Below are 56373 nucleotides of genomic sequence, written 5' to 3'. Positions count from 1 at the left end.
GGGTGTCCTCGTACGGTCCCGGGGCCCGGCCGCCCTGGACGGGCCGGCGCTCCACGTGGGCGAGGCGGGGCGTGCGACGGTGGTGGGGCTGGGTACGGACGCGCTGCCCTGGCTCTGGCGCCCGTAGGCCGTATCGCCGGTCAGCCGGCCGTTCCGCCCATGGGGCCGTGGGCCGGTCAGCCGGCCGTTCCTCCCGCCCGCTCCGCCTTCCTGCCGGTCAGGCCACCGCGGATCTCCTTGGCCGCACCCGCCAGGACGCAGACGGCGAGGACCGCCTCGGCCACACCCCACAGCCGGGGCCATCCGGATTCCTGGCCCCTGTCGATCCCTGCTCCGGCCGTTCGTGGTGGCGGGTACAGCACCACGGCCTGGCCGGATGGCATGTACCCGCCACCAGCGCTCTCCGAGCGCCGGGTCCGAGCGGTGGGGCCAGCTGCCGGTCCCGCTGTCCGAAGGTCGCCGACGTGACGGTGAGCGGCGGATGCACCGACGCGTACGGGGCCCGGCGATATGCGCCCGCCGCGGCGGCGGCATCACCGCCGGCGGCGATTCAGGCGGCCCGATGACGGCGGGCGGCGTCCAGGCCGGGGTCGCCTCGACCAGCGACCGGCAGACCACGACCGCGTACACGAACGTCACGGCGTACCGCTCCTGGATCCGGTCGGCCGCGGGCGTCCGAGCCCGGCGGCCCAGCGACCCCGCGGCCCGGCCCCGCACACACCGAAGGGCCCCGTACCTCTCTCGCGAGAGGTACGGGGCCCTTCTTGGTGCTCTGTGTGGAGCTACCAGGTCAGACGATCAAGAGAAACTACTTGATGATCTTGGTGACCTGGCCGGCGCCCACGGTCCGGCCACCCTCACGGATGGCGAACTTCAGGCCCTCTTCCATGGCGACCGGCTGGATCAGCGCGACGTCCATGAGGGTGTTGTCACCCGGCATGACCATCTCGGTGCCCTCGGGGAGGGTCACAACGCCCGTCACGTCCGTGGTACGGAAGTAGAACTGCGGGCGGTAGTTGTTGAAGAAGGGGGTGTGACGGCCACCCTCGTCCTTCGACAGGATGTAGGCCTGGGCCTGGAAGTCGGTGTGCGGCGTGACCGAACCCGGCTTGATGATGACCTGGCCGCGCTCGACGTCCTCGCGCTTGATGCCACGAAGAAGCAGACCGACGTTCTCACCGGCCTGGCCCTCGTCGAGCAGCTTGCGGAACATCTCGATACCGGTGACCGTGGTGGTGGTCTTCTCGGTCTTGATACCGACGATGTCGACGGTCTCGTTGACCTTCAGGACACCACGCTCGATGCGGCCGGTGACGACCGTACCGCGACCGGTGATCGTGAAGACGTCCTCGATGGGCATGAGGAACGGCTTCTCGACGTCACGCTCGGGCTGCGGGATGGACTCGTCGACGGCCTTCATCAGGTCGAGAACGGTCTGGCCCCACTCGGCGTCGCCCTCGAGGGCCTTGAGCGCCGACACCTTGACGACCGGAAGGTCGTCGCCCGGGAACTCGTACTCGGAGAGGAGCTCACGAACCTCGAGCTCGACGAGCTCCAGGATCTCCTCGTCGTCCACCATGTCGGCCTTGTTCAGGGCGACGACGATGTACGGAACGCCGACCTGGCGGGCCAGGAGCACGTGCTCCTTGGTCTGCGGCATCGGGCCGTCGGTGGCGGCGACCACGAGGATGGCGCCGTCCATCTGCGCCGCACCCGTGATCATGTTCTTGATGTAGTCGGCGTGACCCGGGCAGTCGACGTGCGCGTAGTGACGCGACTCCGTCTGGTACTCGACGTGCGCGATCGAGATCGTGATACCGCGCTGGCGCTCTTCGGGAGCCTTGTCGATCTGGTCGAAGGCCGAGGCCTCGTTCAGGTCCGGGAACGCGTCGTGCAGCACCTTGGTAATGGCGGCCGTGAGGGTCGTCTTACCGTGGTCGATGTGACCGATGGTGCCGATGTTGACGTGCGGCTTAGTCCGCTCGAACTTTGCCTTCGCCACTGGGGTCCTCCTGAGTGGTTCTGTACGCCTTGCTTCATCGGCGCCAGGTGATCTTTGCTGGAATGCCGGTGCCGGGGGCATTCGCCGCGTTGCTTGCGCGCTGCGACGAATGCCCGGCCAGGCTCCGGTGACAAGCCTAAAGCGTGAACTCGGAAGAGTTACTCGCCCTTGGCCTTCGCGATGATCTCCTCGGCGACGTTCCGCGGAACCTCGGCGTAGGAGTCGAACTGCATCGAGTAGCTTGCGCGACCCGAGGTCTTGCTGCGGAGGTCTCCGACGTAGCCGAACATCTCCGAGAGGGGCACGAGGCCCTTCACGACGCGAGCGCCGCTGCGCTCCTCCATGGCCTGGATCTGGCCACGGCGGGAGTTGAGGTCGCCGATGACATCGCCCATGTAGTCCTCGGGCGTGGTGACCTCGACGGCCATCATCGGCTCCAGGAGCACGGGGGACGCCTTGCGGGCACCCTCCTTGAACGCCTGCGAACCGGCGATCTTGAAGGCGAGCTCCGAGGAGTCGACCTCGTGGTAACCACCGTCGAGAAGGGTGACGCGGACGCCGACCATCTCGTAACCGGCCAGGATGCCGAACTGCATGGCTTCCTGGGCACCCGCGTCCACCGAGGGAATGTACTCACGGGGGATGCGGCCACCGGTGACCTTGTTGACGAACTCGTAGGAGGCGTCGCCACCCTCGATGGGCTCGAGGGCGATCTGCACCTTCGCGAACTGGCCGGTACCACCAGTCTGCTTCTTGTGCGTGTAGTCGATGCGCTCGACGGTCTTGCGGATCGTCTCGCGGTACGCGACCTGGGGCTTGCCGACGTTCGCCTCGACGCGGAACTCGCGCTTCATGCGGTCGACGAGCACCTCGAGGTGAAGCTCGCCCATACCACCGATGATGGTCTGGCCGGTCTCCTCGTCCGAGTGAACCTGGAAGGAGGGGTCCTCCTCCGAGAGGCGCTGGATGGCTACACCCAGCTTCTCCTGGTCACCCTTGGACTTGGGCTCGATGGCGACCTGGATGACCGGCGCCGGGAAGTCCATGGACTCCAGGATGACCGGCTGCTTGTCGTCACACAGCGTCTCACCGGTGGTGGTCTGCTTCAGGCCCATGACGGCGACGATGTCACCGGCGCCCACCGAGGGGATCTCCTCACGCTTGTTCGCGTGCATGCGGTAGATCTTCCCGATGCGCTCCTTCTTGCCCTTGACCGAGTTCAGCACCGCGGTGCCGGCCTCGAGGCGACCGGAGTAGATCCGGACGAAGGTGAGCTTGCCGAGGTGCGGGTCGCTCGCGATCTTGAACGCCAGGCCGGAGAACGGCTCGTCGTCCGAGGGCTTCCGCTGGATGACCTTCTCCGGGTCCTTGACGTCGTGGCCTTCGATGGCCTCGACGTCCAGGGGGGAAGGCAGGTAGCGGACGACCGCGTCGAGCAGGGGCTGGACGCCCTTGTTCTTGAACGCGGTGCCACAGAACACCGGGGTGACGGTGACGGAGTCGGCACTGCCCTTCGACGCGAGGGTGATCCGACGGATCGCCTCGTGCAGCTGCTCCTGGGTGGGCTCCTCGCCCTCCAGGTACAGCTCCATCATGGCGTCGTCGTTCTCCGAGACGGCCTCAAGGAGCTTGCCGCGCCATTCCTCGGCGGCCTCCTTCAGGTTGTCCGGGATCTCGATGACGTTGTACATCTCGCCCTTGACGGCCTCTTCGGGGTACACGAAGGCCTTCATCGTCACGAGGTCGACGACACCCGTGAAGTCGGCCTCGGCGCCGATGGGGAGCTGCATGACGATCGGGACCGCGCCGAGGCGCTGGACGATCATGTCGACGCAACGGAGGAAGTCGGCGCCGGTGCGGTCGAGCTTGTTGACGAAGCAGATACGCGGCACGCCGTAGCGGTCCGCCTGACGCCAGACAGTCTCGGACTGGGGCTCGACACCCGCCACACCGTCGAACACGGTGACGGCACCGTCGAGGACGCGGAGCGAACGCTCCACCTCGACCGTGAAGTCGACGTGACCCGGGGTGTCGATGATGTTGATGGTGTGGTCAACATCATTGAGCGGCCAGTGACAGGTCGTCGCGGCGGACGTGATCGTGATGCCGCGCTCCTGCTCCTGCTCCATCCAGTCCATCGTGGCTGCGCCGTCGTGGACTTCACCGATCTTGTACGAAACGCCGGTGTAGAAGAGGATCCGCTCGGTGGTGGTCGTCTTGCCCGCGTCGATGTGGGCCATGATCCCAATGTTGCGGACCTTGGCCAGGTCAAGCGAAGTGGTGGCCATAAGGCTCAATCTTCTCTCGGTCTCGATGGGGTAAGCGACTACCAGCGGTAGTGCGCGAAGGCCTTGTTGGACTCGGCCATCTTGTGGGTGTCCTCGCGCTTCTTGACAGCTGCGCCAAGACCGTTGGAGGCGTCGAGCAGCTCGTTCATGAGGCGCTCGGTCATGGTCTTCTCGCGACGGGCGCGGGAGTAACCGACGACCCAGCGGAGAGCGAGGGTGGCGGCGCGACCGGGCTTGACCTCGATCGGCACCTGGTAGGTGGCGCCACCGACACGGCGGGACTTGACCTCGAGCGAGGGCTTGACGTTCTCAAGCGCGCGCTTCAGCGTGATGACCGGGTCAGCGCCGGTCTTCTCGCGGAGGCCTTCCATGGCGCCGTACACGATCCGCTCGGCGGTGGAACGCTTGCCGTCGAGGAGGATCTTGTTGATCAGCGAGGTGACAAGAGGAGAGCTGTAGACCGGGTCGATGATGACCGGGCGCTTCGGGGCGGGGCCCTTACGAGGCATTCTTACTTCTCCTTCTTGGCGCCGTAGCGGCTGCGGGCCTGCTTGCGGTTCTTGACACCCTGGGTGTCGAGCGAACCGCGGATGATCTTGTAACGAACACCCGGCAGGTCCTTCACACGGCCACCACGCACGAGCACGATGGAGTGCTCCTGCAGGTTGTGCCCCTCACCCGGGATGTAGGCCGTGACCTCGATACCGGAGGTCAGACGCACACGCGCGACCTTACGGAGCGCCGAGTTCGGCTTCTTCGGGGTAGTCGTGAACACACGCGTGCAGACGCCACGACGCTGGGGCGAACCCTCGAGCGCGGGCGTCTTGTTCTTCTCGACCTTGTCCTGCCGGCCCTTCCGGACCAGCTGCTGGATCGTAGGCACTACTTCTCCGGTTTCTGTGTGCCGTTCGTGAAACTAACCTGGAACACTCACCGACCCACGCGGTCGGGTGTGTCGAACACTGCAAGCTCCTGCCCTGAGGCAGAAGGAGCGCAGATTGCGGTGGCCACTTACGGACTCGCCATGCGGTTGAGGACACGCACCCGAGCCCAGGCACACCCCAGGCACAAGGCTTGAGCGTACCTACCTCACGGAGCTGGGTCAAAACAAATGCCCGGGAGCGCGGCCCGCACGGGCCCGGAGGGCGCCGTGGCGAGATACAACGGGCCAAATCCGGCTTTCTCCCTGCGGGCGACGCTCACTGCCAGTAGTTTGACCTGCCCGCTGCGTCGGCGGGCGGGCCACCGGAGCGGCCACCGCGGCAGCGGGACGGGTCGGGCCTAAAACGGGGCGTCCGCGCCGGGGCGGGACGGTCAGCGCGTGATGCGCAGGGGGGCACGATGACCATGCTCGAACCGCCGGGGGGCCGCGGACTGGACGACCGCGTCCCTTTCCTCGCCAGGCTGGAGCGGGCGGACCGCGCCGCGCTGCTCGCCCTCGGCGGCACGCTCCGCTTCGGAACGAGGTCGCCGCTCATCCACCAGCAGGAACCGTCCTCCCACGTCCTGCTGATCACCGAGGGCTGGACCAAGGTCACCGCCTCCGCGGCGAACGGCTACGAGGCGCTGCTGGCCCTGCGCGGCCCCGGCGACATCGTCGGGGAGTCATCGGCACTGACCGGCCGCGCGAGATCGGCCACCGTCACGGCGCTGGAGCCGGTGGAGGCCGTGGCCGTTGAGCACGACCGCTTCAGGGAGTACCTGTCCCGGTCCCCTGCCGCGGCCTTCACCCTCCTCGGGCTCACTTCCGACCGCACCAGGGCGGCCGACCGCCGCAGGCTGGAATTCGCCTCGCTGACCGTGCGGGAACGGTTCGCCGTACTGCTGCTCGATCTGGCCCGCACCCATGGCGTCCGCACCCAGGAGGGCATCGAGCTCACCGTGCCCCTGAGCAAGCAGGAGCTGGCCGGTTCCGTCGGGGCGTCCCGGGAGATGGTGCAGCGGCTGCTCAGGGATCTGCGGGCCCGGCAGGTGGTGTCGACCGGCCGGCGGACCCTGCTGATCCTGCGGCCCGACGTACTGCGCCGGATTGCCCGGGCGCAGGATCCCGCGGACTGACCCGGGGCCCTGCGCCCGGCCCGCTCCTGACCGTATGTACACACGGTCACACTTCCAGTGGGTCATCTGCCCTCACCGGTCCGGGCCCGGCGGGCCCAGGCTGCTGCCACCGCAGATCACCGAAAGGCAGCCATGACCGATCCCGTGAGCCGCACCATCCTGCTGTTCGACATCGAGCGCTTCAGCGACCGCGACGACATCGAGCAGAACTACCTGCGGCGCATGCTCTACGACATCGCCGACCGCACACTCACGGCGGCCGGGATCGAGGAGAGCCGGCGGGTCCGCGCCGACCGGGGCGACGCGGTCATGGAGCTGATCGACGCGAACGCCTCGGTGGCCGCGCTGCTGCGGGCACTGCTGACCGAGACCCCCGTGCAGCTGCACGGGGTCAACCGGATGGCGTCGAGCAGCGCCCAGATCCGGCTGCGGGCCGTACTCGCCACGGGATACGTCGCCATCGACGAGCGGGACGGCTGGGTGGGCTCCGACCTGAACCACGCCTGCCGGCTGCTGGACGGCGACGTGCTGCGGGCCGCGCTGCGGGAGCGCACGGGCGATCTGGCGCTGTGCGTGTCCGAGGACGTGCACCGCGGGATCGTGCGGCACGGCCATCCCGGCATCGTGCCGGAGGAGTTCCGCCCCGTCACCGTGGCCGGCAAGAACGGCCCGATGAAGGCCTGGCTGCACGGCACGGTGCCAGGGGCGGGAACGGCCGCGTCGGCGTACGGGGACGCCGCGGCCGGAAGGGCGGAGGCGGCGCACGGGGGCGTCACCTCCGCCGCGGGGGGAGCGGCGCGCGGGGGCGCCGACGGCGGGTCGCCGGAGGGGACGGACGGGGGCCCCTCCGGCGATCCGGCGTCCGGGACGGCGGGCGGCGCCGTGTTCCACTTCCACGGCGGCGCGCCCTCCTTCGGCGGCGGCCTGGCCGGGCGTGACCTGCACGGGGTGAGCGGCGGACACGTCTCAGGGGATGTCGTGCTCGGCGGAACCGGCGACGGCCGCCCGGCGGACCTCCGCAGCCCCCGCCCCGTCGACACGGACGACCCCGCGGACGGCGGTGCCCTCCGATGAGCCAGGATCCGCCCGGGCCGTCCGGCCAGGGCCCCGACGGCGCCGCCGGCACCCTCGGGGCGGCGTCAGGCGGCGCTCCCGACGCGTCCGAGGCACCGAAGGCCGGGGACGGCGCGCCCTCCCCCGCGCCCGACGCCCCGGAGGAGGAGGCGGAACAGCCGCAGGACGCCTGGAGCGCGCGCCGTGACCTCTACGCGCACAGCCCCGGCATCATGGTCGGCGCCTCGGCACGCTTCGAGGGCGGGCTGAGCGGCCGCGACCAGCACGGCGTCAGCGGAGGGCACGTCGTCGGCGACGTGATCATGGGCAGCAAGACCGAGATCTACCAGCTCGGGGTGTCCAGCGACGCCCACACCTCCGGCCTGGTCCCGCAGGACAGCCTGGACCGGACGGCGGCCCTCTTCGTACCCGGCGGGGACGGGTCGGTGTTCACCGGGCTCGTGGAGCGGCTGCGGACGGAACGTGTCCTGGTGCTTTCCGGGCAGCACTTCACCGGCCGTCGCACCGCCGCCCTGATGCTCCTGAACCGGCTGGGCGCCACCCCCGTACGCTCTCTCGACCGCGACACCACCCCCGCGGCACTGGCCGGTCTGCTCGACGGCGCCCGCGGCCATGTGCTCTGCGACCTCGCGCTCCGGCGTGACCTGCCCCTGCGCGACACGCACCTGCTGGCCCTGCGGGAGAGGCTCGTCGAGCAGGACGCCTATCTGGTGATCACCGTCGACCCGGCCGCGGCGCTGGAGGACGTGTCCGTCGCGCACTGGCAGCCGCCGCAGTCGCGTGCCGTCCTGGAGGCCCATCTGGCGGCCCGGCCCGGCGGTCCCCCCGGTCTCGGAGCGGAGGCCGGGGCACTGCTGGAGCACCGTGCCGTCAAGGAGTTCCTGGACCGCGGCCACCAGTTGCGCGAGGTGGCCGCCTTCGCACGGCTGCTGGCCCGCGTCGCGACCGGCCGGGCCGCGGGGCACGAGCTGGAGCACTTCTCGCTCGCGGCTCTGGAGAGCCAGGTCGAGGAGTGGTTCGGCGATCCGTCGGCCTCGCTCTCCGACAAGGCGTTCCTCGTCTCGCTCGCCGCGTTCAACGAGGCGCCGTACGCCCTGACCGCCGAGCTGAGCGATGTGCTGTACGCGCTGCTCCAGAAGACCGAGGACCCCTCGAAGCCTCCCCTCGTACCTGTCTTCGGCAACGCGGCGGGCGGGCGGCTGAACCGGGCGCGCGCCGAGCGGTACGAGGAGAACGAGGTGACCGAGTGGGGTCCGGTCGCCCAGCGCAAGGCCCGGTACCGCGACGACCGCGCCGCACTCGTCCTGCTGCGTGAGGTGTGGACCGGCCACCCGTCCGCCCGCCCGGCCCTGGTGGCCTGGCTGGACCGGCTCGCCGACGACGGGCGCCCTCTCGTACGGACCCGTGCCGCCTCGACCGCGGCCGTGCTCGCGGCGGCGGACCTGCCGTCGGCAATGGCCCTCGTCATCACCCGCTGGGCCACGTCCCGCCGTTACCGTCAGCGACTCGTCGCGGTCAACGCGCTCACCCTGGCCCACTTCCTCGGCGCGCCCAACATCCTGCGGATCCTGGACAGTTGGTGCACCGGCGGTGATCGCAGGGAGCGCTGGACAGCGATCCGCACCTACGCCCTGATCGGCCCCGCCCATCCGGCGGAGGCCCTGCTCGCCCTGCGCTCCGCGGCCCGTACGCACTTCGCGGCGGGCGACGGACGCGGCGGCGACACCGACAGGCTCGCCGAGGAGGTCGACGAACTCTCCTCGTCCGTGGCCCTGTTGCTGCTGTCCCCGGCCGGCGGACAGGTGCTGGCCGAGATGGAGAGCTGGCTGGGCGACGAACCCGCCCTGCGCGATCTCGCCCTGCGTGCCTTCCTGTACGCCTGCGCGCATCCCCAGGACGACGATCCGGCGGAGTCCCCCGCCCCACTGCTCGAGTGGTACGCCCAGGCGGCCGCCGCGCGCGCCCCGCAGGCCCGGGACCTCACGGACCTGTGGACGGCCGCACTCCGCGACCGCCACCACACGGACGACGCCCTCGCGGTCCTGCGCGCGTGGACATGGTCCGCGGACCACGCCCCTCGCGCCGAGGCGGCCCTGGCCGCCCTGCTGACCGACCTCGTCGAGACCGACACCGACCGCAGGCGGCTCGCCCATCTGCTGCGCACGATGCCCGCCGAGGACGGCGGTACGACACCGCCGCCGGTCGCGGGCCGGCTGCTTGCCGTCGTCGATCCCGGCTGAACCAGCCGTACCCGTCAAGGAGAAGAGTTCAGATGGCCGACTTCCGCCGTCCGCCCGAATGGCAGCAGAATGCCGACCGCCACACGCAGCTGACCGATCCGGTGCTGACCGTGCGGCAGCTGACGCGCTTCGAGTACGTGACCCGCAAGCCGGTCACGCAGGTCGATCACGCGCTGGTGTTCGTCACGTCCAGGGGTGAGTACGACACCTTCCTGCCGCCCCACCGCCCCCTCCGCGCCGACATGGCGACCCGGCGCTACACCGCCGTCTACGAGGTGGACATGGGGATCCATCCGGTGCGCACGGAGCTGGCCCTGCCCAGTGACAACGACGCGTTCGAGTTCGGCGTGGCGGTCGACCTGTCCTGGCAGGTGCTGAAGCCGGACGTCTTCGTCAGGAGCGGCCACCGCCACGTCCCCGAACTCCTGCTGGGCGAACTGCAGCAGGCCGCACGGCCGGTCACCCGGGCGTTCCCCGTCCATCGCAGCGCCGAGGCCGAACAGGCGGTACTGCGGGCGGTGGAGGCGCGCGGGCAGCTGGGGGCGACGGCCGGGCTCCTGGTCACCTGGACCGTGCGGTTGCGCAGGGACGACGACAACATCGCCCACGAGAAGCGCAAGCAGGCCATCGAGCACCAGAGTGCGGAGCAGGTCCTCATCGCCCGGCGCGGCATGGACATCGATCTGGAGGCCGACCGCCGCTCCCGGCAACAGGACCAGCTCCTGACCGGAAGGGCCCTCGAACACCAGCGGCAGCAGCACGAACTGGCCATGCAGCAGCAGGCGCTCCAGCACCAGCACGCGCTGCTCGCGGGCCGTCAGGACCTGGAGCTCCAGGTCCTGACGGCAGAGAAGATCAATTTCTACGCCTACCACCTCCAGCACGGCGGTGTGCACGCCTGGGCGCTCCACCTCTCCGAACACCCGGAGGACTCCCGGCTGGTGATGCAGTCCATGCGCGACGACCAGCTGCGGCTGATCCAGCAGCAGAAGGAGCTGGTCTCGGAGCTGCTCGGGGGCAAGCACGCGGAGGCGTTCGAGCTCGACGGGCCGAAGGAGCTCGCGCTCAGGACGGTCACCGAGATCCTCGCGCAGCGGCTGCCGGGAGTGGCCGACACCGTACCGAGCCCGGTACCGCCGGCCTCGCTCCCACCGGCGGACGCCGTACCTGCGGAGCCCGTTCCCTCCGCGCCGCAGTCACTGGGCGGGATCGTTCCCGGGCAGCCCGTCACCGCGCCACCGGTGGCCGGATCCCAGCCCCCGGCCGACGGTGCGCAGGTCCACGCGGCAGCACCGTTCGACGGGTACGTGCCGCCCCCGGCCTACGCACCGGCTCCGGGCCGGCAGCCGTCCTACGGCCCCGCGGTCACGGCCTCGCCGGGGCCTGCCGTGCCACCGCCGTACGGCTTCCCGCCCCCGCAGCCTCCCGTCGCGCCGACCGTTCCGGCCGCCGGACCGCCCCCGATGCCCGCCATGCCCTTCGCCGCCCCGGCGCACGCCGCCGGACCGCAGCAGGGCCCCGACCCTTGGCAGGACGCGGCACCGACGCAGGGCGCGGCACCGTCGCAGGGCGCGGCACCGTCGCAAGGCGCGGCACCGTCGCAGGGCCCCGACCCTTGGCAGGGCGAAGCACCGTCGCAGGGCGCAGCACCGTCGCAGGGCGCAGCACCGTCGCAGGGCGCAGCACCGTCGCAGGGCGCAGCACCGTCGCAGGGCACGGCTGCCGAGCCACAGGGCGAGCCTTCCGCCAAGGGCCTGGAAGGCGGGCCGTCGTGACCGCCGACCCGGCCCCGGTGCCCTCGGAAGCGGCCTCCCTGGAGGCTGCCGGGCGGCTGCTCACCGACGCCCGCAGCGAGATCGCGCGCGCCGACAGCAAGGCCGCGGTGCTCGCCGGGGCCCTCGGGGTGACGGTGGGCGTCCTCAGCGGGTTCCTGTCGGCCAGGCGCCGGCACCCGTGGGACCTGAGCGGACTCAGCGGCGTGCTGTGGTGGGCCGGGGCCTGCTGCGTGGCACTGGCCCTGCTGTCCCTCCTCATGGCGATCCTGCCGCGGTACCGGCCGAGTACCTGGGCACCTGGACAGCCGCTCACCTACTTCGCCGACACCCGGCGGGCCCATTCGCGGGGACTGCTCGCACAGGCACTGGCCGACACGGCCCGCTCCCCGGCCGACGCCCTGCTCGTCTCGCTGGCGGAGACCAGCCGCATCGTCGCGGACAAGCACCGCTGGATACGGATCGGTCTGGCCGCCTTCTTCCTCAGCACCTTCTTCTTCCCGGTCGCGGGGCTCCTGGGCTGAGCCGCCCCGTCCACAGGAACCGCGCCCGCGCCGCACACCCCGAGGAGCCAGCCCGATGACCCACCCGCCCGGCCATGACGCCCCACCGCCGGAGTACCCCGGCCCCCCGCCCACGTACCCCGGCACGACCGCGGACACCGCACCCGCATATCCCGGCACACCCACCGACACCGCACCCGCATACCCCGGCACACCCACCGACACCGCACCCCCGTACCCCCACGTCCCGCCTCCTCCGCCGCCCCCGGCGTACCCCGAGGCGCTCGGCCCCGCGCCTGCCCCGGTTCCGGTGCGGCCCGGACGCCACCCCCACGAGATGGACTTCGAGCAGCGCCGTGTCCATCTCACCGCCCGCCAGCGGGGTGCCGACGCCACCGCCCTGAGCCGGCTCCTCGTCCAGGTGCCCGCGTTCCTCTGCAGCCTCGCCGTCGTGACCGGCTTCGCGTCGGCGTTCTTCGGATCGGCCGCCTGGCTTCCCGTCACCCTCTGGGTGCTCAGCGGCGCCCTGGTCTTCCACCGGCCCACCGAGGGCTTCCTCGCCCGCAGGCTGCTGCGGCTGCGCGTTCCGACCGCCGCCGAACGGGCCCGGCTGGAACCGGTGTGGCGGGAGGTCACGGCACGGGCGGGCGTCGACCACCAGGGGTACGAGCTGTGGATCGAGGAGAGCGACGGCATCAACGCGTACGCCGCGGCCGGCCACATCGTCGGCGTCACCACCTTCTCCCTGAACCACCTGCCCAACGGCCAGCTGGCCGCCACGCTCGCGCACGAACTCGGCCACCACACGGGCGGCCACGCCTGGGCCTCTCTGCTGGGCCACTGGTACGCACAACCGGCCGAGCTGACCTGGCGGGCGATACGCGCGACGTCGCGGTTCGCGCTGCGCGTGGCACGCGTCATCTCGCTGCCGGCGACAGGAGTCCTGGTCCTGCTGTTCGGCTGCGGGCTGCTGGCCTTCGTCGCCGCGGCCTGGATGGTCATCCTGCCGATGGCGGTCGCTCCGTACCTGCTGGCCCTGGTCAACAGGAGGTCCGAGCTCCGGGCCGACGCACACGCGGCAGGCCTGGGCTTCGCCCACCCCCTCGCCGGGGTCCTGCACACCATGCGGGCGCACGAGGAGGCCTCGCTCGCGGCTGCGGGCCCCCTGGCCCCCCGTACCGGCGGCCTCGCCAAGCTGCTGTCCTCGCACCCCGACTACGCGGACCGTCTGCAGCACCTCCAGCCGTACCTGGACGACCGACCGTCCCGGTGACACAACACCGGGCACGCCGAAGGGCGGCCACCCCGTACGCAACGGGGTGACCGCCCTTCGGTCGTGTCAAGCGACTCGCTTACTGGTTGTACGGACCGTAGTCGTAGTCCTCCAGCGGAACGGCCTGGCCGGAGCCCGTGCCGAACGGCGAGTAGTCGATGTCGTCGTAGCCGACGGCCGAGTACATCGCGGCCTTGGCTTCCTCGGTCGGCTCGACCCGGATGTTGCGGTAGCGGGACAGACCCGTACCGGCCGGGATGAGCTTACCGATGATGACGTTCTCCTTGAGGCCGATCAGGGAGTCCGACTTGGCGTTGATCGCCGCGTCGGTCAGGACCCTGGTCGTCTCCTGGAAGGACGCCGCCGACAGCCACGACTCGGTGGCGAGCGAGGCCTTGGTGATACCCATCAGCTGCGGACGGCCGGAGGCGGGGTGACCGCCCTCGGTGACCACACGACGGTTCTCGACCTCGAACTTCGACCGCTCGACGAGCTCGCCCGGCAGCAGTTCCGCGTCGCCGGACTCGATGATCGTCACCCGGCGCAGCATCTGCCGGATGATGATCTCGATGTGCTTGTCGTGGATCGACACGCCCTGCGAGTTGTAGACCTTCTGGACTTCGCCGACCAGGTGGACCTGGACCGCGCGCTGACCGAGGATCCGCAGCACGTCGTGCGGGTTCGTGGCACCGACGGTGAGCTTCTGGCCCACCTCGACCGCATCGCCCTCGCCGACCAGCAGACGGGCACGCTTGGAGATCGGGAACGGCGTCTCCTCGCTGCCGTCGTCCGGAGTGACGACGAGCTTCTTGGTCTTCTCGGTCTCCTCGATCCGGACCCGGCCCTTGGCCTCCGAGATCGGGGCGACACCCTTGGGCGTACGCGCCTCGAAGAGCTCGACGACACGCGGCAGACCCTGCGTGATGTCGTCACCGGCCACACCACCGGTGTGGAAGGTACGCATCGTCAGCTGGGTACCGGGCTCACCGATGGACTGGGCGGCGATGATGCCGACCGCCTCACCGATGTCGACCAGCTTGCCGGTGGCGAGCGAGCGTCCGTAGCAGAAGGCACAGGTGCCGACCGCGGACTCACAGGTCAGGACCGAGCGGGTCTTGACCTCCTCGACGCCGGCGCCCACCAGGGCGTCGATCAGGACGTCACCGAGGTCGACGTTGGCAGGCGCGATGACCTTGCCGTCGACGACGACGTCCTCGGCCAGCATGCGGGCGTACACCGAGGTCTCGACGTCGTCCGTCTTGCGAAGGACACCGTCGGCACCCTTGACCGCGATCTTCAGCTTGAGGCCACGGTCGGTGCCGCAGTCCTCCTCGCGGATGATGACGTCCTGCGAGACGTCCACCAGACGACGGGTCAGGTAACCCGAGTCGGCGGTACGCAGGGCGGTGTCCGCCAGACCCTTACGGGCACCGTGCGTGGAGATGAAGTACTCCAGAACGGTGAGGCCCTCACGGAAGGACGCCTTGATGGGACGGGGAATCGTCTCGTTCTTGGCGTTCGACACCAGACCACGCATACCCGCGATCTGACGCATCTGCATCATGTTTCCTCGGGCACCCGAGTCGACCATCATGAAGATGGGGTTCGTCTTCGGGAAGTTCGCGTTCATCGCCTCGGCAACCTCGTTGGTCGCCTTGGTCCAGATCGCGATGAGCTCCTGCGTGCGCTCGTCCTTGGTGATCAGACCACGCTCGTACTGCTTCTGGACCTTCTCGTCCTGCTCCTCGTAGCCCTTGACGATGGCCTTCTTGGCCTCGGGGACGACGATGTCGGCGACAGAGACGGTGACCCCGGAACGGGTCGCCCAGTGGAAGCCCGCGGCCTTCAGGTTGTCGAGCGTCGCCGCCACGATGACCTTGGGGTAACGCTCGGCCAGGTCGTTGACGATCTCGGAGAGCTGCTTCTTGCCCACCGAGTAGTCGACGAACGGGTAGTCCTCGGGCAGCAGCTCGTTGAAGAGCGCGCGGCCCAGGCTCGTACGCAGCCGGAAGGTGTCACCCGGCTGGTACTCGGGCTCGCCCTCCTCGGCGACCGGCGGCACCCAGCCACGCGGGGGCATGGTGCCCACCGGGAAGCGGATGTCCACCTGTGCCTGGAGCGAGAGCTCGCGGGCGTCGAAGGCCATGGTCGCCTCGGCCGTGGAACCGAACGCCCGGCCCTGACCGATGACCTTGCGCTCCTCCTCGTCCGTGGTGAGGAAGAACAGGCCCAGCACCATGTCCTGGGTCGGCATGGTGACGGGACGACCGTCGGCCGGCTTCAGGATGTTGTTCGAGGACAGCATCAGGATGCGGGCCTCGGCCTGCGCCTCCGCGGAGAGCGGAAGGTGCACGGCCATCTGGTCACCGTCGAAGTCCGCGTTGAACGCGGTGCAGACGAGCGGGTGGATCTGGATGGCCTTGCCCTCGACCAGCTGGGGCTCGAAGGCCTGGATACCGAGGCGGTGCAGGGTGGGCGCGCGGTTCAGCAGCACCGGGTGCTCGGCGATGACCTCTTCGAGGACGTCGTACACGACGGTGCGGCCACGCTCGACCATGCGCTTGGCCGACTTGATGTTCTGCGCGTGGTTCAGGTCCACCAGGCGCTTCATCACGAACGGCTTGAAGAGCTCCAGCGCCATCGCCTTCGGCAGACCGCACTGGTGCAGCTTGAGCTGCGGACCGACGACGATCACGGAACGCGCGGAGTAGTCCACGCGCTTGCCGAGGAGGTTCTGACGGAAACGGCCCTGCTTGCCCTTCAGCATGTCGCTGAGGGACTTCAGGGGACGGTTACCGGGACCGGTGACCGGGCGACCGCGGCGGCCGTTGTCGAACAGCGCGTCGACGGCCTCCTGCAGCATCCGCTTCTCGTTGTTCACGATGATCTCGGGGGCACCGAGGTCAAGGAGACGCTTGAGGCGGTTGTTGCGGTTGATCACACGGCGGTACAGGTCGTTCAGGTCGGAGGTCGCGAAGCGGCCACCGTCCAGCTGCACCATCGGACGCAGGTCCGGCGGAATGACCGGCACGCAGTCGAGCACCATGCCCTTGGGCTTGTTGCTGGTCTGCAGGAACGCCGAGACGACCTTGAGGCGCTTGAGCGCACGGGTCTTCTTCTGGCCCTTGCCGGTACGGATGATCTCGCGGAGGCGCTCGGCCTCCTCGTCGAGGTCGAAGGACTCCAGGCGCTTCTGCAGGGCAGCGGCACCCATGCAGCCGTCGAAGTACGTGCCGAAGCGGTCACGCAGCTCGCGGTAGAGCAGCTCGTCGCCCTCGAGGTCCTGGACCTTGAGGTTCTTGAAGCGGCTCCACACCTCGTCGAGACGGTCGATCTCGCGCTGCGCACGGTCGCGCAGCTGCTTCATCTCACGCTCGGCACCTTCACGCACCTTGCGGCGCACGTCGGCCTTGGCACCCTCGGCCTCAAGCTCGGCCAGGTCGGTCTCGAGCTTCTTGGCGCGGTTCTCGAGGTCCGAGTCGCGACGGTTCTCGACCTGCTGGCGCTCGACGGAGACGTGAGCCTCCAGCGACGGGAGGTCGCGCGTGCGGCGCTCCTCGTCGACGAACGTGATCATGTACGCGGCGAAGTAGATGACCTTCTCGAGGTCCTTCGGCGCGAGGTCCAGCAGGTAGCCCAGGCGCGACGGGACACCCTTGAAGTACCAGATGTGGGTGACGGGAGCGGCAAGCTCGATGTGGCCCATGCGCTCACGGCGCACCTTGGCGCGCGTGACCTCCACGCCACAGCGCTCACAGATGATGCCCTTGAAGCGGACACGCTTGTACTTGCCGCAGTAGCACTCCCAGTCCCGGGTCGGACCGAAGATCTTCTCGCAGAAGAGTCCGTCCTTCTCGGGCTTGAGCGTGCGGTAGTTGATGGTCTCCGGCTTCTTCACTTCGCCGTGGGACCAGGTCCGGATGTCGTCCGCGGTGGCAAGGCCGATCCGCAGCTCGTCGAAGAAGTTGACGTCGAGCACTTGTCGTCAATCCCTCTTTCGGGGGTTCGAGCCCCCTCGCTTCACGCGAGAAATCGGGGCACTTCAGCAATGGTCTGAACGGGTCCGGGGAGAGCCGGCCGGATCACGAGGATCCGGCCGGCCAACCCGTCAGACCTCTTCGACGCTGCTCGGCTCGCGCCGGGACAGGTCGATACCGAGCTCCTCCGCCGCGCGGAAGACGTCCTCGTCCGTGTCACGCATCTCGATGGACATGCCGTCCGAGGACAGCACCTCCACGTTGAGGCAGAGCGACTGCATTTCCTTGATGAGCACCTTGAAGGACTCGGGAATGCCGGGCTCGGGGATGTTCTCGCCCTTGACGATCGCCTCGTAGACCTTCACGCGGCCGGTCACGTCGTCGGACTTGATCGTCAGCAGTTCCTGGAGGGCGTATGCGGCGCCGTAAGCCTCAAGGGCCCACACCTCCATCTCACCGAATCGCTGCCCACCGAACTGTGCCTTACCACCCAGCGGCTGCTGCGTGATCATGGAGTACGGTCCGGTCGAACGGGCGTGGAGCTTGTCGTCGACCAGGTGGTGCAGCTTGAGGATGTACATGTAGCCGACCGAGACGGGCTCGGGGAACGGCTCGCCGGAGCGGCCGTCGAACAGGTTGGCCTTGCCCGAGGGCTGGACCAGCCGGTTGCCGTCGCGGTTCGGGATCGTGGCCTCGAAGAGGCCGGTGATCTCGTCCTCGCGCGCACCGTCGAAGACGGGCGTGGCGACGTTGGTGCCGGGGGCGACCTGGTCGGCGCCGATGGCCTGCAGGCGCTTGGCCCACTCGTCACCGAGGCCGGAGACGTCCCAGCCGCGGCTGGCGAGCCAGCCGAGGTGGATCTCCAGGACCTGTCCCGGGTTCATTCGGGACGGGACACCCAGCGGGTTGAGGATGATGTCGACCGGGGTGCCGTCCTCCAGGAACGGCATGTCCTCGATCGGCAGGATCTTGGAGATGACGCCCTTGTTGCCGTGACGGCCGGCGAGCTTGTCACCATCGGTGATCTTGCGCTTCTGCGCGACGTAGACGCGGACCAGCTGGTTCACGCCCGGCGGCAGCTCGTCGCCCTCTTCGCGGTCGAAGACTCGGACGCCGATGACCTTGCCGATCTCACCGTGCGGGACCTTCAGCGAGGTGTCGCGCACCTCGCGCGCCTTCTCACCGAAGATCGCACGGAGCAGACGCTCCTCCGGGGTCAGCTCGGTCTCACCCTTGGGCGTGACCTTGCCGACGAGGATGTCGCCGGCGACGACCTCGGCACCGATACGGATGATGCCGCGCTCGTCGAGGTCGGCGAGGACCTCTTCGGAGACGTTCGGGATGTCCCGGGTGATCTCCTCCGGGCCGAGCTTGGTGTCACGGGCGTCGACCTCGTGTTCCTCGATGTGGATCGAGGAGAGGACGTCGTCCTGCACGAGGCGCTGCGACAGGATGATCGCGTCCTCGTAGTTGTGGCCCTCCCACGGCATGAACGCCACGAGCAGGTTCTTGCCGAGCGCCATCTCACCGTTCTCGGTGGCCGGCCCGTCGGCGAGGACCTGGCCCTCGATGACCCGGTCGCCCTCGGAGACGACGACCTTCTGGTTGACCGAGGTGCCCTGGTTGGAGCGCGAGAACTTGGCGATGCGGTACGTGGTGTACGTGCCGTCGTCGTTGGTGACGGTGATGTAGTCCGCGGAGACCTCCTGGACCACACCGTCCTTCTCGGCCTTGAGGACGTCACCGGCGTCGGTGGCGCAGCGGTACTCCATGCCGGTGCCGACGAGCGGCGCCTCCGACTTGATGAGCGGCACCGCCTGACGCATCATGTTCGCGCCCATGAGGGCACGGTTGGCGTCGTCGTGCTCCAGGAAGGGGATCATCGCGGTGGCGACGGACACCATCTGGCGCGGCGAGACGTCCATGTAGTCGACGTCGTCGCCCGGGATGTAGTCGACCTCTCCGCCACGACGGCGGACCAGGACGCGGGGCTCGGTGAACCGCATGTCCTCGGAGAGCGTCGCGTTCGCCTGGGCGATCACGAAGCGGTCTTCCTCGTCGGCGGTGATGTAGTCGACGTCGTCGGTGACCCGGCCGTCGACGACCTTGCGGTACGGCGTCTCGATGAAGCCGAACGCGTTGACGCGGCCGTACGAGGCGAGCGAACCGATCAGACCGATGTTCGGGCCTTCAGGAGTCTCGATCGGGCACATGCGTCCGTAGTGGGACGGGTGCACGTCACGGACCTCGAAGCCGGCCCGCTCACGGGAGAGACCACCCGGGCCGAGAGCCGACAGGCGGCGCTTGTGGGTGAGACCCGACAGCGGGTTGTTCTGGTCCATGAACTGCGACAGCTGGCTGGTGCCGAAGAACTCCTTGATGGAGGCGACGACCGGCCGGATGTTGATCAGGGTCTGCGGCGTGATCGCCTCGACGTCCTGGGTCGTCATGCGCTCACGCACGACGCGCTCCATACGGGCGAGACCCGTACGGACCTGGTTCTGGATGAGCTCGCCGACGTTACGCAGACGACGGTTGCCGAAGTGGTCGATGTCGTCGGTCTCGACGACGATCGTCCGGCCGGACTCACCGACGGTCTCGAGCTCACCGGCGTGCAGCTTCACCAGGTACTTGATGGTCGCGATGATGTCGTCGCTGGTGAGGACACCGGCGTCGAGCGGCTCGTCCGCGCCGAGCTTCTTGTTCACCTTGTAGCGGCCGACCTTCGCGAGGTCGTAGCGCTTCGGGTTGAAGTAGAGGTTCTCGAGCAGCGTCTGAGCGGCCTCGCGCGTCGGCGGCTCGCCGGGACGCAGCTTGCGGTAGATGTCGAGCAGCGCGTCGTCCTGGCCCTGGGTGTGGTCCTTCTCCAGGGTGGCGCGCATGGACTCGTACTCGCCGAACTCCTCGAGGATCTGCTCGGTGGTCCAGCCGAGAGCCTTCAGGAGAACGGTGACGGACTGCTTGCGCTTGCGGTCGATGCGGACACCGACCATGTCGCGCTTGTCGATCTCCATCTCCAGCCAGGCACCCCGGGACGGGATGATCTTGGCGGAGAAGATGTCCTTGTCGGACGTCTTGTCGATGGAGGAGTCGAAGTAGACACCCGGCGAGCGGACCAGCTGCGACACGACGACACGCTCGGTGCCGTTGATGACGAAGGTGCCCTTGTTGGTCATGAGCGGGAAGTCGCCCATGAAGACCGTCTGGGACTTGATCTCGCCGGTCTCGTTGTTGGTGAACTCGGCCGTGACGAAGAGCGGCGCGGCGAACGTGAAGTCGCGCTCCTTGCACTCGTCGATGGAGTTCTTCGGGGGCTCGAACCGGTGGTCGCGGAACGTGAGCGACATCGACCCGGAGAAGTCCTCGATCGGCGAGATCTCCTCGAAGATCTCTTCCAGGCCGGACTTGGTGGGGACGTCTTGTCCGCTGTCCAGAGCAGCCTCGACGCGACCCTTCCAGGCGGCATTGCCGAGGAGCCAGTCAAAACTCTCGGTCTGCAGCGCGAGGAGGTTCGGAACCTCGAGGGGCTCCCTGATCTTTGCAAAAGAGATGCGCAGCGGGGCGGTGCTGGCACCGTTGTTCGTATTCGAGGTCGAGGCGTTGCGCGAGGCGGCCAAGAGGGGGTCCTTCCGAGGGCTCGGACTCACTACGCGCGTACCGGCCCCAAGCCGCACACAGAGACAGAAATCCCAAGGTCAGGGAAAAGTCGGTCATCGATGCTAGGCGTGGGCATGCCCCTGGTGACGGGCAGGAGGCAGCTAACAGGCAGCGCAAAGGGTCAGTGTAGCCAAGCGGCACACTGATGTCCAGTCGGGGTTCTCAGAGACCCACGTTGCTCTCAACAGCTGTTCTCAACACCTATGAATAGCCCTCGCGCGGTGTGCGCTCTTCTTTACTGCCCTCTTCGTTCTCGATCCATGCCTCGGATGCGGATCGAGATGACGACGCGTCCTGAGAATTGCGCGCCGCGTGCGGTTCGTCAAGGCCCCGAGGCCGGGACGGATCCCCGGCGATCTTCACCTGGGCCCCCAGGACGCCCGTTGACGCCCCCTGGGAGACGCACGGCGAAGATCACCCTACTCGTCGCCGCCGGAAGATCAAGGCAGCCTCCTGGGGTACGCCAAAGGGCGACCACCCGGATGGGTGATCGCCCTTTGCGATGTGACATCCCCGCCTCGCGGCAGGGACGGTCCTGAGGAGTCAGATGACTCGCAGGGTCACTTGACCTCGACGGAGGCGCCGGCGCCCTTGAGGGACTCGGCAGCCTTCTCGGCGGCCTCCTTGGCGACCTTCTCGAGGACGGGCTTCGGGGCGCCGTCCACGAGGTCCTTGGCCTCCTTGAGACCCAGCGAGGTCAGCTCACGCACGACCTTGATGACCTGGATCTTCTTCTCGCCGGCACCCGTGAGGATGACGTCGAACTCGTCCTGCTCGGCCTCGGCCTCGGCGGCGGGACCACCGGCGGCGGGACCGGCAACGGCGACGGCCGCGGCGGCGGTGACGTCGAACTTCTCCTCGAACGCCTTAACGAACTCGGAGAGCTCGATGAGGGTGAGCTCCTCGAACTGAGCGAGCAGGTCTTCCTGGCTGAGCTTCGCCATGATGGCGTCCTTCCACTAATTCGGCAGGTGCCGGATGTATATGTAGGCGGGCGTACGGGCCCGCTTCGAGCCGTGGACGCGGAGTGTTACTCCGCCACCTCGGCGTCGGCGGGAGCCGGCGTACCGGCACCGCCCTGCTCGGCCCTCTTGGCGCGAAGCGCTTCCGCGGTGCGGACGAACTTCGACGGCAGAGCCTGGAAGAGCTGCGCAGTCTGAGTCTGCTTGCCCTTCATGGCGCCGGCCAGCTTGGCGAGCAGAACCTCGCGGGACTCGAGGTCCGCGAGCTTCTTGATCTCATCGGCGGACAGCGCCTTACCGTCAAGGACACCGCCCTTGATGATGAGGTTGGGGTTGTCCTTGGCGAAGTCACGAAGACCCTTCGCCGACTCCACCGGGTCACCGGTGATGAAGGCAACCGCCGTCGGACCTGCGAACAGGTCGTCCAGCGTGTCGATCCCGGCCTCGTTGGCCGCAATCTTGGTCAGCGTGTTCTTCACCACGGCGTACTGGGCGTTCTCACCGAGCGAGCGACGCAGCGTCTTGAGCTGCGCCACGGTGAGACCCCGGTACTCGGTCAGCACAGCGGCGTTCGAGCTGCGGAACTGGTCCGTCAGCTCGGCTACCGCGGCAGCCTTGTCGGGCCTTGCCATGAGCGTCGGCCTCCTTCCGGGTGATGAGGACCGCTCAGAAGGGGCCGGGAAAGACGAAACGCCCCGGCGCAGGCGCCAGGGCGTAGCTCGACCGGACGGAATCCGGGAGCTTTCCACAGTCACCTGCGCAGGTCGTCCGTTCTCGACGGATCCTTCGGTCACCGTCCCTCTTGCGAGAGCGCGGTAACGACCAGCGGTCTTTGGCTTCCTGTGGAGAGTACGCGACCGGGGCCGCGCCGAGCAAATCCGTCCCGGTTCGACCGGTGCGGGAGGTTTGGGACGAGGCCGCCCAGGGGTCAGGAGGCGCCCGCGGTGCTGCCCTGCTGCTTCAGGATGTCCTTGAAGTCGACCGTGTCGCCTGCTGCGGGCTTCTCCACCGCGACGTCCGTGCCGTAGTCGCTGTAGAAGACCGTCGAATTGAGCTCGCCGGTCTTCGTCGCGCCCCGCTCGGTCTTCTTCACCAGCAGGTTGTCCTTGTCGACCCAGATGTCGACCGTCTCGGTCGTGATACCGAGCTGTTCGAGCTGCTTCTTGAAGGCGGCGAGCTGCGTCGCGTCCAGCGACGAGCTCTCCGCGGTCAGCTCCGCCACGTCGACCGTGCCGGAGTAGTGCGTCGTGGCGACACCCTCCACATCCTCCTGGCCGACCTCCTTGACGTCGCCGGAGGCCAGCAGCGCGTTCACCCCCTGCTGCGGGGTGCTGTTCTGCATCTGCTCCCTCATGACCTCGCCGGAGGCTCCGGCCAGCTCGGCCAGGTCCGCGTAGCCGTAACGGATCCAGTGCTTGCCGCCCACGTTCGCCGCGAAGGCTTCGCCCATGTTGGCGTAGTACTCGTCCTTCAGGTAGCGGGCCCGCATCGTGCCGTCGCCGCCCGCCTGCTTCAGGGCGTCCCCCATGGTGCCTCCGGTGTACGTGACCTCCAGCTCACCGGTGATCCCGTCCGTCCAGGCGATGGCACCGGACTGCTCCATGGACATGCTGCTGCCCATCACCGTGGTGCCCTCGACCTTGGCCGAGTCGGCATCGCCGGTCTCCTTCTGCACCAGGCGCAGGGCGGCGACGGCCTGGGTGTTCACCGCACCGCCGGCGTCACGCCCGCCGTCCGCCCCCGAGGGTTTCGGGGAGCCGTCCGGTCCACTGCAGGCCGTCACCGATATCAGCGCCGCTGCCGCGGCCAGCGAGAACCCCGCACGCCGAACCGTCTTGATCGTCATATAGCACTCCACCCCTTGCTCACTGAATTCCTTCTACGGATACGAGGACGGGCCCCGCACCTCGAAAGGTTGCGGGGCCCGTCACATGCCGTGAAACGGCTACCGGGTGAGCACGGGGGCTCAGACGGAGGCCGGGTCCTCCTCGACGAGGAGGTTGCGCACGCGGTTGGAGTCCAGCGGGATGCCGGGGCCCATCGTCGTGCTCATGGTCGCCTTCTTGATGAAGCGGCCCTTGGCGGCGGACGGCTTCAGACGGAGGATCTCCTCCAGCGCCGCGCCGTAGTTCTCGACCAGCTTGGTGTCATCGAACGACGTCTTGCCGATGATGAAGTGCAGGTTCGAGTGCTTGTCGACGCGGAACTCGATCTTGCCGCCCTTGATGTCGTTGACAGCCTTGACGACATCAGGGGTGACGGTGCCGGTCTTCGGGTTCGGCATCAGACCACGCGGACCGAGCACGCGGCCCAGGCGGCCGACCTTGCCCATGAGGTCCGGGGTGGCGACGACGGCGTCGAAGTCCAGACGGCCCTTCGCCACCTCGTCGATGAGCTCGTCGGCGCCGACGATGTCGGCGCCCGCGGCTTCCGCGGCCGCAGCACGGTCACCGGTCGCGAAGACCAGGACCCGGGCGGTCTTGCCGGTGCCGTGCGGGAGGTTCACGGTGCCACGGACCATCTGGTCGGCCTTGCGCGGGTCTACACCCAGCGCGAAAGCGACCTCGACGGTGCTGTCGAACTTCGTGGAGGCGGTGTCCTTGGCGATACGGACGGCCTCGAGCGGGGCGTACTGGCGCTCCCGGTCGATCTTCGCGTCCGCAGCGCGGAGGTTCTTGCTGCGCTTCACTTCTACTCCTGTGGGTTCAGAGTGTGGAGTCGTGGTGCGGACCAGCGCTTGGTCCTACCACTTGGGGCTTGAGGGGCTGACTCAGCCTTCGACCGTGATGCCCATGGAACGGGCGGTGCCAGCGATGATCTTCGACGCGGCGTCGAGGTCGTTGGCGTTCAGGTCGGGAAGCTTCGTCGTGGCGATGTCGCGGACCTGGGCAGCCGTGAGCTTGGCAACCTTGGTCTTGTGCGGCTCGCCGGAGCCCTTCTCCACGCCCGCGGCCTTGAGGATCAGCTTGGCGGCCGGCGGAGTCTTCGTGATGAAGGTGAAGGAGCGGTCGTCGTAGACCGTGATCTCCACCGGCACGACCATGCCACGCTGCGACTCGGTCGCGGCGTTGTAGGCCTTGCAGAACTCCATGATGTTGACGCCGTGCTGGCCGAGCGCGGGGCCGACCGGCGGCGCCGGGTTGGCCGCACCGGCGTTGATCTGGAGCTTGATAAGCCCCGTGATCTTCTTCTTCTTGGGAGGCATTGCTCTCTCCGGGTCCTAGTGAGAGTGTTTCGCCGCCATTCCGGTCATCCGGATGGAGGCATACCGCACAACGATAACGGGTACAGCTGCGCGACCAAAAACCGAGCAGGTCAGACCGGCTGCGAAGCCTGTCTGACCTGCTCGGTAGGCATGTGTCCAGAAGTCGGCGGAACGCGCTAGTTCTTCTGGATCTGGTCGAAGCTGAGCTCGACCGGGGTCTCGCGACCGAAGATCTCGACGAGGCCCTTGACCTTCTTCGAGTCGGCGTTGATCTCGTTGATCGTCGCCTGCAGCGTCGCGAACGGGCCGTCGGTGACGGTGACCGAGTCGCCCACCTCGAAGTCCAGCACCTGGACCTCGACCTTGCGGGCCGGAGCCGGCTTGCCCTCGGCCTCGGCAGCCTCGCGGGCCGCCTTCTCCTCGGCCTCGGGGGCGAGCATCTTGACGATCTCGTCCAGGGTCAGCGGGTACGGGTCGTAGGCGTTGCCCACGAAGCCGGTGACGCCGGGCGTGTTGCGCACGACACCCCAGGACTCGTTCGTCAGGTCCATGCGCACCAGGACGTATCCCGGGAGCTTGTTCTGACGGACGTTCTTCCGCTCACCGTTCTTGATCTGGACGATCTCTTCCTCGGGCACCTCGGCCTGGTAGATGAAGTCCTCGACGTTGAGCGAGACGGCGCGCTGCTCCAGGTTGGCCTTCACGCGCTTCTCGTAACCGGCGTACGTGTGGATGACGTACCACTCGCCGGGAAGTCCGCGCAGTTCCTCGCGCAGGGCGGTGACGGCGTCGACAGGGGCGGCCGGCTCGGCCTCCTCCTCGTCGGACTCGTCGCCCTCGGCGGCGTCCTCGTCCTCGGCGGCCTCGTCGGATTCGGTGGCCTCCTCGGCCTCCGCCTCCTCGTCGGACTCGACGTGCACGGCGTCCTGCTCGGCGGGCTCGCCCGCGGCATCGTCAGCAGCTTCGACCTGGTCCGGGGCCACGGCGTCCGCCGCCTCGACGATGTCGAGCTCGTCCTCGGCGGACTCGACGGCGCTCGCCGTGGGCTCGGCGTCGTCGTTCAGGTTCGGGTCAGACACGATGGCTGCTTCTTCCTGGATACAAATGGGTGGAACATGCGAAAGGGGCGCCGATGAGGCGCCCTCCGCGGGGATCAGCCGAAGACGTACTTGATGACCCGCGCAAATCCGAAGTCGATCACGGTGACAAGACCGATCATGACTACAACGAAGACGATCACCACGGCCGTGTACGTCGACAGCTGGCTCCGCGTCGGCCATACGACCTTGCGGAGCTCGGCGACGATCTGGCGGTAGAACAGCGCGAGACGGCCCAGAGGGCCCTTCTTGCCGCGCTTGCCGCCCTTCCGAGACTTCTTCTTCGACTCGGGGGCTTCGTCCTCGGCATCAGGCATGTCGATGGAGCCCACGGCGTCCGTCACGCTACTCACCTGATTCCGGGTCGTGACCGTGCCGCGCCCGGTGGAGCCGCACGGCGGTGCATTGAAGTACGTACATGCGCACACATCCTGGCGAAGGAGTGTGTAGCAGGGCCGGAGGGACTTGAACCCCCAACCGCTGGTTTTGGAGACCAGTGCTCTACCAATTGAGCTACGACCCTTTGTGGTTTCCACCAACCTACCGCATCCTCCCCGGTGGGCCGGGTGCGAAAACGGTGTGGCTGATGAAGGCCAACGACAGGTGAGTGTACGTGCTCAGCGGCGCCGCGTCGAACAGACAACTACCGACCGGTCCTGTCCGGATCCTGTCCGAGTGCTGTCCGGTCCCTGAAACCCCTGTGCCGACGGCATTTCGTGTCTGCGAGCATGGGGGCATGAGCGCTGCAACTTCTCCGTCCGAGCGCCGGGTTTCGGCCCGCATCGGTGCGATCTCCGAGTCCGCCACCCTCGCCGTCGACGCCAAGGCAAAGGCCCTCAAGGCCGCCGGGCGCCCGGTGATCGGTTTCGGTGCCGGCGAGCCCGACTTCCCGACCCCCGGCTACATCGTCGACGCCGCGATCGAGGCCTGCTCCAACCCGAAGTACCACCGCTACACCCCCGCGGGCGGGCTCCCCGAGCTCAAGGCCGCCATCGCAGAGAAGACGCTGCGCGACTCCGGCTACGAGGTCGAGCCGTCCCAGGTCCTGGTGACCAACGGCGGCAAGCAGGCCATCTACCAGGCCTTCGCCGCGGTCCTCGACCCGGGCGACGAGGTCATCGTCCCGGCGCCGTACTGGACCACCTACCCGGAGTCCATCCGTCTCGCCGGCGGTGTGCCGGTCGAGGTGGTGGCCGACGAGACCACCGGGTACCGGGTGTCCGTAGAGCAGCTGGAGGCGGCACGCACCGAGCGCACCAAGGTCGTCCTGTTCGTCTCGCCGTCCAACCCGACCGGCGCCGTCTACGACCGGGCCGACACCGAGGCGATCGGCCGGTGGGCCGTCGAGCACGGCCTGTGGGTGCTGACCGACGAGATCTACGAGCACCTGGTCTACGGGGACGCGGAGTTCACCTCGCTCCCCGCGATCGTGCCCGAGCTGCGCGACAAGTGCATCGTGGTCAACGGTGTCGCCAAGACCTACGCGATGACCGGCTGGCGGGTGGGCTGGATCGTCGGCCCCAAGGACATCGTGAAGGCCGCGACGAACCTCCAGTCGCACGCCACCTCCAACGTCAGCAACGTCGCGCAGGTCGCCGCGCTGGCCGCCGTCTCCGGCCCGCTGGACGCGGTCGCCGAGATGCGCACCGCCTTCGACCGCCGCCGTAGGACGATCGTGCGGATGCTCAACGAGATCGACGGCGTGTTCTGCCCCGAGCCCGAGGGCGCGTTCTACGCCTACCCGTCGGTGAAGGAGCTGCTCGGCAAGGAGATCCGCGGCAAGCGCCCGGCGACCTCCGTCGAGCTCGCCGCCCTCATCCTGGACGAGGCCGAGGTCGCCGTCGTCCCCGGTGAGGCCTTCGGCACCCCCGGCTATCTGCGGCTGTCCTACGCCCTGGGCGACGAGGACCTCGCCGAGGGCGTCTCGCGGCTCCAGAAGCTGCTGGGCGAGGCCCGCGACTGATCGGCCCACTCACGTGAGCAGGTCGGCCCCCGGCTCCGGCCGGGGGCCACTTCTTTGTTCGAGAGGTAACTCAGGGGGAGAACCGGCTACCGCTACACGCCCCGCATGCGGCAAGATCCTTCAATGGAGCGTGACGTACGGCTGTTGCCCAAGGCCCACCTGCACCTGCACTTCACCGGGTCGATGCGGCCCACGACCCTGCTCGAACTCGCGGACAAATACGGGGTCCGGCTGCCCGAGGCGCTGACCGGCGGTGAGCCGCCCCAGCTGCGGGCCACCGACGAACGCGGCTGGTTCCGCTTCCAGCGCCTCTACGACATCGCCCGGTCCTGCCTCCGCTCGCCGGAGGACATCCAGCGGCTCGTGCGCGAGACCGCCATGGAGGACGTCGCGGACGGCTCCGGGTGGCTGGAGATCCAGGTCGACCCCACCTCGTACGCCCCGCTGCTCGGCGGGCTGATCCCGGCCATCGAGATCATCCTGGACGCCGTGGACAGCGCGGCGCGCGAGACCGGGCTCGGGATGCGGGTCGTGATCGCGGCGAACCGGATGAAGCACCCGCTGGACGCCCGGACGCTGGCCCGGCTGGCCGTGCGGTACGCGGACCGCGGGGTCGTCGGCTTCGGGCTGTCCAACGACGAGCGCCGCGGCATGGCCCGCGACTTCGACCGGGCCTTCGCCATCGCCCGCGAGGGCGGCCTGTTCGCGGCCCCGCACGGCGGCGAGCTCGCCGGCCCCTCCAGCGTCCGGGACTGCCTGGACGACCTGGGCGCGGGCCGGATCGGGCACGGCGTACGGGCGGCGGAGGACCCGAGGCTGCTGCGCAAGCTCGCGGAGCGGAGGGTGACCTGCGAGGTCTGCCCCGCGTCCAACGTGGCGCTCGGCGTCTACGAGAAGCCCGCCGACGTACCCCTGCGCACTTTGTTCGACGCGGGGGTCCCGATGGCGCTCGGTGCGGACGACCCGCTGCTCTTCGGCTCGCGGCTGGCCGCCCAGTACGACCTCGTACGGCGTCATCACGCGTTCACCGACGAGGAGCTGGCCGAGCTGGCGAGGCAGTCCGTGCGCGGGTCGGTGGCGCCCGTCGACGTACGGGAGAGGCTGCTGGGCGGCATCGACGCGTGGCTCGCGGGCTGAGGAGCGGCTCGGCGCGCCCGCTGTCCCGGTTCCGCTGTCCCGTCAGAGGCTGACGCCGACCGTCACCGGTTCGTTGACGAGCGTGACGCCGAAGGCCTCGTGGACGCCGTCGACGACCTCGCGGGCCAGGGCCAGCAGGTCCTCGGTGGTCGCTCCGCCGCGGTTGGTCAGGGCGAGCGTGTGCTTGGTGGAGATGCGGGCCGGGCCCGTGCCGTACCCCTTGGTGAAGCCCGCCCTGTCGATGAGCCAGGCGGCGGACGTCTTCGTGAGGCCCTCTCCGGCGGGGAAGGCCGGGGGCGCGGTGTCCTCGCCGAGGCGGTCCTTGACGCGGGCGAGGAAGGCGGTGTGCTCCGCCTCGTCGAGGATCGGGTTGGTGAAGAAGGACCCCGCCGACCAGGTGTCGTGGTCCTCCGGGTCGAGCACCATGCCCTTGCCGGCCCTCAGCCGCAGGACGGTCTCGCGGGCGGCGGCGACCGGGACGCGGTCGCCCTGTCCGACGCCCATGGAGCGGGCCGTCTCGGGGTAGCGGAGCGGTGCGGACAGCCCGCCCGCGTCCTCCAGCCCGAAGCGGACACGGAGCACCACGAACCGGTCGGGCTCCGCCTTGAAGCGGCTGTGCCGGTACGAGAAGGCGCACGCGTCGTTCGGGATGGTGACCGTCTCGTCGAAACACCGGTCGTAGGCGACGACCTCGGTGATGACGGAGGACACCTCCTGTCCGTACGCACCGACGTTCTGGATGGGGGTCGCCCCCGCCGATCCGGGAATTCCGGCGAGGCACTCGATGCCTGCCAGGCCCGCCTCGACCGTACGGGCCACGGCGTCGCTCCACGGCTCGCCGGCCGCCAGTTCCAGCGTCGTACCGGAGAGCTCGAAGCCCTCGGTGGCGATGCGCAGGGCTGTTCCGTCGAAGCCCTTGTCCCCGATGACCAGGTTGGAGCCGCCGCCGATGATCAGGAGCGGGGTGCCGCTGGTGTCGGCCTCCCGCACGGCGGCGATCACCTCGGCGTCGGTGGTGGCCGTCAGGAGGCGGGCGGCGGGGCCGCCGAGCCGGAAGGTGGTCAGGGGAGCGAGGGGGGCATCGTGGAGTTCCTGCACGGGGACAAGAGTACGGTCCGTGGCCCCGCCGCTCGGGCGGGGCCACGGACCGTACGCGTGCGGCGGGGGTCAGGCGGAGGCAGCGACCTGGCCGTCGGCCGGCACCGGGACGCCCCTGGAGGGCGGCCGGGGCCTGCCCGTGGCTCCTTACCTCAGGCCAGCCGGACCACGGCGCGGGACATGCCCAGCACCTTCTTGCCGTCGCTCGTCGCCGTCAGGTCCACCCGCACCAGGTTGTCGTCCAGCTTCGCGGCGACCTTGCCGCTGACCTCGACCACCGCACCCGCGTCGTCGTTCGGTACGACGACCGGCTTGGTGAACCGCACGCCGTACTCGACGACCGCGCCCGGGTCACCGGCCCAGTCCGTGACCACCCTGACCGCCTCGGCCATGGTGAACATGCCGTGCGCGATCACATCCGGCAGCCCGACCTCACGTGCGAACTTCTCGTTCCAGTGAATCGGGTTGAAGTCACCCGAGGCGCCCGCGTACTGCACCAGCGTCGCCCGGGTCACCGGGAACGACTGCGCCGGCAGCTCCGTGCCGACCTCGACCGCCCCGTACTCCACACTCGCCGTCATCACGCCTCCTCGGCGGCACGCGCCACCAGCTTCGTCCACGCGGTCACGACGTGTTCGCCCGACTCGTCGTGCACCTCGCCGCGGATGTCCAGGATGTCGTTTCCGGCCATCGACTTGACTGCCTCGATCGTCGAGGTGACCGTCAGCCGGTCCCCCGCGCGGACCGGACGCGTGTACGCGAACTTCTGGTCACCGTGCACCACACGGCTGTAGTCCAGGCCCAGCTGCGGGTCCTGGATCACCTGACCTGCCGCCTTGAATGTGATCGAGAAGACGAACGTGGGCGGAGCGATCACGTCCGAATGCCCCAGGGCCTTGGCGGCCTCCGGATCCACATAGGCGGGATGGGTGTCACCCACCGCCTCCGCGAACTCCCGGATCTTCTCCCGGCCGACCTCGTACGCCGGGGTGGGCGGATAGGTCCGCCCCACGAAGGACTGGTCGAGCGCCATGAGCCCGCTACCTCCTGATGAAAAAGTCGAAATAGGGCGAGGAACCACCCAATACAACGACACGAGGCCGCCCCCAGTGGGGACGGCCTCGTGTACGAGCCTGTTTTCAGCGCGTTTCGCGGTGCGCAGTGTGCGAGTTGCAGCGCGGGCAGTGCTTCTTCATCTCAAGACGGTCCGGGTTGTTACGCCGGTTCTTCTTGGTGATGTAGTTCCGCTCCTTGCACTCCACGCAGGCCAGCGTGATCTTCGGGCGGACGTCGGTGGCAGCCACGTGAGTGCTCCTTGGACGGACGATGGACGGATGAACGCAAAAAAGAGTAGCCGATCGAAGGACCGACCCCACAATCGGCTACCGTTAGTAGCGGTGACCGGACTTGAACCGGTGACACAGCGATTATGAGCCGCTTGCTCTACCGACTGAGCTACACCGCTTTGATGACGAGCTTCCCCGCCGAAGCGGGGTTACCCGATCACCAGAGCCCCAATGCGGAATCGAACCGCAGACCTTCTCCTTACCATGGAGACGCTCTACCGACTGAGCTATTGGGGCGAGCGAGGAAGACATTACACGCTCTGTCGCCGATCGCCCAAATCCGTTTCCGCGCCCCCTCCCCGGTCCTTGATCGGCCTCCCCGCGGACCTCGGCCACGACCCCCTGATCAGGCCCTTGATCAGCCCGTACGCCACCTCTCCGGACCACCGCGCAACCCCTGCTCCGGCACCCCGGGACCCGCCCTTCCCGCACGTCCCGGAAGGCCACATTCGTACGACTATTCCGCTCCTCCGCCGGGTGCCCCGGACCCGCCCGTAGGCTCGGCCCACTCTGCGTGACGTGATCTTGCACCCCCTCCAGGAGCGCGATGCCCGACAACCGGCCGCGGCGGCCCGACAACGGCGGGGCCGGCCCGGACGCCCCCGCCGGCCCGGCCCCGCTCCTGCTCAGCGGGGCCCGGCTGGCCGACGGGCGCACGGTCGACGTACGGATGGACGGCCCGCGCATCGAGGCGGTCGGCACCGTGGGCAGCCTCGCCACCCGGGGCGCCCGCCTGGACCTGCGCGGCTATCTGCTGCTCCCCGCACCCGCCGAACCCCACGCGCACGGCGACACGGCACTCACCGCCTCCATGGGGGGCCCCGCGTCCCGCCGGCCCGAGGACGTCCGCCGGCGCGCGACCGAGGCCGCCCTCCTCCAGCTCAGCCACGGGGCCACCGCCCTGCGCGCCCACGTACGCGTCGGAGACGTACAGGGCCTCACCTCGCTCGAAGCCGTCCTCGGGGCCCGCCGCTCCCTGCGCGGGCTCACCGACGTCACCACCGTCGCCGCACCCCGGCTGCTCACCGGTGTGGCGGGGGCCGAGGGCCTCGCCGTGCTCCGGGACGCCCTGGACATGGGCGCGGACGTCATCGGCGGCTGTCCGGACCTCGACCCCGACCCGTCCGGCTACGCGGAGACGGTCCTGGGCCTCGGCGCCGAACACGGCCGCCCCGTCGACCTCCACACGGACGGTGACGACCCCGCCCGGCTGGCCCGGCTGGCCGCCATGGCCGGCGGACTCCGCCCCCGCGTCTCCCTGGGCCCCTGTGCGGGCCTCTCCCGGCTTCCCGGCGACGCCGCAGCCCGTGCCGCCGACCAGCTCTCCGCCGCGGCCGTGACGGTGATCTGTCTCCCCCAGGGCGGCTGCTCCGGCGCACGTCTCCGTGGCACCCCTCCGGTGCGCCTCCTGCGGGCCGCCGGGGTGCGCGTCGCGGCGGGCGGCGGGGCCCTGCGCGACGCCTCCAACCCCGTGGGCCGCGGCGACCCGCTGGAAGCCGCGTACCTCCTGGCCTCCCTGGGCGGGGTCGAACCCGGGCACGCCTACGACGCCGTCTCCACCATCGCGCGGGCCGTCATGGGCCTGCCCGACGTACGCGTCGAGGCCGGCTTCCCCGCCGAGCTCCTCGCCGTACGCGGCGACGGGCTCGCCGGGGCCCTCTCCCTCGCGTACAGCAGGATCGTGGTGCACCTGGGGCGGGTGGTCGCGCGGACCAGCGCCGTACGGGAGTACTGCGACTCCGAGGCCGTGGCCGCCCTGGACCTCCCCCGCCAGGGACGCGCCGATTCCGGCCCGGGCAGCGGCCCTTGAGCGCGGGCGCGCGCTCCGGCGTACCGTCGGAGGCATGCGCATTGTCATCGCAGGTGGACACGGTCAGATCGCACTGCGGCTGGAGCGGCTGCTCGCCGCCCGCGGCGACGAGGCGGTCGGCATCATCCGCAACCCGCAGCAGAGCGAGGACCTCCGGGCCGCAGGCGCCGAACCCCTCGTCCTCGACCTCGAATCGGCCTCCACGGAAGAGACCGCCGAGGCGCTGCGCGGCGCGGACGCGGCGGTCTTCGCCGCCGGTGCCGGCCCGAACAGCGGTACGGAACGCAAGGACACGGTGGACCGCGGCGCGGCCGTGCTGTTCGCCGACGCGGCGGAACAGGCGGGCGTACGCCGGTACATCGTCGTCTCCTCGATGGGCGCCGACCCGGAACACCCGGGCAACGAGGTCTTCGACGCGTACCTGCGCGCCAAGGGCGAAGCCGACGCGTACGTACGCTCCCGGGCGGCCCTGGCCTGGACGGTCGTGCGTCCCGGCATGCTGACGAACGACGCCGGCACCGGCCAGGTCCTGCTCCAGGCCTCGACGGGCCGCGGCCCCGTCCCGCGCGACGACGTGGCGGCGGTCCTGCTGGAGCTGCTGGACACCCCGGCGACGGCGGGCCTGACCCTGGAACTGATCTCGGGAAGCGTGCCCGTGGCGGTCGCGGTGAAGGACGTGGCCGGTAACTGACCTCCGGCGGGGCGCCTTCCGGCCCTGGAAACGCGAAAGCCCCTGACCAGACGTACTGGTCAGGGGCTTCGTTCGTGTGGCGGCGGTACGACATGCCCCCAGCACCTCGCGCCGGACCCGAACAACGCGCTCAGGCTCCGCGCAGCCGAAGGTGACCTGGAATTCCCTGATCGGCGGTCATCCGGTCAACGTGTTGGCGTGGGCTGCTCGTCGAGACCCCGAAGCGGCTGACTGCACGGTGCGGCCACTGTCATGTCACGAACGTGTCCTGAGCGCGATCAAGAGGCAACGGGCGCAACCTCACCCACCGTCTTGGAGCACTGAAAGCCACCCGGACGACCAGCCGCCCAGCTCACTCGCCCTCTCCCCAGGGGCGACAGCCCCACGCAGAGGGCAGACACCAGCATGCGCACTCGGAAGATCTCGGTAATGACCATGGCCGCGGTGGCCCTCGGCCTGGCGCTGACGGCATGCACCAGCGACGGCGCCGACAGCGCGTCCTCTGCCTCGGGTACCTCATCCACGGCGGCCGCGAGCAGCTCGTCCACGGCCGCCGCGAGCACCCCCCGGTCCGACACCGCGGAGAGTAAGGCGTCGGGTACACCCGCCCAGTCCGAGGTGAAGTGCACCGACCAGCTCAACTACACGGGCGACCCCCGGTCCAACGCCGAAATCAACTCCACCGGAAAGGACACGGGCACCTGCCCGCCAGTCCAGAAGTCGCCGTCCGCCGTGAAGTGCACCGACCAGCTCAACTACACGGGCGACCCCCGGTCCAACGCCGAAATCAACTCCACCGGAGAGGACACGGGCACCTGCCCGCCGGTCGAGCCGAAGTGAATTGCTGACCGTCCCCGAAGCCGGGCAGTGCCGGGCCCTCCCCACCGTGACCTGGGAGCGTCCGGCACTTGCGCGTCCGCTGTGTCGCTGGTGGGGCGACGTGGGGTTCGGGGGCCGATCGGCGCACTGCGCAGTCCCACTTTCACACATGCAGAAACCCCGCCCGATCTGCGGTTAAGCAGGTCGGACGGGGTTTCCCGTCCTGTGGCGGCGCCAGGGTTCGAACCTGGGTAGGCTGAGCCGGCAGATTTACAGAGGGCCACCAACCTTGCCTCTGACCTCGGGCTTCATGGCCTCGCGACCATCCTGGGGGACGCCTGGGGGAGGCGGTTGCCACTGCCCTCACTGGGAGTGGCGCCCGCACCTACGACTGGTCACTGGCGAGGTTCAGTCAGCAGACGCGCCCCGTACGTCTTCCTTGGCCTTTGCCCGCCGAGCCTTGAAGGCGGTGAACTGAGCTGAAAAAACGTAAAGGTAGTCAAGGAGAGCCTCAGCCAGTGCCAGCCCGTCAGCTGCATCCTCGCGACTCACAGAGGTACCGGTGAAGTGAGCGCCCTGGTTGCCCAGGACCCTCAACTCCTGTGACCACTCGAAGAGCTGCCCGTCGATCTTCCCCTCGTCCTTCATCTGCTCCAGCATTTTGAACAACGGTTTGGGGCGACCGCCTGAGCTGGCCACGCCCTGGTCGAGGCAAACTCCCTCAAGAGTGCGTCGGACCATCACAGCAGCAGCCGTGTATGCCTTGGATGAAAAGCACTGGCGCGCCTCCTCATGCTCGTGACGCAGGGCCTGAGGGACTTGGAGACTGAGGGGTCGCTGCTGCATGGGCCAGACGACTGCCGGCTCTCCATCCCACCCTCGACCAAAGTCCTCCTCGACCATCACGAACGGGTCGTGGCAGTGCCCACACTCGGCCATCTCCAACAGATACGGCGGTTCTTCCTCACCGCCCCCATGCGCCTCACTGGTAACTAGGGCCAGTGTCGGCTTCTCGCAGTGCGGACACACCAGTGGAAAGGTGACCCCGACTCGGCTGACTATGTCGCTCATGGAACCGCACGCTAACCGTTGCGCCTACGCCCTGTTGAGCGATCGCCTGAACAGCCGGTATGAAAATCTCGTACGGCGTCTCTGTTGCGTCGGCGGCTCATTTTTCCGCACGGCCACGCCACCCCACGCAAGGAGGGCTTGAAGCACCACGGGCTACACCGCCAAGGTGGAGCGCCTACGCGCACCACGCGCCTGACTGCAAGTCAGGCCTGCTCTTGCGTCTCGCGATCACTGGAGGGATCCTAGGCGCTTCTGCGCTGTCAGGACTGGCGAGCATGGGGGGAACCATGGCTACCCGCTTGGGCACTGTTGCCTTTTTCGAGATCGTGCGCGCTAAAGATGCCGTAAACGCTCGCATGGAACATTCAGATTGGCAGATCTTCCTGGAGAACTTGGAACGAACTCCCGTAGCAGAGAGGATTTGCACTCACCGGAGCGACAGCTTTATCGGGCAAGCGGTGCGGAGTGACGGCCACCTTCATTTATTGGTTGGCCGAATCGGCACAAGCGAGCTCCAGACTGTCGATCTGGATCACGGCCATATCGAGGATATTCGCCTCGAAGGCAACAAAGGGACAATCGATACCACTACCGTTTCATTTCTGAGCTACGGCAACATCATCGGCGTCCTCCAAGGCAAGCCTGGCTCTCCGCGCGCATCAGCGATTCAGCGATGGCTAAACTCATGCCAGATCGCCGATCACGAAATCGCCTTATGGCCCGTAATCGCCAACAACGTGTGGGAGAAACTAGAAAAGGCATCCGCTGTTCATAGCTTCGAATTCAGCTATCGCCCGAGTCCGGCCATCGCGCCGCCCGAGGGGGAAGGCCTCTCAAGCTTTGTACGACTAGGTGATTCTCGTTATCCAGATCACAGGATCACACTCAAGATTGAGATTCCACGACGAGATGGGCCTGGGCCGGTTGCCCGCCTGCGGGGGCAGCGTCGACTACAAGGCGACATTCAATCCCTGATGACAGAACTGGGCTACCTAGACGGGCCGACAGGTGTCGACCGCGCACGGGCACTAGTGACCTTGCCCGATGGAGACGGCGAGGAGAATGACGAGCCACTGGACTTCATCAAGCACCACATCACGGCCAAATGCCGAGTAGAGGTCAACTCGGCAAGTGTGCGACCGCGCTATGAGGCGAACATCGCAGCGATCACGCAGGTGGCGCGGGACAAGCAAGCCGACCTGCAGGCTGCTGTCAGTGCCCACTAGTAGAGTCAGCACCCTATAGGGCAGGGGGGCTGCTATGTCGATTAGATGGCCAACGCTACGCCGTCTCAAAGATCTATGGAGCGAGAGGCCGGCCATAGATTGGTTGATATTGACGCTGGCCCTGGGGGGCCATATCGTTATTGCGCATTGGACCCCAGGATCCAGCATTGCGCACGGCTTGGCAGCGGATCGCAGAAAAGATGTCTACACAACCGCGGCTTCTATCTCGGCTCTAGTTGGCGGATTTGGTACCGCCGCCATCGCCCAATATGCCAGCTCTCACGGTCGAGATATGCGAGAGCTTCGAATCCGCTTCGGTCGAAGTCTGCGCAAAAACTGGTCAAGCATCCTGACCGGAATGCTCATTATGTCCGCAGGATGCCTGACACTACTAGTCCTCGATCGCGCAAAATCTGTTGGCATGACGGGGTGGTTAGTAGAAGCGTTGCTTCTCTTCGGGGCAGCAAGGGCCGCCAGGCTCGTCTGGCTCTTCAATATGCTACTCAACGTCTCAGATCGAGATGCAATCGAGCCTGACAGAGCGCCAGCCCTCCGGTTTCGTAATAGAGAATAGCGATCAGCCAGCCGAGCCCGGGTTTCACAAGGAATCCTAGGCTAGCTTCTGCCACTACTCGACTACGAGGCGGCTCGTAAAACCTTCTGAACATAGACGTTTGTACGCCACCGCGACCTCATCCCGCACCGGCTGAATAATCGTGAAGCCCCGCGCCGGGTAAAGCAGCAGCCGTTGCAAGGAACCAACAAGCATGTCGACCACCAGGTGGGGATCCCCGATCGAGCCGACGTAGTCGTCGAACGTCATCGGCATGGACGCGCTCACGATCTCCACCTCGGGCCACAGCTTCCGCGCCGTCGCGTAGGCACGCCGTTCCTCGTACGGCTTACTGATCAGCAGCACCGATGCGACGTGCACGCCGGCATCTTCGAGCAGGCTCCGCGAGAGTCGGATGTTCTCGCCAGTGTTTCTCGCCTTGGGTTCTATGAGAATGGCGGAGCTGGGGACCCCAAGTTCCAGTGCACGCTCGCGGTAGTGCACGGCCTCTCCACGCGGCATGAGCTCCCGCGTCGTAGGGCTCGTGGCCCCGGTGAAGACGATGAGCGGCGCCATGCCGTGCTTGTAGAGATCCGCCGCAGCATCGGCCACGCCCAGGTCGTGGCTGCCCAGGCCGATCGCCACCGAGCACGGCCGCAGCTCGTGGTGCATCTGGTGGTAGTCCCACAACACCCGTGCGTCCGCCCAGGACTGCTCCGAAATCACTGCTTCACCTTTCCGTCCTGCGCCGAGTCGGGCACCTGGAAGTCGTACTCCCACGCAAAGCGGGACGCCGCGTGGACGCCGATCGCGAACTCCACCACTGTGTCGTCGGCCGTGAACGTGGTTCGATGCAGTTCGACTACCCATTCGCCGGTGGCCAGCTGCAGGAGCTTCGCCTCGTCCGACGTGGGGACGCGCGCGAACAGCTGCTCCTTCATGTGGTCGATCTCGTAACCCGCGTCGTACAGAACACGGAATCCCCCGCCGCGGCCGGCGGGGCCCGGAGTGGGGTCCACGATGCGTGTGCCTTCGACGTGTTCGGGCCGGTAGTAGCTGGTCAAGGTGTGTGTGGGCTGGTCGCCCTCCTTCACCAGGCGAGCTCGCGCGTAGACATCCGCACCAACCGGTACGCCGTGTGCCTCCGCTACCACCGACGGCGCCTCGATGAGAGAGACCGTCTGCGTCTGATCTCCCCGGCGATAGGCCCGGCCTGTGGCTACCCGGTCGGCAATGAACGCCACCTGGTCGCCGTCGCGCCACTTCGCCTTGTCGTAGCGCGCAACGCCGAGTCGCTTCAGCGGCGCCTGCTGACGCACTACCGTCCCGTGCCCACGCGATGACGCGACCAGCCCTTCGGCCTCCAGCGCCTTGTACGCCGCGTGAACCGTGGACTTTGAGCCCTCGCCAGCCTCGACGAGCTCCCTGATGTGCGGCAACTGCTGACCAGGGGCGTACTCGCCCGACCTGATCCGAGCAGCCAGCGTGTCTGCGAGCTCCCGCCACTTCGGTGCCATTCCAGCCTCCTCTCGACCTGTCCAGTCAAACACAGTCCCAGGACTGTTGACAGTCCTGGGACTGTGGGTGCATTGTCTCACTAGCGGTCACGCAGTCCCAGGACTACAACTCCTGGGGTCTCATCTGCGTGTCTGCTCGCACCGCCCGGAGGGCTCCGTGAAACGGGTCCAAAGGAAGCGGCCGCTTTTTGAGAACTGAACAGCGTGCCAAGGATTCGCCGCCTCTCCTGTGCCCCCAGCAGGCGGCAGCACGGGACACCGTCCCGTGTGCTCAACCGCGCTAATCAACCACTTCGCAGCGCCCATGACCGCTGCGACCGGTTGCCTCCTCCGCCTGTCCGGACCTCTTTGGGTGCCGTACGGGCGGGGTTGAGGGGAGCCGGGGCCGGGATATCCGGCCGGGTCCACACCTTCCACCTCATGAGGAGTTCGCATGTCCGGCAAGCAGCCGAAGAGCACGTCGACCGACCTCACCACCCCCAAGGCCGTCGCCCGGAGCCAGAAGGTCTACGACCGGATCAGCTCCGGCAAGTGCAAGAACGCCGTCGCCGAGCTGAACACCACCCACGGCAAGCGCGGCTGACCCACCCACTTCCGGGCTGCCCGCCATGGCAGGCAGCCCCACCCATGACGGCGCGGCCCCGGTGCTCGAACACCGGGGCCGCTTCGGGCCGTCCACCGTCGAAGGAGAACACGACCCATGAAGACCATCGTTGCTGGTCGCGAGCCTGTTACCGCGACTGAGTTCATTGAGCTGGCTCTGGGCATCGACCTGGAGCTGTTCACCGGTTCGGCCACGGAGTCCGCTCTGGAGCGGGCAGCGCGGCTGGACGTCGCCCACGAGGTCCTGGCGGACCTGTGCGAGAGCGACCCGGAGACCGCGGCCTACGCCGCGAGCCTGCTGCGGACGCTGCCGCTGAAGACGCAGCCCATCGGCCGGCGCCCGCGCCGCAGGGTCCGCCGTCCGGCCACGACGGGTGCCACCACCGGTTCGGCGGTGGCCGCATGACGGAGTACACCGCGCAGTGTTCCAACCGTGGCGGCTGGTGGCGTCTGTACGTCGTTCTGCTGGACGATCCGGGGTCGCAGTGGCCGGAGCATGACTTCGGTCCCACGCCCGTTGTGCCGACGGTGGGTGCGCGTTCACGGGCGCTCACCGCGCTCGGGTTCGTGTTCACGGACGGCGCCGAGTGGGAGTGGACGGAGTACAGCGAGACGCACGGCGATGACGCGTCGCCGGTGCGGCTGCTGGCTTCGATCCGGGTGCGTTCACGGGACGGGGGCATGCCGTGAACAGCGTTCAGATCCGTTCAGCGGAGAAGGCACTGTCCGTCGGGACGTGGCTGATCGTGGCCGGGGCGATGCTCTTCTCCATCCTCACGGTGACCCCGCTCATGGAGCGCCACACACCGGACGGATGGAAGTGGACCGCCCCGATCCTGCCTCTGGTCGTAGACGCCGCGGTCGTCATCGTGGTCCGCCTCGATGCCGTCCTGGCCCGCCTGGGTGGGCACGGGGGCCGGTGGCCGGTCGTGCTGCGGTGGATGACCGGGTGCATGACCCTGGCCCTGAACGTGGCCGACTCCGCGTTGAAGAAAGAGCTGGTCGGCGTGGCGGTGCACGCGGTCGCCCCGCTCCTGCTCATCGTCACCGCGGAGACTGGTCTCGCCTACCGGCAGGCCATCACCGCCGCCCTGACCGCTCAGGAAGCCCGGCAGAAAGCCGAGCAGGCAGAGCGCGAGCAGGCAGCCACCCAGCGCCGTGAGGCGGCTGAGCGGCGGGAGCGTGAGGAACGCGAGCACGCCGCCCAGTTGGTGCGTGAACAGCGCGACCATGAGGCGTTGCTGGCCCGTGAACAGACGGCGCGGGAGGAGGCGGCGCGGCGTGAGGAGCGCGATCGGGCCGAGGTCCGGGAGCGGGCCGAGCGGGAGACTCGTGAACGCCGTGAACGCGAGCGTGAACAGCAGCAGGTCGAGCGTGAACGCCTCGAACGGGAGGCCACCGCACGCCGTGCTGCGGAGCGTCGTGAGCACGATGAGCGTGAACGCCGTGCAGAGGTTGAGCGGCAGGAGCGGGCCGAGCGTGAACGGGCCGCGCTCCTGGCGGCCGGCCCCGCCACGGAGAAGCAGTCCGAGGAGCGGGCCCGGGCAACTGCCCGCGCCGCGTTCGAAGCGGGACTTGCGGTGCGGGCTGCGGCCGAGCTGACCGGCTGGTCCGTCGGATGGATCTCCACCCGCTACCAGGAACTGCGCGACGACTCGTCAACCCGGGCGCTTGAGGGCGCGAGCCAGTGAGCTCCCTGCCGGTCTACGGATGGCGCCTTGCACCGCCCGGCTACGCGACCTTCCGGCAGCTTCGTGCCCAGGGGCTGCGGCCGGGCGGGCAGGACGTCGCCGCTGTGCTCGAACGTCCTCGGAGGCGCAGGGGCCCGTTGGTCGCCTACCTCTACCGCGTTGACCGGGCCAAGCCGGTCCGGTCGATGACTCCGGCCCGGTGGGCGGCACTGGCCAAGGCGAATGCCGCTCAGCAGGTCTGCCCGAACTGCCGCCAGGACGCCGGTTATCGCATCCCGACTTCGCTCGGCATGTGTGTGACCTGCGCCTTCCCCGAAGAACAGTGCGCCGCCTGAAAACCAGCAGGGCCCGGCCCTCTCCACCACAGATCCGGCCGGGCCCCTACTCCGACAAAGGAGTGCACTCAGCATGACCGACACCACCATGACCCCGGTAGTGGCCCCCGAGGCCACCCCGGGGCCCCGTATCCCGCCCCTTGAGCCCAAGCCCACCTCGGCCGCAGCTGCGGCCGAGGTGGAAGTGGGGCACACCCCGGGCGGCTGGCCGGTCGTTCCGCTCGCGGTGACCGGCACCAACGCCACCACCTCCCTGCTCGCCGCCGCCGCGCTCGTAGGCGGCCCGGCAGCTCTGGCCGTCGCCGCCACCGGCGCCGTCGTCCTCGGCACCGTGGCGGCGACCCGCAAGCACCGCGGCAACAGGAAGTCCCGTAAGGCCGCTGGCCGCACGTCCCGCTCTTCGGCCGGTAGCGGGTCGGCTGGCCGGACCGCCAGTCACGGCGGAGCCGGCCGGGTGCCCGGCCAGGCTCGCAGCGGGAATGTCGGCGCCGGTAAGAGCGCAGGTCGCGGTCGAGGGAAGGCCGTTCGTGGCGCTGCCGGTTCCCTCCTGGGCACCGGCAAGTCGAGCGGATCGAAGAACAGTCCGGGCCGCGCTGGGAAGTCGTCGGCCAAGCACGGATCCGCCGCGGCTGCGCCCGGCAAGCGCGGATCCGCCGGGGCCGCCCCGGGCAAGTCGCCGAGTCGTGCGGGGCAGGTCAAGGCGCTGCGCGAGTCGGCCCGCAAGTCGTCCCCGTCGCGGGCCGCTCGTCGGTCTGACACGGCTGGGGCGCGGCGGTCTCTGGCGGATGCTCGCCGGGGTGCCAGGAGCGCGGCCCGGTCGGCGTCCTTGCCGGGTCGGGGGCCGGTCGGCCGGTCCGTGGGCAGGGCTGCGGGCCGGGTCGGATCGGCTCGGGGGGCTGCTGTCGAGCGCAGCCGTCAGGCGCGTGACCGGCGGGCTGCCCGGCAGGTTGACGCCCTGCGTGACGACGTGCGTAAGGCACCGGTCAGGAGGGCGGCCCGCAAGGCTCTGCGGCGTTCCGCCGCCCGGTTCCAGGGACGCCGCCTGCTCGCCGCCCTGCTCGCTGGGGCTCTTGGACTGGTCGGGATGGTCTCCACCCCGCTGGGCCGGAGGCTCGGCTGGGCCTGGCTCCAGTACCCGGGCCGTCGCCTGTACGCCCGGATGACCTGCACCGCCGAGGAACAGCGCACCCGCCGGGATGACGCCATATGCGCCGCCCTGCAGGAGGACGAGGCCGCCGTCGACCGGGAGGCGGCCGAGAGTGCCGACCGGATCAGTGACACGGCGCAGCGGCCCAAGAGGCTGCCGTCGGCAGCAGCACCCATCATCTGTGCGAGTGAGGGAGAGAACATGTCTGGTTTCCGGTTCGAGGAGTACGCCGCGGAGATGGAGTCCGCGGCCGGTCAGTACGACCCCGAGGACGCCATGGAGATCCTGGCCATGGTCGAAGGGCTCCCGGCCGCGCTCACGAGCGTGGCGAATGTGATGCGGGTCCTGGCCGAGCGGGCCGACTCGGAGTTCCCGCTGGAGAAGGCCGTCGCGGACGGCTTCAACGACATCTTCGGTGCCCTCATGTCGGCGGTGGCGGTCGCGGATGACATGGGGCCGCTGTTCCGCCAGTCCCACGAGCAGGACATCGCCCGCCACGAGGACCCGCGCAACGGGGCCGAGGCCGAGAAGGGATGGAACGTCTGACATGACCACCAACACCGCCTCTTCGGGGCCGGTGTGGGACTGGGCTGCCGGTCACGGACCCGTGACCGGCGCCTTGTCCGCCACCACCGGATGCCTTGCCGTCGCCACCACCGGAGCAGTCACCGGCATGCCCGCGGGCTGGGTCCTCACGGTCGGTGCGGCCGGGGCGATCGGCCACACCATCAGCAGCCTGCGCGAACGCCTCTCCGCCCGCACCATCGCCCTGCGCTCCGCCTCCTGGCTCATCGGCGCCGGATGGACGACATGGACCATGACCACCGGGCCCCTCACCTGGGCCGCCCTCGGGTCCCTGGCCACGATCGGGGTCGGTATCGGGGCCGCCGCCCGCTCCACTCTCCTGCACGAGGAGGCGCGGGAGTTGGAGGCCATCGCCGCCGATGAACGTCAGATCTCCCACGAACTGTCCGCGGAACGCAGGGCGATCGCCGCGGAGTGGGTGGACCGGGTCCAGCGGGTCTGCAACCTCACCCTGCGGATCCTCGCGGTAGAGATCTGGCCCACCGGCACCGGGTTCACCATCGACGCCGAACTCCCCGCCGGCGGAACCACCTACGACCGGATCGCCCAGCACTCCGCCGCCCTGTCCGCCGACGCCCGACTCCCGCACGGCTGCACCGCGGTCGCCTCCCAGGGCATCGATCAGGGACGGGTCCTGATCGATGTGACCACGGTCAACGTGCTCTCCGAGGAACGCACCTACCCGTCGGACTACAGCCCGTTGTCGATCTACACCGGTATCCCGTGGGGCTACCGCACCAACGCCGAAGAGATCTGCGTGTTCCTGCGCGAACAGTGCGCGCTGGTCGTCGGCCCCACCGGGTCCGGCAAGACGAACATGGTGCACGTCATCCTGGCCGGGTTCGCCCGCACCACCGACGTCCTGACCTGGGTCATCGACCTGAACGCCGGATCCGCCGGCCTGCCCTGGGTCCGCCCCGCCCTCGACACCAACGGGGCCCCGGTCGAGGGAGTGCAGCCGGGCATCGACTGGCTCGCCTCCACCTACGAGGAAGCCGTGCTCATGCTCGATGCGGCCCTGGCGGTCGGGATGCGCCGCAAGGTCGCCTACCAGGACCTCATGGCCGAGCGGAACACCGACCAGCTCCCCATCAGCGCGAAGATCCCGCAGATCATGCTGGTCGTCGACGAGGGCGCCGAGATCCTGACCAGCACCGACCGGAGCATGAAGGAACTCGCGAAGAAAATCCTCGAAGTGATCCGGATGCTCCGAGCCATGGGCGCCCGGACCGTGCTCACCGCCCTCGGTGCCACCGGGTCCGTCCTCGGGAACCTGATGATCCGCCGCGAAGCCAAAGCCCGGGTCTGCCTCACCGGCGGGGAAGTCGAAGGGATGGACCTCAGCAAGGTCTTCCCCGGCTCCCGCGGACTCCGCCCGGACCAGGCCCCCTACAAGGGGGCCGGGTACATGGGCACCCCGGAGTCCGCAGCCGCCCTGTTCAAGAACTGGCGGATCCTGCCCAACCAGATCCGCGACATCGTCCACGCCACCTCCGACATGCACCCCACCCTCGACGCCATTTCCGCCAAGGCCGCAGGCGACGCCTACGCGAACCGATGGAACCCGGAGCGCACCGCGTGGATGCGGGACACCAACCACACCCCGACCGCCGGCCCCGGACCGGGCGAGCAGCCCACGGCTGGTGGCGGGCTGAACCTGTCCGCGCTGCGGACGGGTCAGGAGTCGCCGGAGGAGGCGTTGGCCCGGAAGTTCCGGGAGCAGATCGACGCCGAGTTCGCGACGTTCTCCCAGCCCGGTACGAACACCGAGCAGCCGACACCGGGCGGGCTGAACCTGTCGGCGCTGCAGAACGAGGACAACGCCGCCCGGCAGGCCGCCCTCACCCTGCTCCTTGCCGCAGGCCCGGACGGAACCGGGGCGTCGGCGATCGCCCGCGCGCTCACCGACGCGCACGGCACAACCCGGCAGACGGTCGTCGGCTGGCTCAAGACATGGACCGAGGACGGCACCGCCGTCCGCGTCGGCACCGGCACGAAAGCCCGCTACGTCCACACCCGGCACGCCCCCGACAACCCCACCGAGGACTGACCGCCTGTCACTTGTCACCACCGGCCCGGGAAGAGCCCTGGGTGGCTCTGTGAGGGCCGGAAACGGCTTGTGACCTGCAAGGCGACAAGCGACAAGACAAGACAAGCGACAAGGCACACGACAAGCCGGACGACAAGCGACACGACAAGCCGCAGGGGACCACACCTTGACGTTCAGGGGTGGTCCCCCGCGCTGCTGAAGGAGCCCCGTCGTGCATGAGCCCACGTACGAGATCACCACCCTCACCCCCCAGCAGCCCACCCAACACCCCGCGATGCTGCCCCACGAGATCCCCCCGGGAGTCCAGATGGTCACTCTCCCCGGCGGCATCCGAACGCTCGCCTACACCCCGCAGCAGGCCCCGCCCGCGCCGCCGGTTCCGGTCGCGCAGCCGATCCCGGCCTGGGCCAAGACCACCGCCCTCCTCGCGCCGACGGTCGGCGGGGGCGTCGCCGCCGCCGGTATCGGACTCTCCTACGCAGCCCCGGGACTGATCGCCATGAGCCAAGCCCTCTGGGCCGCCGTCGCCCTCATCGCCGCCGCAGCCATCGGCGTCCCCATGCTCCTCCGGCTCAGCCGAAGCGCGGCCGACACCGGACGGGGGACGACGCACATCACGCAGAACATCACCGCATCCGGGATGTTCGGCAAGGCCAACGGCACCATCAACCACCACTAAACCGGGGGCCGGTCGTGCCGCTCCTGGACTGGCGGAACGCCCGCCACTTCGACGCCACCCGGAACCTGCCGTGCGCGCTCTGCGGCAAACCCACCCCCATGCGCAGCCACGACCGCGAACCGGTCCACAAGGTGTGCGCCGAGGACTGGTGCGACCACAACCCCACATCCAACCGCTTCCACAACTGACCCGAGATGGAGAACCACGCATGACCGACGCCGACTTCGACACGGGCGAGCACGTCGAATACCTCGACTGCGACCTCTGCGGCACCGCCGACGACTCCGGCCCGCCCCCGTACCCGCACTGCTGCGGATGCGGGGCAGACGGCAGCAGCGAGTTCCCTGACTGCACCTGCGAGTAGCTACGCCGAGGGCGGCCCCCTCTCACGCCAATGATCTGGGGCCGCCCTCGTCTGCCAGCACCTTTCACAGAACTGGAGACATCCAGCATGACCCATGAAGCACGTTCCGCGCTGCTGTCCGCAGCGCTCGATGCCGTCGCCCGCGGCTGGGCGGTGTTCCCCTTACGACCTGGCGACAAGCCGCCCGCCCTGCACGGTGAGACATCCTGCCCCCGCACCGGCGACTGCACTACCGGTCACCGCAAGTGGGAGCAGCGCGCCACCACCGACCCCGACCGCATCCACCGGGCCTGGTCGGCCGGCCGGTTCAACATCGGGATCGCGACCGGCCCGTCCGGGCTGGTCGTCGTCGACCTGGACATGCCCAAGCCCAACAGCAGTGCGGACACGCCTTGCGGCGTGACAACCTTCAAGGCGCTCTGCGAGCGCACCGGACACGCCGTCCCAACCACCTACCGGGTGCGAACCGCGAGTGGTGGAGAGCACCTGTACTTCACCGCGCCGGACAGCATCCGGCTCGGCAACACCGCCGGGTCCCTCGCTCCCCCCATCGACACCCGAGCGTGGGGCGGATACGTCGTCGCCCCCGGCAGCACCGTCAACGGGCGTACGTACGACGTGCTCGACCCCGCCCCGGTGGCGCCGCTGCCCGGATGGCTGCTTGACGCTCTCAAGCCCGTCGAGCGCCCCACCGGGCCGCTGAAGCTGTCCCTGCCGAAGCGTGGCAACCGGGCCGCTGAGACTGCGCTGGAGCGGGAAACGACCCTCGTGGCAGGCACCACGGAGGGCGGCCGTGAGGCGCAGCTCTTCGAGAGCGCCCGGAAGGTGGCCCGCTTCGTGGGATGGGGCGACCTCACCCGGCACGAGGTGGAAGAGGCATTTCAGAGGGCGGGGGAGGCGGCTGGACTCCCGGCATCCCAGTGCCGCTCGACTCTGCGCAGCGTCCTGAACTGGTCGCTACGTACCTGCCGGCCCCGGGAGACGACATGAGCCCCCGGCCACATCCCCATCTGAAATGCCTGCCCTCCGCTCCCACCGGCCCCGGCCTCGCCGAACCGGCCCCGACCAGTGCCGGTGGTGGTGCGCCGAAGGGCGTCGCCGAAGGCGTCCCCACTGCTGTTCGCCCTGACCAGCAGGCCGGGGACGGCCGCTACCCCGTCGCCTGGCTCACCATCTCCGCACCCCGCGGCGCGGTCCCGACCGCCACCAGCGTCTGCGCGTGCGGACGCAATCTCTTCGCCGCAGGCCACCGCAAGGCCCTGGCCCTGGTCGAAGACCACACCCGCCATCGCGACCTCTGCTCGCTCCGCACCCATCAGGAAGGCGCCGCCGTATGAGCGCGACACCAAACACACCGCCCCTCGACGGCGCCACCCTCCTCAACGAAGTGGAAGCCTTCCACCGCCGGTTCAACGTCTTCCCCACCGAGGCCGCCTACGTTGCCGTCACGCTGTGGGACGCTCACGCGCACCTGGTGGAGTGCTTCGAGACGACACCTCGGATCGCGTTCCTCTCGCCCGAGCCGGGGTCGGGGAAGTCCCGGGCGCTGGAGATCGTGGAACTCCTCACTCCCCGACCGGTCAGCACGGTCTCGGCATCCGCGAACGCCCTGTACCGGCTTGTCGACTCCGCCGCCGGGCTGCCCACCGTGCTCTTCGACGAGGTGGACACCATCTTCGGCCCGAAGGCAGGCGCGGACGAGGCACTGCGCGGATTCCTCAACGCCGGGTACCGGCGCATCGGCGGTGCTCTGCGGTGCGTGGGAGAGGGCTCCAACCAGAACGCGCAGGTCTTCGGTTCGTACTGTGCGGTCGCCATGGCTGGGCTCGGCTCGCTGCCGGACACGGTGCTGACCCGCTCGGTCATCGTCCGTATGCGCAAGCGCGCCCCGAACGAGAAGGTGGAGCCCTACCGGCAGCGCATCCACGAGAAGCAGGGCCATGAACTGCGCGACCAGCTCGCGGCGTGGGCCGACACCATCCGAGACCAAGTCGCGGACGCCTGGCCCGAGATGCCCGACGGGGTCACCGACCGACCGGCCGACGTGTGGGAGCCCCTGCTCGCCGTCGCCGACGCCGCTGGCGGCGACTGGCCCACCCGGGCCCGTACCGCGTGCCTGGAGCTGATCAACGCCGCCCACGACAACGACGAGGCGTCCCTCGGTGTGCGGCTGCTGACCGACCTCCGCGACCGTGTGTTCTGCGGTGCGGACCGCGTGCCCACCGCAGTCGTCCTGGAAGGCCTCCTCGCCATGGACGACGCCCCGTGGGGGGACCTGGACGACAAGCCGATCACCTCCCGCACCCTCGCCCGACTGTTGGCCCAGTACGTCACCCCCGCCAACAAGCCCATCAAGCCGCGCGGCATCCGTACCCCGTCCGGCTTCCCCAAGGGCTACTACGCGGAAGACCTCACGGACGCCTGGACCCGGTACTGCCCTCCCGCTCCGGAGGGATCCGCCACGTCCGCCACGTCCGCCACACCGCAGGTCAGCGGGGGTGAATCCGTGGCGGATACCGCCACAGCCATCCGCCACATGTCTGCGGAAACCGCCACACCGCTCTTCCCGGTCGCGGGCTGAGACCCAGCGCCGTCAGGTGCCGCCACACCCCGGGTGTGGCGGCACCTATCCGCCACAGAATCGCTATCCGCCACAAACACAGGCCTCTGACCTGCGGTGTGGCGGCGTGGCGGACGTGGCGGATCCACCAGAGCCAAGAGACCCACGCGCTCAAAGAGGAGTCGCACCATGGCCGGCCCGCAGATGCTCAAGCTCCCCGAAGTCCTCGCCGAACTCGCCATGAGCCGAGCAGCGTTCTACCGCATGCGCGCCCGCGGCAAGGCGCCCAAGCTCATCAAACTCCCAAACGGCCAGCTCCGCGTGCGCCGTGCCGACCTCGACGCATGGTGGCGCGACCTCGAAGCGTCCGCCGCCTGACCGTCCACTCCCCCGCTCGAAAACCCGAGGGCCCGCCGGACCGGCGGGCCCTCGGCCTGTTCCTGGAGAGTCATGCCCCTTACGTACGACGTGCGCCTCTACGCGATCGAGGTGCGCCCGGACCGCCCCAAGCCCTACCGGGTGCGGTGGGTGGCCGGACAGCGCAAGCATTCCAAGAGTTACCAGCTCAAAGCCCAGGCTGACGGCCGTCGCTCGGAACTGATGGCCGCCGTCCGGCGCGGTGAGCAGTTCGACGAGGAGAAGGGCCTGCCGACCTCCGAACTTCGAGCGCTCCAAGGGTCGATCACCTGGTATGCGCACACCCGCGCCTACGTCGACCGTAAGTGGGCAGCGGCACCAGCCAAATCCCGCAAGAACTACGCGGATGCTCTGGCCACCATCACCCCGGCGCTCGTGAAGTCGGCCGCCGGGAAGCCGGATGCGGCGCTGCTCCGGCGAGCGCTGTACGGGTGGGCGTACAACCGCAACCGGTGGAACGAGGAGCCGCCGGAGGACGTGGCGCAGGCCTTGAAGTGGCTGGACAAGAACTCCTTGCCAGTGTCCGCGCTCGAAGACGCGGCCACCGTCCGTCTGGCGCTGAACGCCCTGGGCCTGAAGATCGACGGAAAGCCCGCAGCGCCTCGCACCGCCCGGCGCAAGCGTGCTTGCCTCAGCGACGTGCTGGGCCTGGCCGTCGAAGAGCGGTACTTCACCATGCCGGTGAATCCGCTGACGACCGTGAAGTGGGTCGCGCCGAAGTCCGCCGAGGAGGTCGATCCCCAGAGCGTCGCCAACCCGCGCCAGGCGCGCGCGCTCCTGAAGGGGGTGCGCGAGCAGGGGCCCCGCGGTGAGCACCTCGAAGCGTTCTTCGGGTGCCTGTACTACGCGGCCATGCGGCCGGCGGAAGCGACCGCCCTTCGCGACTCGCAGTGCCACCTCCCCGAGACAGGCTGGGGTGCACTGACGCTCCGCGAGGGGGCAGTGCGGGCCGGTCGGAACTGGACCAACGACGGGGAGGCGCACGAGATGCGGCACCTGAAGGCTCGGGCGGTCAAGGACTCCCGGCCCGTACCGATCCCGCCCCACTTCGTCCGGCTTCTCCGTCAGCACATCGCCACGCACGGCGTCGCGCCGGACGGCCGACTGTTCCGTACGAGCCGCGGCGGGCTGCTTCAGGAGACCGGGTACGGAGAGGTCTGGGCGCGGGCACGGAAAGACGTGCTTACGGAGCAGGAGCACGGGTCACTCCTCGCTCGCCGTCCATATGATCTTCGCCACGCCGGGGTTTCCTTCTGGCTCAGTTCCGGGGTCGACCCTATGGAGTGTGCTCGGCGGGCCGGCCACACGATCGCGGTTCTGTTCCGGGTCTACGCGAAGGTGCTGGCGCAGACGACAGAGCGCGCGAACCATCGGATCGACGCAGCGCTGCGTGAATGGAACGAGCCCGAGTAGCGACAGCGCCTCCCCCGGGGGACGGCTGGGGGACACACCCTGATCAGGGGTGGGATTCGGGTGAGACAACGTGGGATACGGGGGCCGATCGGCGCACTCCGCGGTCCCGCTTTCACACATGCAGAAACCCCGCCCGACCTGTGGTTTAAGCAGGTCGGACGGGGTTTCCCGTCCTGTGGCGGCGCCAGGGTTCGAACCTGGGTAGGCTGAGCCGGCAGATTTACAGTCTGCTCCCTTTGGCCACTCGGGCACACCGCCTCGAACGACGCGTCGAAGCTCGACTTCCGGGCTCCTTGGCGACGACGTAAACGATACCCGATGGCCGGGGGTGCTACGCCACCTGATTGATCAGTGCTCGGCGCGGGCGGGGGTGGCTAGGCTTTGCGACGTACCCAACGCATACGACGCAAGGAGCCACACGTCATGGCCGACTCCAGTTTCGACATCGTCTCGAAGGTCGAGCGGCAGGAGGTCGACAACGCCCTCAACCAGGCCGCCAAGGAGATCTCCCAGCGCTACGACTTCAAGGGCACGGGTGCCTCGATCTCGTGGTCCGGCGAGAAGATCCTGATGGAGGCGAACGGCGAGGAGCGGGTCAAGGCGATCCTCGACATCTTCCAGTCCAAGCTGATCAAGCGCGGGATCTCCCTGAAGTCGCTGGACGCGGGCGAGCCGCAGCTGTCCGGCAAGGAGTACAAGATCTTCGCCACGATCGAGGAGGGCATCTCCCAGGAGAACGCCAAGAAGGTGGCGAAGATCATCCGCGATGAGGGCCCGAAGGGTGTCAAGGCACTGGTCCAGGGCGACGAACTGCGGGTCAGCTCGAAGAGCCGGGACGACCTGCAGGCCGTGCAGGCGCTGATCAAGGGCAAGGACCTGGATTTCGCGGTGCAGTTCGCCAACTACCGGTAGACGGTTCGCCGCTGTCTGCGGCGGTTCTCGGGCGGGGTGGGGCGTGCCGGTCGGCGCACCCCGCCCCGTCCGCGTATGCGATGTCCGAAATCCGCCGGTCGCGACGCGGTGGAGGTCGCAGACTCGTGTGTACGGGGATGGCGCGGGCCCGGTTTCCGCGGGCCGCCGGGCAGGGAGTGTGACGAGTGATGACGACGGTGTACGCGAAGGTCGACAGCCCGCTGGGTGAACTGCTGCTGGCCGGCGAGGAGCGGGCCGGAACGGGTGGGGCGGACGGGGTGGCACTGGCCTCGTTGTCACTGCCGGGGCAGAAGGGCGCCGCGGTCGTGCGGGACGGCTGGCGGCATGCCCCTGAGCTGTTCGGCGAGGTCGCACGGCAGTTGGAGGCGTACTTCGAGGGGCGGTCGACCCGCTTCGACGTCGCGTACGCGGACGGCGCCGGCACGGACTTCCAGCGGCGGGTCTGGCGGGCGCTGGACACCATTCCGTACGGGCGGACGGTGTCGTACGGGCAGATCGCCGCGCGGGTGGGATCCACAGGGGCCGGGGTGCGGGCCGTGGGGACGGCGATCGGGCGCAATCCGCTGCTGGTCGTGCGGCCGTGCCACCGGGTGATCGGGGCGGACGGGGCCCTGCGGGGCTATGCCGGCGGCGTGGAGCGCAAGGAGCGGCTGCTGGAGCTCGAGGGCGCCCTGGCCGGCCGGTGATGTCCCGCGGGGTGCCGTACACGTCCGACGGGCTGTTCCCGCGACCGCGGGCGGTCGTGGCGCCGGGGGCGGTTCATGTGCCGGGGTGGTTGTCGGAGGTGCGGCAGCGGGAGTTGGTGGAGGCGTGCCGGGAGTGGGCACGGGGTCCTGTGCCGTTGCGGCGCAGCGTGCTGCCGGGCGGGGCGGTGATGTCGGTGCAGACGGTGAGTCTGGGGTGGCACTGGCTGCCGTACCGGTACGTGCGGACGGCCGACGACGTCAACGGGGCGCGGGTCGCCGCCTTCCCGCCGTGGCTCGCGGAGCTGGGACGGGCCGCGGTGGCGGACGCGTACGGGGATGCGGGGGCGGGAGCCGCGTACGCGCCGGATTCCGCGCTGGTCAACTTCTACGACGGTGCGGCGCGGATGGGGATGCACCAGGACAAGGACGAGCGGTCGGGTGCTCCCGTGGTGTCGCTGAGCCTCGGTGACACCTGCCTGTTCCGCTTCGGGAACACGGAGGACCGGGGACGGCCCTACACGGACGTGGAGTTGGCCTCCGGCGATCTGTTCGTGTTCGGCGGTCCGTCGCGCTACGCGTTCCACGGGGTGACGAAGGTGTTCGCGGGATCGGCCGGTCCCGCTTCGGGGATGCGGGCCGGCCGGCTCAATCTGACGTTGCGCGAGACGGGCTTGGGCGGGACGGGGTCGGGCGAGGGGGGCGGGGCGGGGGCGTAGGTCAGCGGCGGTCGCGGGAGTTGCCGAAGAGCAACCGGTAGGCGATCAGCAGGACGAGCGAGCCGGCGACGGCCGCGATCCATGTCGCCGTGTCGTAGAAGTCGGTGCTGATCGGCCGGTCGAGGAAGCGGGACGACAGCCAGCCCCCGAGGAAGGCGCCCACGATGCCTATGAGGGTCGTGCCGATGATGCCGCCGGGGTCGCGGCCCGGCAGGAGGAACTTGGCGATTGCCCCGGCCAGCAGTCCGAGGATGATCCAGCTGATGATGCTCATGTTCGCGAACCTACCCGTCACGTGATCCTGCAAGCCAGGACGCTCGTGGGGGCAGGTTCGGTTGCCCGGGGCGCTGCCCGTCTACCGCGTCGCGAACGGCTGGTCGGTGCGGACGATCTCCTTGCCGAAGGGCATCAGGGAGACCGGGATCAGCTTGAAGTTCGCAATGCCCAGCGGGATTCCGATGATCGTGACGCACAGGGCGATGCCGGTGAAGATGTGGCCGAGTGCGAGCCACCAGCCGGCCAGGATCAGCCAGAGGATGTTCCCGATGAACGAGGGGCTCCCGGAGTCCCTGCGGTCGACGACGGTGTAGCCGAAGGGCCAGAGGGCGTAGACGCCGATGCGGAACGCGGCCAGGCCGAAGGGGATGCCGATGATCGTGATGCAGAGGAGGAGGCCTGCGGCGACGTAGCCGAGGAACATCCAGAAGCCGCACAGGATCAGCCATATGACGTTCAGGATTGTCTTCACGGTCGATACCCTGCCATCTGCTCGAGTCTGGCGATGCGTTCTGCCATGGGCGGGTGGGTGGAGAACATCTTGGACATGCCGCGGCCGGGACGGAACGGGTTCGCGATCATCATGTGGCTCGCGGTCTCGATCCTCGGTTCGGGCGGCAGGGGTAGCTGTTTGGTGCCGGCGTCGAGCTTGCGCAGGGCGCTCGCGAGGGCGAGCGGGTCGCCGGTGAGCTGGGCTCCGGCCGCGTCTGCCTCGTACTCGCGGGAACGGCTGACGGCGAGCTGGATGACGGAGGCCGCGAGCGGGCCGAGGATCATGATCAGGAGCATGCCGACGATACCGGGGCCCTCGTCGTCGTTGGACCGGCCCACGGGGATCAGCCAGGCGAAGTTGACCAGGAACATGACGACGGAGGCGAGGGCTCCCGCGACGGAGGAGATCAGGATGTCGCGGTTGTAGACGTGGCTGAGCTCGTGGCCCAGGACGCCGCGCAGTTCGCGTTCGTCGAGGATCTGGAGGATGCCTTCGGTGCAGCACACGGCGGCGTTGCGCGGGTTGCGGCCGGTGGCGAAGGCGTTGGGTGCCTGTGTCGGGGAGATGTAGAGCCGGGGCATGGGCTGACGGGCCGCGGTCGAGAGCTCTCGGACGGTGCGGTAGAGCTGTGGTGCCTCGAATTCGCTGACGGGGCGGGCCCTCATGGCACGCAGGGCGAGCTTGTCGCTGTTCCAGTACGCGTAGGCGTTGGTGGCGAGCGCGACGAGGAGGGCCACGATGAGGCCGGTGCGTCCGAAGAAGCTGCCGATGACGATGATGAGTGCGGACAGTCCGCCGAGGAGTACGGCGGTCTTCAGCCCGTTGTGCCGGCGGTGCACGGTACGCCCTCCAAATGGTGCAGCAGGGGAACCCTTGCTCGGTGGTGCTCCACTCCCCAGTGGAGCCTCCCGTACTGGTCAACGCGAGGCGGGGGGAGCTAGTTCCCTTGTGCGTGGAGCCCCGGTGGCAAAGGCGGAAGGGGCGGATCCGAGTGGATCCGCCCCTGGGCCGTACGGGTGGCCGCGCCCGTGCCGTACGGGTGGCCGCGCTCGTGCCGCGCCCCGTGGGGCGTCGCCGTGCAGGTCAGCGCTGTGCGGGGAGGCCCGCCAGCACGCGGGCCTCGGCGTCCGGCTCGACGTCGCTGGTGCAGTGGCCGCAGCGGGTGGCGACGGCGGGGATCTCGGTGAAGCAGCGGGGGCAGTCGCGCAGGGCGGCCTTGATGTCGGCCTTCTCTTCCTCGTCCTTGGCCGTGAAGCGGTTCTGGACCTTGGCCATGGGGACGACGACCAGGAAGTAGAGGACGGCGGCGGTGATGAGGAAGGCGATGGCGGCGCTGATGAACAGGCCGTAGGGGAAGATCGCGCCGTCCACGGTGAAGGTGGCCTTGCTGAAGTCGCCGGTTCCCCGGGTGAAGAGACCGATCAACGGCACGATGAACGCGTTGCTGAAGCCGGTGACCACGGCGGTGAAGGCGGCTCCCACTGCGAGGCCGATGGCCATGGAGATGACGTTTCCGCGCAGGATGAAGTCTTTGAACCCGTTCAGCACCGCACTGGCTCCTCTTTGCTCTTTTTGGGTGACGTGCAGGCATGACCATGCCCTGTGCGCACCTTGGGGAGCAAGCCGATCTTGCGGGCGTCAGAACAGGTTGACGGCCGCGAAGCGGAGGACGAGCTGGGGTGCTCCGGAGAGTGCGACGCCGATCACGGCGGTGAGGGCGATAGCGGTGGTGAGCGGCGCGGGAACACGGTGCTTCGGCGGTGTGGGGGCCTGCTCGCCGTCAGCTGTATCCGGCAAGCGGAAGAGTGCCGCGGTCCACTGGAGGTAGTAGTAGAGCGCGATCACCACGTTGACGGCCATGACGACGGCGAGCCAGCCCAGTCCGGCGTCGACGGCCGCGGAGAAGACCGTGACCTTCGCGAAGAGGCCGATGATGCCGGGCGGCAGACCGGCCAGGCAGAGCAGGAAGAAGCCCATGGCGAGTGCGGCCAGGGGGCGGGTGGCGTAGAGACCGCGGTAGTCGCTGATGCGGTTGTCCGGGTGGGTCCGGGCGACGAGGGCGGCCACGGCGAAGGCACCGAGGTTC

56 protein-coding genes, 4 tRNA genes and 2 pseudogenes (2 of these 62 only partly in view) are annotated in these 56373 nt (G+C 68.9%); 32 read left to right on the top strand and 30 right to left on the bottom strand.

Features of this window, described 5'->3' with window-relative positions:
• Positions 1–127 carry the 3' end of a PIG-L family deacetylase gene (locus OG524_RS21925; protein ID WP_405812482.1) on the top strand. The gene continues 1964 nt to the left of window position 1, outside the view, so 127 of the gene's 2091 nt are visible here — the last part of the coding sequence; its start codon lies beyond the left edge, outside the window; the stop codon is at positions 125–127.
• 49 nt (positions 128–176) lie between these two features.
• Here the strand turns inward: OG524_RS21925 and OG524_RS21920 are convergent, their stop codons facing one another.
• Positions 177–383, bottom strand: coding sequence for a hypothetical protein (locus OG524_RS21920; RefSeq protein ID WP_405811556.1), 207 nt, complete (start codon positions 381–383; stop codon positions 177–179).
• A gap of 45 nt (positions 384–428) precedes the next feature.
• Between OG524_RS21920 and OG524_RS21915 the strand changes: the two are divergent.
• Positions 429–676 (top strand): annotated as a pseudogene (locus tag OG524_RS21915) (trypsin-like serine protease); the annotation flags it as partial.
• Positions 677–808: 132 nt separating this feature from the next.
• Here the strand turns inward: OG524_RS21915 and tuf are convergent.
• The 4 genes from tuf to rpsL form a co-directional block, all read right to left on the bottom strand.
• On the bottom strand, positions 809–2002 hold the full coding sequence (tuf, locus tag OG524_RS21910; protein ID WP_384494153.1) for an elongation factor Tu: 1194 nt from the start codon (positions 2000–2002) through the stop codon (positions 809–811).
• A gap of 158 nt (positions 2003–2160) precedes the next feature.
• Positions 2161–4290 carry an elongation factor G gene (fusA, locus tag OG524_RS21905; protein WP_405389146.1) on the bottom strand — a complete coding sequence of 710 codons (2130 nt, stop codon included), beginning with the start codon at positions 4288–4290 and terminating at the stop codon, positions 2161–2163.
• Between the two features lie 38 nt (positions 4291–4328).
• Entirely contained in the window at positions 4329–4799 is a 471-nt protein-coding gene (rpsG, locus tag OG524_RS21900) for a 30S ribosomal protein S7 (protein ID WP_018101248.1), read from the bottom strand.
• Positions 4800–4801: 2 nt separating this feature from the next.
• The gene (gene rpsL, locus OG524_RS21895) at positions 4802–5173 is read right to left on the bottom strand and encodes a 30S ribosomal protein S12 (RefSeq protein WP_003948652.1); all 372 of its coding nucleotides are present in this window, start codon (positions 5171–5173) and stop codon (positions 4802–4804) included.
• Positions 5174–5631: 458 nt separating this feature from the next.
• Here rpsL and OG524_RS21890 point away from each other — a divergent pair, with 458 nt between their 5' ends.
• From OG524_RS21890 to OG524_RS21865, 6 genes are all read left to right on the top strand, one after another.
• Positions 5632–6348 carry a Crp/Fnr family transcriptional regulator gene (locus OG524_RS21890; RefSeq protein ID WP_405389147.1) on the top strand — a complete coding sequence of 239 codons (717 nt, stop codon included), beginning with the start codon at positions 5632–5634 and terminating at the stop codon, positions 6346–6348.
• Between the two features lie 132 nt (positions 6349–6480).
• Positions 6481–7422, top strand: coding sequence for a hypothetical protein (locus OG524_RS21885; RefSeq protein WP_405811555.1), 942 nt, complete (start codon positions 6481–6483; stop codon positions 7420–7422).
• The gene (locus tag OG524_RS21880) at positions 7419–9662 is read left to right on the top strand and encodes a hypothetical protein (RefSeq protein WP_405389149.1); all 2244 of its coding nucleotides are present in this window, start codon (positions 7419–7421) and stop codon (positions 9660–9662) included. The genes OG524_RS21885 and OG524_RS21880 overlap by 4 nt, the downstream gene beginning before the upstream one ends.
• 32 nt (positions 9663–9694) lie before the next feature.
• Positions 9695–11437, top strand: a complete 1743-nt coding sequence (locus OG524_RS21875) for a hypothetical protein (protein ID WP_405811554.1) — start codon at positions 9695–9697, stop codon at positions 11435–11437.
• The gene (locus OG524_RS21870; protein ID WP_405811553.1) at positions 11434–11958 is read left to right on the top strand and encodes a Pycsar system effector family protein; all 525 of its coding nucleotides are present in this window, start codon (positions 11434–11436) and stop codon (positions 11956–11958) included. Before OG524_RS21875 ends, OG524_RS21870 begins: the two co-directional genes overlap by 4 nt.
• A 55-nt stretch (positions 11959–12013) precedes the next feature.
• Positions 12014–13210, top strand: coding sequence for a M48 family metalloprotease (locus OG524_RS21865; protein WP_405811552.1), 1197 nt, complete (start codon positions 12014–12016; stop codon positions 13208–13210).
• A gap of 79 nt (positions 13211–13289) precedes the next feature.
• On the opposite strand, the gene OG524_RS21860 is transcribed toward OG524_RS21865, so the two are convergent.
• From OG524_RS21860 to OG524_RS21815, 10 genes are all read right to left on the bottom strand, one after another.
• Positions 13290–17189 carry a DNA-directed RNA polymerase subunit beta' gene (locus OG524_RS21860; protein ID WP_384494139.1) on the bottom strand — a complete coding sequence of 1300 codons (3900 nt, stop codon included), beginning with the start codon at positions 17187–17189 and terminating at the stop codon, positions 13290–13292.
• 129 nt (positions 17190–17318) lie between these two features.
• Entirely contained in the window at positions 17319–20804 is a 3486-nt protein-coding gene (rpoB, locus tag OG524_RS21855) for a DNA-directed RNA polymerase subunit beta (protein ID WP_405389155.1), read from the bottom strand.
• A 600-nt stretch (positions 20805–21404) separates the two neighbouring features.
• Positions 21405–21788 (bottom strand): 50S ribosomal protein L7/L12, encoded by a 384-nt coding sequence (rplL, locus tag OG524_RS21850; RefSeq protein ID WP_103517760.1) that lies wholly within the window; start codon positions 21786–21788, stop codon positions 21405–21407.
• Positions 21789–21874: 86 nt separating this feature from the next.
• Entirely contained in the window at positions 21875–22438 is a 564-nt protein-coding gene (gene rplJ, locus OG524_RS21845; RefSeq protein ID WP_384494133.1) for a 50S ribosomal protein L10, read from the bottom strand.
• A gap of 296 nt (positions 22439–22734) precedes the next feature.
• Entirely contained in the window at positions 22735–23652 is a 918-nt protein-coding gene (locus OG524_RS21840) for a hypothetical protein (RefSeq protein ID WP_405389156.1), read from the bottom strand.
• 120 nt (positions 23653–23772) lie between these two features.
• On the bottom strand, positions 23773–24495 hold the full coding sequence (gene rplA, locus OG524_RS21835; protein WP_056796660.1) for a 50S ribosomal protein L1: 723 nt from the start codon (positions 24493–24495) through the stop codon (positions 23773–23775).
• A gap of 81 nt (positions 24496–24576) precedes the next feature.
• Positions 24577–25011, bottom strand: a complete 435-nt coding sequence (gene rplK, locus OG524_RS21830) for a 50S ribosomal protein L11 (RefSeq protein ID WP_384494130.1) — start codon at positions 25009–25011, stop codon at positions 24577–24579.
• A 176-nt stretch (positions 25012–25187) separates the two neighbouring features.
• Positions 25188–26090 carry a transcription termination/antitermination protein NusG gene (gene nusG / locus OG524_RS21825; protein ID WP_405811551.1) on the bottom strand — a complete coding sequence of 301 codons (903 nt, stop codon included), beginning with the start codon at positions 26088–26090 and terminating at the stop codon, positions 25188–25190.
• A gap of 74 nt (positions 26091–26164) precedes the next feature.
• Positions 26165–26452 carry a preprotein translocase subunit SecE gene (secE, locus tag OG524_RS21820; protein WP_405389158.1) on the bottom strand — a complete coding sequence of 96 codons (288 nt, stop codon included), beginning with the start codon at positions 26450–26452 and terminating at the stop codon, positions 26165–26167.
• 106 nt (positions 26453–26558) lie between these two features.
• Positions 26559–26631: transfer RNA gene (locus tag OG524_RS21815), tRNA-Trp, on the bottom strand.
• A gap of 213 nt (positions 26632–26844) precedes the next feature.
• Between OG524_RS21815 and OG524_RS21810 the strand changes: the two genes are divergently transcribed.
• Positions 26845–28071, top strand: coding sequence for a pyridoxal phosphate-dependent aminotransferase (locus tag OG524_RS21810; protein ID WP_405389159.1), 1227 nt, complete (start codon positions 26845–26847; stop codon positions 28069–28071).
• Positions 28072–28194: 123 nt separating this feature from the next.
• Positions 28195–29208, top strand: coding sequence for an adenosine deaminase (locus tag OG524_RS21805; protein WP_405389160.1), 1014 nt, complete (start codon positions 28195–28197; stop codon positions 29206–29208).
• A gap of 42 nt (positions 29209–29250) precedes the next feature.
• Here the strand turns inward: OG524_RS21805 and OG524_RS21800 are convergent, their stop codons facing one another.
• From OG524_RS21800 to OG524_RS21775, 6 genes are all read right to left on the bottom strand, one after another.
• Positions 29251–30306, bottom strand: a complete 1056-nt coding sequence (locus OG524_RS21800) for a UDP-N-acetylmuramate dehydrogenase (RefSeq protein ID WP_405811550.1) — start codon at positions 30304–30306, stop codon at positions 29251–29253.
• Positions 30307–30458: 152 nt separating this feature from the next.
• On the bottom strand, positions 30459–30887 hold the full coding sequence (locus tag OG524_RS21795; protein WP_405389163.1) for a MaoC family dehydratase: 429 nt from the start codon (positions 30885–30887) through the stop codon (positions 30459–30461).
• Positions 30887–31339: a MaoC family dehydratase N-terminal domain-containing protein gene (locus OG524_RS21790; protein ID WP_405811549.1), complete on the bottom strand. Its 453-nt coding sequence runs from the start codon at positions 31337–31339 to the stop codon at positions 30887–30889. Before OG524_RS21790 ends, OG524_RS21795 begins: the two co-directional genes overlap by 1 nt.
• 106 nt (positions 31340–31445) lie before the next feature.
• Positions 31446–31610, bottom strand: coding sequence for a 50S ribosomal protein L33 (gene rpmG, locus OG524_RS21785; RefSeq protein ID WP_003956487.1), 165 nt, complete (start codon positions 31608–31610; stop codon positions 31446–31448).
• An 88-nt stretch (positions 31611–31698) separates the two neighbouring features.
• Positions 31699–31771: transfer RNA gene (locus OG524_RS21780), tRNA-Met, on the bottom strand.
• A 45-nt stretch (positions 31772–31816) separates the two neighbouring features.
• Positions 31817–31889 (bottom strand) — tRNA-Thr (locus OG524_RS21775).
• Between the two features lie 310 nt (positions 31890–32199).
• On the opposite strand from OG524_RS21775, the gene OG524_RS21770 reads away from it, so the two are divergent.
• The 3 genes from OG524_RS21770 to OG524_RS21760 all read left to right on the top strand — a co-directional run bounded on the left by OG524_RS21770 (position 32200) and on the right by OG524_RS21760 (position 34993).
• Positions 32200–33462: an amidohydrolase family protein gene (locus OG524_RS21770; RefSeq protein WP_405811548.1), complete on the top strand. Its 1263-nt coding sequence runs from the start codon at positions 32200–32202 to the stop codon at positions 33460–33462.
• A 34-nt stretch (positions 33463–33496) separates the two neighbouring features.
• Entirely contained in the window at positions 33497–34153 is a 657-nt protein-coding gene (locus OG524_RS21765) for an SDR family oxidoreductase (RefSeq protein ID WP_405389166.1), read from the top strand.
• Positions 34154–34582: 429 nt separating this feature from the next.
• A complete protein-coding gene (locus OG524_RS21760) occupies positions 34583–34993 on the top strand; it encodes a hypothetical protein (RefSeq protein WP_405811547.1) in 411 nt (136 codons plus the stop codon).
• A 387-nt stretch (positions 34994–35380) separates the two neighbouring features.
• On the opposite strand, the gene OG524_RS21755 is transcribed toward OG524_RS21760, so the two are convergent.
• A complete protein-coding gene (locus OG524_RS21755) occupies positions 35381–36043 on the bottom strand; it encodes a DUF4145 domain-containing protein (RefSeq protein ID WP_405811546.1) in 663 nt (220 codons plus the stop codon).
• A 287-nt stretch (positions 36044–36330) separates the two neighbouring features.
• Between OG524_RS21755 and OG524_RS21750 the strand changes: the two genes are divergently transcribed.
• Positions 36331–37269: a hypothetical protein gene (locus OG524_RS21750; RefSeq protein WP_405811545.1), complete on the top strand. Its 939-nt coding sequence runs from the start codon at positions 36331–36333 to the stop codon at positions 37267–37269.
• A 628-nt stretch (positions 37270–37897) separates the two neighbouring features.
• On the opposite strand, the gene OG524_RS21745 is transcribed toward OG524_RS21750, so the two are convergent.
• Both OG524_RS21745 and OG524_RS21740 read right to left on the bottom strand, forming a co-directional pair.
• Positions 37898–38548: a YdcF family protein gene (locus OG524_RS21745; protein WP_405811544.1), complete on the bottom strand. Its 651-nt coding sequence runs from the start codon at positions 38546–38548 to the stop codon at positions 37898–37900.
• Positions 38545–39339 (bottom strand): GntR family transcriptional regulator, encoded by a 795-nt coding sequence (locus tag OG524_RS21740; protein ID WP_405811543.1) that lies wholly within the window; start codon positions 39337–39339, stop codon positions 38545–38547. Before OG524_RS21740 ends, OG524_RS21745 begins: the two co-directional genes overlap by 4 nt.
• A 433-nt stretch (positions 39340–39772) precedes the next feature.
• Between OG524_RS21740 and OG524_RS21735 the strand changes: the two genes are divergently transcribed.
• The 15 genes and pseudogenes from OG524_RS21735 to OG524_RS21665 all read left to right on the top strand — a co-directional run bounded on the left by OG524_RS21735 (position 39773) and on the right by OG524_RS21665 (position 51226).
• A complete protein-coding gene (locus tag OG524_RS21735) occupies positions 39773–39922 on the top strand; it encodes a hypothetical protein (protein ID WP_405811542.1) in 150 nt (49 codons plus the stop codon).
• 117 nt (positions 39923–40039) lie between these two features.
• Positions 40040–40348, top strand: a complete 309-nt coding sequence (locus OG524_RS21730) for a hypothetical protein (RefSeq protein WP_405811541.1) — start codon at positions 40040–40042, stop codon at positions 40346–40348.
• Positions 40345–40632: a DUF6303 family protein gene (locus tag OG524_RS21725; RefSeq protein WP_405811540.1), complete on the top strand. Its 288-nt coding sequence runs from the start codon at positions 40345–40347 to the stop codon at positions 40630–40632. The genes OG524_RS21730 and OG524_RS21725 overlap by 4 nt, the downstream gene beginning before the upstream one ends.
• Complete coding sequence (locus OG524_RS21720; RefSeq protein ID WP_405811539.1) at positions 40629–41633, top strand: DUF2637 domain-containing protein; 1005 nt, start codon at positions 40629–40631, stop codon at positions 41631–41633. The genes OG524_RS21725 and OG524_RS21720 overlap by 4 nt, the downstream gene beginning before the upstream one ends.
• Entirely contained in the window at positions 41630–41968 is a 339-nt protein-coding gene (locus OG524_RS21715) for an RRQRL motif-containing zinc-binding protein (protein WP_405811538.1), read from the top strand. Before OG524_RS21720 ends, OG524_RS21715 begins: the two co-directional genes overlap by 4 nt.
• A gap of 73 nt (positions 41969–42041) precedes the next feature.
• Complete coding sequence (locus OG524_RS21710; protein ID WP_405811537.1) at positions 42042–43661, top strand: hypothetical protein; 1620 nt, start codon at positions 42042–42044, stop codon at positions 43659–43661.
• Position 43662: 1 nt separating this feature from the next.
• Positions 43663–45750 (top strand): hypothetical protein, encoded by a 2088-nt coding sequence (locus OG524_RS21705; RefSeq protein ID WP_405811536.1) that lies wholly within the window; start codon positions 43663–43665, stop codon positions 45748–45750.
• Positions 45751–45961: 211 nt separating this feature from the next.
• Positions 45962–46429 carry a hypothetical protein gene (locus OG524_RS21700; RefSeq protein WP_405811535.1) on the top strand — a complete coding sequence of 156 codons (468 nt, stop codon included), beginning with the start codon at positions 45962–45964 and terminating at the stop codon, positions 46427–46429.
• Between the two features lie 14 nt (positions 46430–46443).
• Positions 46444–46617 (top strand): hypothetical protein, encoded by a 174-nt coding sequence (locus OG524_RS21695; RefSeq protein WP_405811534.1) that lies wholly within the window; start codon positions 46444–46446, stop codon positions 46615–46617.
• 20 nt (positions 46618–46637) lie between these two features.
• Positions 46638–46793, top strand: a complete 156-nt coding sequence (locus OG524_RS21690) for a hypothetical protein (RefSeq protein ID WP_405811533.1) — start codon at positions 46638–46640, stop codon at positions 46791–46793.
• Between the two features lie 87 nt (positions 46794–46880).
• Complete coding sequence (locus tag OG524_RS21685) at positions 46881–47783, top strand: bifunctional DNA primase/polymerase (protein WP_405811532.1); 903 nt, start codon at positions 46881–46883, stop codon at positions 47781–47783.
• Positions 47780–48130 carry a hypothetical protein gene (locus OG524_RS21680; RefSeq protein ID WP_405811531.1) on the top strand — a complete coding sequence of 117 codons (351 nt, stop codon included), beginning with the start codon at positions 47780–47782 and terminating at the stop codon, positions 48128–48130. Before OG524_RS21685 ends, OG524_RS21680 begins: the two co-directional genes overlap by 4 nt.
• Complete coding sequence (locus tag OG524_RS21675) at positions 48127–49374, top strand: DUF3631 domain-containing protein (RefSeq protein ID WP_405811530.1); 1248 nt, start codon at positions 48127–48129, stop codon at positions 49372–49374. Before OG524_RS21680 ends, OG524_RS21675 begins: the two co-directional genes overlap by 4 nt.
• 168 nt (positions 49375–49542) lie before the next feature.
• Positions 49543–49731 (top strand): helix-turn-helix domain-containing protein, encoded by a 189-nt coding sequence (locus OG524_RS21670; protein WP_359353251.1) that lies wholly within the window; start codon positions 49543–49545, stop codon positions 49729–49731.
• A gap of 72 nt (positions 49732–49803) precedes the next feature.
• Positions 49804–51226 (top strand): annotated as a pseudogene (locus OG524_RS21665) (tyrosine-type recombinase/integrase).
• 133 nt (positions 51227–51359) lie between these two features.
• Here OG524_RS21665 and OG524_RS21660 read toward each other — a convergent pair.
• A tRNA-Tyr gene (locus OG524_RS21660) sits at positions 51360–51441 on the bottom strand.
• Positions 51442–51606: 165 nt separating this feature from the next.
• Between OG524_RS21660 and OG524_RS21655 the strand changes: the two genes are divergently transcribed.
• From OG524_RS21655 to OG524_RS21645, 3 genes are all read left to right on the top strand, one after another.
• Positions 51607–52095: a YajQ family cyclic di-GMP-binding protein gene (locus OG524_RS21655; RefSeq protein WP_329040019.1), complete on the top strand. Its 489-nt coding sequence runs from the start codon at positions 51607–51609 to the stop codon at positions 52093–52095.
• 188 nt (positions 52096–52283) lie between these two features.
• Positions 52284–52802 carry a methylated-DNA--[protein]-cysteine S-methyltransferase gene (locus OG524_RS21650; RefSeq protein ID WP_405389190.1) on the top strand — a complete coding sequence of 173 codons (519 nt, stop codon included), beginning with the start codon at positions 52284–52286 and terminating at the stop codon, positions 52800–52802.
• The gene (locus OG524_RS21645; protein WP_405389191.1) at positions 52802–53518 is read left to right on the top strand and encodes an alpha-ketoglutarate-dependent dioxygenase AlkB family protein; all 717 of its coding nucleotides are present in this window, start codon (positions 52802–52804) and stop codon (positions 53516–53518) included. Before OG524_RS21650 ends, OG524_RS21645 begins: the two co-directional genes overlap by 1 nt.
• Position 53519: 1 nt before the next feature.
• Here the strand turns inward: OG524_RS21645 and OG524_RS21640 are convergent, their stop codons facing one another.
• The 5 genes from OG524_RS21640 to OG524_RS21620 all read right to left on the bottom strand — a co-directional run.
• Positions 53520–53792, bottom strand: coding sequence for a GlsB/YeaQ/YmgE family stress response membrane protein (locus tag OG524_RS21640; protein WP_405389192.1), 273 nt, complete (start codon positions 53790–53792; stop codon positions 53520–53522).
• An 81-nt stretch (positions 53793–53873) separates the two neighbouring features.
• Positions 53874–54266 (bottom strand): YccF domain-containing protein, encoded by a 393-nt coding sequence (locus OG524_RS21635; protein WP_405389193.1) that lies wholly within the window; start codon positions 54264–54266, stop codon positions 53874–53876.
• Positions 54263–55126, bottom strand: a complete 864-nt coding sequence (gene htpX / locus OG524_RS21630; RefSeq protein WP_405389194.1) for a zinc metalloprotease HtpX — start codon at positions 55124–55126, stop codon at positions 54263–54265. Before htpX ends, OG524_RS21635 begins: the two co-directional genes overlap by 4 nt.
• Before the next feature lie 244 nt (positions 55127–55370).
• Positions 55371–55835 carry a large conductance mechanosensitive channel protein MscL gene (gene mscL / locus OG524_RS21625; RefSeq protein ID WP_405389195.1) on the bottom strand — a complete coding sequence of 155 codons (465 nt, stop codon included), beginning with the start codon at positions 55833–55835 and terminating at the stop codon, positions 55371–55373.
• Positions 55836–55925: 90 nt separating this feature from the next.
• Positions 55926–56373, bottom strand: the end of a protein-coding gene (locus tag OG524_RS21620; RefSeq protein ID WP_405389196.1) for an NADH-quinone oxidoreductase subunit N. Its footprint extends 1085 nt past the window's final position; only the last 448 of its 1533 coding nucleotides appear in the window; its start codon lies beyond the right edge, outside the window; its stop codon occupies positions 55926–55928.

The organism is Streptomyces sp. NBC_01520 (assembly GCF_045040375.1).
Classification (GTDB): domain Bacteria; phylum Actinomycetota; class Actinomycetes; order Streptomycetales; family Streptomycetaceae; genus Streptomyces.
Note: the sequence above shows the minus strand (reverse complement) of the source record. Positions and strands in the feature narration are given on the sequence as shown.

Excerpts from the sequence above, each read along its gene's own strand:
- OG524_RS21920 (WP_405811556.1), bottom strand. The coding sequence starts at position 383 with ATGCCATCCGGCCAGGCCGTGGTGCTGTACCCGCCACCACGAACGGCC.
- fusA (WP_405389146.1), bottom strand. The coding sequence starts at position 4,290 with ATGGCCACCACTTCGCTTGACCTGGCCAAGGTCCGCAACATTGGGATC.
- rpsG (WP_018101248.1), bottom strand. The coding sequence starts at position 4,799 with ATGCCTCGTAAGGGCCCCGCCCCGAAGCGCCCGGTCATCATCGACCCG.
- OG524_RS21890 (WP_405389147.1), top strand. The coding sequence starts at position 5,632 with ATGACCATGCTCGAACCGCCGGGGGGCCGCGGACTGGACGACCGCGTC.
- OG524_RS21885 (WP_405811555.1), top strand. The coding sequence starts at position 6,481 with ATGACCGATCCCGTGAGCCGCACCATCCTGCTGTTCGACATCGAGCGC.
- OG524_RS21880 (WP_405389149.1), top strand. The coding sequence starts at position 7,419 with ATGAGCCAGGATCCGCCCGGGCCGTCCGGCCAGGGCCCCGACGGCGCC.
- OG524_RS21875 (WP_405811554.1), top strand. The coding sequence starts at position 9,695 with ATGGCCGACTTCCGCCGTCCGCCCGAATGGCAGCAGAATGCCGACCGC.
- OG524_RS21865 (WP_405811552.1), top strand. The coding sequence starts at position 12,014 with ATGACCCACCCGCCCGGCCATGACGCCCCACCGCCGGAGTACCCCGGC.
- rplL (WP_103517760.1), bottom strand. The coding sequence starts at position 21,788 with ATGGCGAAGCTCAGCCAGGAAGACCTGCTCGCTCAGTTCGAGGAGCTC.
- rplJ (WP_384494133.1), bottom strand. The coding sequence starts at position 22,438 with ATGGCAAGGCCCGACAAGGCTGCCGCGGTAGCCGAGCTGACGGACCAG.
- OG524_RS21840 (WP_405389156.1), bottom strand. The coding sequence starts at position 23,652 with ATGACGATCAAGACGGTTCGGCGTGCGGGGTTCTCGCTGGCCGCGGCA.
- rplK (WP_384494130.1), bottom strand. The coding sequence starts at position 25,011 with ATGCCTCCCAAGAAGAAGAAGATCACGGGGCTTATCAAGCTCCAGATC.
- OG524_RS21810 (WP_405389159.1), top strand. The coding sequence starts at position 26,845 with ATGAGCGCTGCAACTTCTCCGTCCGAGCGCCGGGTTTCGGCCCGCATC.
- OG524_RS21805 (WP_405389160.1), top strand. The coding sequence starts at position 28,195 with ATGGAGCGTGACGTACGGCTGTTGCCCAAGGCCCACCTGCACCTGCAC.
- OG524_RS21795 (WP_405389163.1), bottom strand. The coding sequence starts at position 30,887 with ATGACGGCGAGTGTGGAGTACGGGGCGGTCGAGGTCGGCACGGAGCTG.
- OG524_RS21790 (WP_405811549.1), bottom strand. The coding sequence starts at position 31,339 with ATGGCGCTCGACCAGTCCTTCGTGGGGCGGACCTATCCGCCCACCCCG.
- OG524_RS21770 (WP_405811548.1), top strand. The coding sequence starts at position 32,200 with ATGCCCGACAACCGGCCGCGGCGGCCCGACAACGGCGGGGCCGGCCCG.
- OG524_RS21765 (WP_405389166.1), top strand. The coding sequence starts at position 33,497 with ATGCGCATTGTCATCGCAGGTGGACACGGTCAGATCGCACTGCGGCTG.
- OG524_RS21760 (WP_405811547.1), top strand. The coding sequence starts at position 34,583 with ATGACCATGGCCGCGGTGGCCCTCGGCCTGGCGCTGACGGCATGCACC.
- OG524_RS21755 (WP_405811546.1), bottom strand. The coding sequence starts at position 36,043 with ATGAGCGACATAGTCAGCCGAGTCGGGGTCACCTTTCCACTGGTGTGT.
- OG524_RS21750 (WP_405811545.1), top strand. The coding sequence starts at position 36,331 with ATGGCTACCCGCTTGGGCACTGTTGCCTTTTTCGAGATCGTGCGCGCT.
- OG524_RS21740 (WP_405811543.1), bottom strand. The coding sequence starts at position 39,339 with ATGGCACCGAAGTGGCGGGAGCTCGCAGACACGCTGGCTGCTCGGATC.
- OG524_RS21735 (WP_405811542.1), top strand. The coding sequence starts at position 39,773 with ATGTCCGGCAAGCAGCCGAAGAGCACGTCGACCGACCTCACCACCCCC.
- OG524_RS21730 (WP_405811541.1), top strand. The coding sequence starts at position 40,040 with ATGAAGACCATCGTTGCTGGTCGCGAGCCTGTTACCGCGACTGAGTTC.
- OG524_RS21725 (WP_405811540.1), top strand. The coding sequence starts at position 40,345 with ATGACGGAGTACACCGCGCAGTGTTCCAACCGTGGCGGCTGGTGGCGT.
- OG524_RS21710 (WP_405811537.1), top strand. The coding sequence starts at position 42,042 with ATGACCGACACCACCATGACCCCGGTAGTGGCCCCCGAGGCCACCCCG.
- OG524_RS21705 (WP_405811536.1), top strand. The coding sequence starts at position 43,663 with ATGACCACCAACACCGCCTCTTCGGGGCCGGTGTGGGACTGGGCTGCC.
- OG524_RS21690 (WP_405811533.1), top strand. The coding sequence starts at position 46,638 with ATGACCGACGCCGACTTCGACACGGGCGAGCACGTCGAATACCTCGAC.
- OG524_RS21685 (WP_405811532.1), top strand. The coding sequence starts at position 46,881 with ATGACCCATGAAGCACGTTCCGCGCTGCTGTCCGCAGCGCTCGATGCC.
- OG524_RS21680 (WP_405811531.1), top strand. The coding sequence starts at position 47,780 with ATGAGCCCCCGGCCACATCCCCATCTGAAATGCCTGCCCTCCGCTCCC.
- OG524_RS21675 (WP_405811530.1), top strand. The coding sequence starts at position 48,127 with ATGAGCGCGACACCAAACACACCGCCCCTCGACGGCGCCACCCTCCTC.
- OG524_RS21670 (WP_359353251.1), top strand. The coding sequence starts at position 49,543 with ATGGCCGGCCCGCAGATGCTCAAGCTCCCCGAAGTCCTCGCCGAACTC.
- OG524_RS21655 (WP_329040019.1), top strand. The coding sequence starts at position 51,607 with ATGGCCGACTCCAGTTTCGACATCGTCTCGAAGGTCGAGCGGCAGGAG.
- OG524_RS21650 (WP_405389190.1), top strand. The coding sequence starts at position 52,284 with ATGACGACGGTGTACGCGAAGGTCGACAGCCCGCTGGGTGAACTGCTG.
- OG524_RS21645 (WP_405389191.1), top strand. The coding sequence starts at position 52,802 with ATGTCCCGCGGGGTGCCGTACACGTCCGACGGGCTGTTCCCGCGACCG.
- OG524_RS21640 (WP_405389192.1), bottom strand. The coding sequence starts at position 53,792 with ATGAGCATCATCAGCTGGATCATCCTCGGACTGCTGGCCGGGGCAATC.